The sequence below is a fragment of the Halorubrum ezzemoulense genome, from assembly GCF_004126515.1.
Classification (GTDB): Archaea; Halobacteriota; Halobacteria; order Halobacteriales; family Haloferacaceae; genus Halorubrum; species Halorubrum ezzemoulense.
The window spans coordinates 519,045-576,715 of record NZ_CP034941.1; the positions used below are offsets into that span (position 1 = coordinate 519,045).

General features: G+C 57.1%; 42 protein-coding genes and 9 pseudogenes (2 of these 51 cut by a window edge). 26 read left to right on the forward strand and 25 right to left on the reverse strand.

Going from position 1 to position 57,671, the window contains the following annotated elements:
• The 5 genes from EO776_RS18060 to tnpC form a co-directional block, all read right to left on the reverse strand.
• On the reverse strand, positions 1-2,846 hold the 5' portion of the coding sequence (locus EO776_RS18060; protein WP_129452645.1) for a hypothetical protein. 838 nt of this gene lie to the left of the window's left edge; the window shows 2,846 of its 3,684 coding nt (coding positions 1-2,846); the start codon lies at positions 2,844-2,846; its stop codon lies beyond the left edge, outside the window.
• On the reverse strand, positions 2,843-3,685 hold the full coding sequence (locus EO776_RS18065; protein WP_129452646.1) for a BrxA family protein: 843 nt from the start codon (positions 3,683-3,685) through the stop codon (positions 2,843-2,845). The genes EO776_RS18060 and EO776_RS18065 overlap by 4 nt, the downstream gene beginning before the upstream one ends.
• Positions 3,686-4,110: 425 nt before the next feature.
• Entirely contained in the window at positions 4,111-4,746 is a 636-nt protein-coding gene (locus EO776_RS19865) for a rhomboid family intramembrane serine protease (protein ID WP_129452647.1), read from the reverse strand.
• A complete protein-coding gene (locus tag EO776_RS18075; protein ID WP_129452649.1) occupies positions 4,743-5,768 on the reverse strand; it encodes a Cdc6/Cdc18 family protein in 1,026 nt (341 codons plus the stop codon). The genes EO776_RS19865 and EO776_RS18075 overlap by 4 nt, the downstream gene beginning before the upstream one ends.
• A 91-nt stretch (positions 5,769-5,859) precedes the next feature.
• Positions 5,860-7,296: an IS66 family transposase gene (gene tnpC / locus EO776_RS18080; RefSeq protein WP_186279061.1), complete on the reverse strand. Its 1,437-nt coding sequence runs from the start codon at positions 7,294-7,296 to the stop codon at positions 5,860-5,862.
• Between the two features lie 264 nt (positions 7,297-7,560).
• Here tnpC and EO776_RS18085 point away from each other — a divergent pair, with 264 nt between their 5' ends.
• Entirely contained in the window at positions 7,561-8,079 is a 519-nt protein-coding gene (locus EO776_RS18085) for an AAA family ATPase (protein ID WP_129452652.1), read from the forward strand.
• Positions 8,080-8,280: 201 nt separating this feature from the next.
• On the opposite strand, the gene EO776_RS18090 is transcribed toward EO776_RS18085, so the two are convergent.
• Complete coding sequence (locus EO776_RS18090; RefSeq protein WP_129452653.1) at positions 8,281-9,096, reverse strand: IS5 family transposase; 816 nt, start codon at positions 9,094-9,096, stop codon at positions 8,281-8,283.
• 96 nt (positions 9,097-9,192) lie between these two features.
• Between EO776_RS18090 and EO776_RS18095 the strand changes: the two genes are divergently transcribed.
• The 4 genes from EO776_RS18095 (at position 9,193) to EO776_RS18110 (ending at position 12,603) form a co-directional block, all read left to right on the forward strand.
• Positions 9,193-10,455, forward strand: a complete 1,263-nt coding sequence (locus EO776_RS18095; protein ID WP_129452654.1) for an ATP-dependent nuclease — start codon at positions 9,193-9,195, stop codon at positions 10,453-10,455.
• A 311-nt stretch (positions 10,456-10,766) separates the two neighbouring features.
• On the forward strand, positions 10,767-11,021 hold the full coding sequence (locus EO776_RS18100) for a hypothetical protein (protein ID WP_129452655.1): 255 nt from the start codon (positions 10,767-10,769) through the stop codon (positions 11,019-11,021).
• Between the two features lie 171 nt (positions 11,022-11,192).
• On the forward strand, positions 11,193-11,453 hold the full coding sequence (locus tag EO776_RS18105) for a hypothetical protein (RefSeq protein ID WP_129452656.1): 261 nt from the start codon (positions 11,193-11,195) through the stop codon (positions 11,451-11,453).
• A 121-nt stretch (positions 11,454-11,574) separates the two neighbouring features.
• Positions 11,575-12,603: a restriction endonuclease gene (locus tag EO776_RS18110; RefSeq protein ID WP_129452657.1), complete on the forward strand. Its 1,029-nt coding sequence runs from the start codon at positions 11,575-11,577 to the stop codon at positions 12,601-12,603.
• A gap of 65 nt (positions 12,604-12,668) precedes the next feature.
• On the opposite strand, the pseudogene EO776_RS18115 reads toward EO776_RS18110, so the two are convergent.
• The 3 genes and pseudogenes from EO776_RS18115 to EO776_RS18125 all read right to left on the reverse strand — a co-directional run.
• Positions 12,669-13,298 (reverse strand): annotated as a pseudogene (locus tag EO776_RS18115) (IS66 family transposase); the annotation flags it as partial.
• A gap of 102 nt (positions 13,299-13,400) precedes the next feature.
• Positions 13,401-14,552, reverse strand: a complete 1,152-nt coding sequence (locus EO776_RS18120; protein ID WP_394346133.1) for an ABC transporter permease — start codon at positions 14,550-14,552, stop codon at positions 13,401-13,403.
• Entirely contained in the window at positions 14,552-15,214 is a 663-nt protein-coding gene (locus EO776_RS18125) for an ABC transporter ATP-binding protein (RefSeq protein WP_129452659.1), read from the reverse strand. Before EO776_RS18125 ends, EO776_RS18120 begins: the two co-directional genes overlap by 1 nt.
• A gap of 234 nt (positions 15,215-15,448) precedes the next feature.
• Between EO776_RS18125 and EO776_RS18130 the strand changes: the two genes are divergently transcribed.
• The gene (locus tag EO776_RS18130; RefSeq protein WP_129452341.1) at positions 15,449-16,264 is read left to right on the forward strand and encodes an IS5 family transposase; all 816 of its coding nucleotides are present in this window, start codon (positions 15,449-15,451) and stop codon (positions 16,262-16,264) included.
• A 60-nt stretch (positions 16,265-16,324) separates the two neighbouring features.
• Here the strand turns inward: EO776_RS18130 and EO776_RS18135 are convergent, their stop codons facing one another.
• A complete protein-coding gene (locus EO776_RS18135) occupies positions 16,325-17,443 on the reverse strand; it encodes a CARDB domain-containing protein (RefSeq protein WP_186279063.1) in 1,119 nt (372 codons plus the stop codon).
• A 1,163-nt stretch (positions 17,444-18,606) separates the two neighbouring features.
• On the opposite strand from EO776_RS18135, the gene EO776_RS18145 reads away from it, so the two are divergent.
• The 4 genes from EO776_RS18145 to EO776_RS18165 all read left to right on the forward strand — a co-directional run bounded on the left by EO776_RS18145 (position 18,607) and on the right by EO776_RS18165 (position 25,520).
• Positions 18,607-19,755 (forward strand): FIST signal transduction protein, encoded by a 1,149-nt coding sequence (locus EO776_RS18145; RefSeq protein WP_129452662.1) that lies wholly within the window; start codon positions 18,607-18,609, stop codon positions 19,753-19,755.
• Positions 19,752-22,235 (forward strand): GAF domain-containing protein, encoded by a 2,484-nt coding sequence (locus EO776_RS18150; RefSeq protein WP_129452664.1) that lies wholly within the window; start codon positions 19,752-19,754, stop codon positions 22,233-22,235. Before EO776_RS18145 ends, EO776_RS18150 begins: the two co-directional genes overlap by 4 nt.
• A 744-nt stretch (positions 22,236-22,979) precedes the next feature.
• Positions 22,980-24,149 (forward strand): AI-2E family transporter, encoded by a 1,170-nt coding sequence (locus EO776_RS18155; RefSeq protein ID WP_094519314.1) that lies wholly within the window; start codon positions 22,980-22,982, stop codon positions 24,147-24,149.
• Positions 24,150-24,521: 372 nt separating this feature from the next.
• Entirely contained in the window at positions 24,522-25,520 is a 999-nt protein-coding gene (locus EO776_RS18165) for a transposase (protein WP_129452666.1), read from the forward strand.
• Between the two features lie 190 nt (positions 25,521-25,710).
• On the opposite strand, the pseudogene EO776_RS19520 reads toward EO776_RS18165, so the two are convergent.
• Positions 25,711-25,851, reverse strand: a pseudogene (locus EO776_RS19520) (IS5/IS1182 family transposase); the annotation flags it as partial.
• Between the two features lie 53 nt (positions 25,852-25,904).
• Positions 25,905-26,012 (reverse strand): annotated as a pseudogene (locus EO776_RS19870) (RNA-guided endonuclease InsQ/TnpB family protein); the annotation flags it as partial.
• A gap of 329 nt (positions 26,013-26,341) precedes the next feature.
• On the opposite strand from EO776_RS19870, the gene EO776_RS18185 reads away from it, so the two are divergent.
• Positions 26,342-28,033, forward strand: a complete 1,692-nt coding sequence (locus EO776_RS18185) for a Na+/H+ antiporter NhaC family protein (RefSeq protein ID WP_049933572.1) — start codon at positions 26,342-26,344, stop codon at positions 28,031-28,033.
• A gap of 483 nt (positions 28,034-28,516) precedes the next feature.
• On the opposite strand, the gene EO776_RS18190 is transcribed toward EO776_RS18185, so the two are convergent.
• Positions 28,517-31,714 carry a PAS domain S-box protein gene (locus EO776_RS18190; protein WP_129452667.1) on the reverse strand — a complete coding sequence of 1,066 codons (3,198 nt, stop codon included), beginning with the start codon at positions 31,712-31,714 and terminating at the stop codon, positions 28,517-28,519.
• Between the two features lie 355 nt (positions 31,715-32,069).
• On the opposite strand from EO776_RS18190, the pseudogene EO776_RS19875 reads away from it, so the two are divergent.
• A pseudogene (locus EO776_RS19875) lies at positions 32,070-32,212 on the forward strand (helix-turn-helix domain-containing protein); the annotation flags it as partial.
• Between the two features lie 244 nt (positions 32,213-32,456).
• Here the strand turns inward: EO776_RS19875 and EO776_RS18195 are convergent.
• Complete coding sequence (locus EO776_RS18195; RefSeq protein WP_129452668.1) at positions 32,457-34,982, reverse strand: PAS domain-containing protein; 2,526 nt, start codon at positions 34,980-34,982, stop codon at positions 32,457-32,459.
• A gap of 194 nt (positions 34,983-35,176) precedes the next feature.
• Here EO776_RS18195 and EO776_RS18200 point away from each other — a divergent pair, with 194 nt between their 5' ends.
• A complete protein-coding gene (locus EO776_RS18200) occupies positions 35,177-39,343 on the forward strand; it encodes a PAS domain S-box protein (protein WP_186279064.1) in 4,167 nt (1,388 codons plus the stop codon).
• A gap of 95 nt (positions 39,344-39,438) precedes the next feature.
• Here the strand turns inward: EO776_RS18200 and EO776_RS18205 are convergent, their stop codons facing one another.
• Positions 39,439-39,621, reverse strand: a complete 183-nt coding sequence (locus EO776_RS18205; protein ID WP_049933276.1) for a hypothetical protein — start codon at positions 39,619-39,621, stop codon at positions 39,439-39,441.
• A 1,558-nt stretch (positions 39,622-41,179) separates the two neighbouring features.
• On the opposite strand from EO776_RS18205, the pseudogene EO776_RS18215 reads away from it, so the two are divergent.
• The 4 genes and pseudogenes from EO776_RS18215 to EO776_RS18225 all read left to right on the forward strand — a co-directional run.
• Positions 41,180-41,395 (forward strand): annotated as a pseudogene (locus EO776_RS18215) (hypothetical protein); the annotation flags it as partial.
• Positions 41,396-41,419: 24 nt separating this feature from the next.
• The gene (locus EO776_RS18220; protein ID WP_094494864.1) at positions 41,420-41,971 is read left to right on the forward strand and encodes a type II toxin-antitoxin system death-on-curing family toxin; all 552 of its coding nucleotides are present in this window, start codon (positions 41,420-41,422) and stop codon (positions 41,969-41,971) included.
• Positions 41,972-41,973: 2 nt separating this feature from the next.
• Positions 41,974-42,111, forward strand: coding sequence for a hypothetical protein (locus EO776_RS19150; protein WP_004043292.1), 138 nt, complete (start codon positions 41,974-41,976; stop codon positions 42,109-42,111).
• A 135-nt stretch (positions 42,112-42,246) separates the two neighbouring features.
• Positions 42,247-43,068, forward strand: coding sequence for an SWIM zinc finger family protein (locus tag EO776_RS18225; RefSeq protein WP_094494865.1), 822 nt, complete (start codon positions 42,247-42,249; stop codon positions 43,066-43,068).
• A 45-nt stretch (positions 43,069-43,113) separates the two neighbouring features.
• On the opposite strand, the gene EO776_RS18230 is transcribed toward EO776_RS18225, so the two are convergent.
• Genes EO776_RS18230 through EO776_RS19155 form a run of 3 tightly spaced genes read right to left on the reverse strand, consistent with a single transcriptional unit; the run spans position 43,114 to position 44,492 of the window.
• A complete protein-coding gene (locus EO776_RS18230; protein ID WP_049933183.1) occupies positions 43,114-43,665 on the reverse strand; it encodes a DUF7342 family protein in 552 nt (183 codons plus the stop codon).
• Positions 43,666-43,676: 11 nt separating this feature from the next.
• Entirely contained in the window at positions 43,677-44,174 is a 498-nt protein-coding gene (locus tag EO776_RS18235; protein ID WP_241898005.1) for a type II toxin-antitoxin system VapC family toxin, read from the reverse strand.
• 6 nt (positions 44,175-44,180) lie between these two features.
• On the reverse strand, positions 44,181-44,492 hold the full coding sequence (locus EO776_RS19155) for a hypothetical protein (RefSeq protein ID WP_049933181.1): 312 nt from the start codon (positions 44,490-44,492) through the stop codon (positions 44,181-44,183).
• Positions 44,493-44,639: 147 nt separating this feature from the next.
• Between EO776_RS19155 and EO776_RS19525 the strand changes: the two are divergent.
• Positions 44,640-44,990, forward strand: a pseudogene (locus tag EO776_RS19525) (hypothetical protein); the annotation flags it as partial.
• A 76-nt stretch (positions 44,991-45,066) separates the two neighbouring features.
• Here the strand turns inward: EO776_RS19525 and EO776_RS18250 are convergent.
• Positions 45,067-45,351, reverse strand: coding sequence for a FeoC-like transcriptional regulator (locus tag EO776_RS18250; protein WP_129452670.1), 285 nt, complete (start codon positions 45,349-45,351; stop codon positions 45,067-45,069).
• A 407-nt stretch (positions 45,352-45,758) separates the two neighbouring features.
• Here EO776_RS18250 and EO776_RS18255 point away from each other — a divergent pair, with 407 nt between their 5' ends.
• From EO776_RS18255 to EO776_RS18270, 4 genes and pseudogenes are all read left to right on the forward strand, one after another.
• A complete protein-coding gene (locus EO776_RS18255) occupies positions 45,759-46,463 on the forward strand; it encodes a rhodanese-like domain-containing protein (protein ID WP_186279065.1) in 705 nt (234 codons plus the stop codon).
• Between the two features lie 67 nt (positions 46,464-46,530).
• Positions 46,531-47,457 (forward strand): hypothetical protein, encoded by a 927-nt coding sequence (locus tag EO776_RS18260; RefSeq protein WP_094520235.1) that lies wholly within the window; start codon positions 46,531-46,533, stop codon positions 47,455-47,457.
• On the forward strand, positions 47,454-48,290 hold the full coding sequence (locus EO776_RS18265; RefSeq protein WP_129452671.1) for a nucleotidyltransferase: 837 nt from the start codon (positions 47,454-47,456) through the stop codon (positions 48,288-48,290). Before EO776_RS18260 ends, EO776_RS18265 begins: the two co-directional genes overlap by 4 nt.
• Before the next feature lie 1,312 nt (positions 48,291-49,602).
• A pseudogene (locus EO776_RS18270) lies at positions 49,603-50,580 on the forward strand (IS1595 family transposase).
• A gap of 220 nt (positions 50,581-50,800) precedes the next feature.
• Here the strand turns inward: EO776_RS18270 and EO776_RS18275 are convergent.
• The 3 genes from EO776_RS18275 to EO776_RS18285 form a co-directional block, all read right to left on the reverse strand.
• On the reverse strand, positions 50,801-51,001 hold the full coding sequence (locus tag EO776_RS18275; protein WP_129452672.1) for a hypothetical protein: 201 nt from the start codon (positions 50,999-51,001) through the stop codon (positions 50,801-50,803).
• Between the two features lie 410 nt (positions 51,002-51,411).
• On the reverse strand, positions 51,412-52,074 hold the full coding sequence (locus EO776_RS18280; protein WP_246041529.1) for a CPBP family intramembrane glutamic endopeptidase: 663 nt from the start codon (positions 52,072-52,074) through the stop codon (positions 51,412-51,414).
• A gap of 424 nt (positions 52,075-52,498) precedes the next feature.
• Positions 52,499-53,632: a serine hydrolase domain-containing protein gene (locus tag EO776_RS18285; RefSeq protein ID WP_129452673.1), complete on the reverse strand. Its 1,134-nt coding sequence runs from the start codon at positions 53,630-53,632 to the stop codon at positions 52,499-52,501.
• Positions 53,633-53,719: 87 nt separating this feature from the next.
• Here EO776_RS18285 and EO776_RS18290 point away from each other — a divergent pair, with 87 nt between their 5' ends.
• On the forward strand, positions 53,720-54,112 hold the full coding sequence (locus EO776_RS18290; RefSeq protein ID WP_129452674.1) for a 5'-nucleotidase C-terminal domain-containing protein: 393 nt from the start codon (positions 53,720-53,722) through the stop codon (positions 54,110-54,112).
• Positions 54,113-54,274: 162 nt separating this feature from the next.
• Here the strand turns inward: EO776_RS18290 and EO776_RS18295 are convergent, their stop codons facing one another.
• Entirely contained in the window at positions 54,275-54,961 is a 687-nt protein-coding gene (locus EO776_RS18295) for a ribonuclease H-like domain-containing protein (protein ID WP_179235173.1), read from the reverse strand.
• A 297-nt stretch (positions 54,962-55,258) separates the two neighbouring features.
• On the opposite strand from EO776_RS18295, the gene EO776_RS18300 reads away from it, so the two are divergent.
• Positions 55,259-55,543: a type II toxin-antitoxin system HicB family antitoxin gene (locus EO776_RS18300; RefSeq protein WP_094553194.1), complete on the forward strand. Its 285-nt coding sequence runs from the start codon at positions 55,259-55,261 to the stop codon at positions 55,541-55,543.
• Between the two features lie 4 nt (positions 55,544-55,547).
• Complete coding sequence (locus tag EO776_RS18305; protein ID WP_094582410.1) at positions 55,548-55,802, forward strand: type II toxin-antitoxin system HicA family toxin; 255 nt, start codon at positions 55,548-55,550, stop codon at positions 55,800-55,802.
• Positions 55,803-55,969: 167 nt separating this feature from the next.
• Here EO776_RS18305 and EO776_RS18310 read toward each other — a convergent pair.
• Positions 55,970-56,272, reverse strand: a pseudogene (locus tag EO776_RS18310) (hypothetical protein); the annotation flags it as partial.
• Between the two features lie 567 nt (positions 56,273-56,839).
• Here EO776_RS18310 and EO776_RS19880 point away from each other — a divergent pair.
• A pseudogene (locus tag EO776_RS19880) lies at positions 56,840-57,016 on the forward strand (ATP-binding protein); the annotation flags it as partial.
• A gap of 64 nt (positions 57,017-57,080) precedes the next feature.
• On the opposite strand, the gene EO776_RS18320 reads toward EO776_RS19880, so the two are convergent.
• Positions 57,081-57,671 carry the final stretch of an RNA-guided endonuclease InsQ/TnpB family protein gene (locus EO776_RS18320; RefSeq protein ID WP_129452675.1) on the reverse strand. Its footprint extends 648 nt past the window's final position, so the window shows 591 of its 1,239 coding nt (coding positions 649-1,239); the start codon falls outside the window, past its right edge; it ends in the stop codon at positions 57,081-57,083.

Below are 57,671 nucleotides of genomic sequence, written 5' to 3' on the forward strand. Positions count from 1 at the left end.
TTCCGAACAGCCCGCGTTTGGATGTCACTCTCGGCGACCAGCCTAACGTCTTCTATGAGACTACCGAGTCGACCCGCAAGCATGTCGTTCGCGGACTGGAGCCGGACGATTCCGTCCGGGATGGTCTCTGTCGAATCGATGAATCCTCCCTCGCGAAGGATACCTCGGACACCGCCACTCCCCGCAATCTTGAGACGTGTCGTCGTCAGTTTGTTCAGATCGATGACAGCGTCGAGTTCTAGGGAATCGCCCGTTTCGTCGACGGGCAGGAAGTCCCCTTTCCGGCAGAGGCCCCAGATAATCGCACACAGCGCAGGGCGAGCGTCCTCGTAGATCGGCTTTTTCTTCACGATACCGTCAAGGATCGTCGCCATCGCGAGGTTCCCGCCGCGTTGCTTCAACTGTCGGCCGGTGAAGGCGCGCACGTTGTTCTGAATCGAGCCGCCGTGTGTTTCCGGGTCTTCTGTTGCGACATCGATCTGCTGGGCCCACGTGGGTAGCGGATCTTGTGCGGAGAGCCCCCGGAGTTCCTGTAAGTGCTCGTCGCCAACTTGCAGCATTATGGGGTGGAAGTCGTCGGGGTAGTTGACGTCGAGATACTCCTCGACTCCCGAAACTATGCCCCCGATCTGGTCGCCACGATCCTTAACGTCGAAGGTCCCGCTCTTGAGCGCCTCGACGAGTTTGCTCTGGACGCGAGCTGCGCGGTCGGAGAGATCACGCTCGACTGACTGTGGGAGCGTGTGGTCTCCGACGGCATCTCTGAGCGACCACCACTCGATGAGGCTATCACGGAGATCGTCGAGTCCGTCCTGTCCGATCGTCCATTCGAGCGGGTCGCCGACGTAGCTGATGTCTGCTGCAGCGGGAGAAATCCCTTCGACGGCGACCTCGACATCGAGGGCGTCCTCAGCGTCGACGGTCGTGTCGAGTTCGATCCCGTCGATACTGAATTCGTAGCGAACGGGATATTGCTCGTCGGTATCCGGGTACTCAGCCGATGTCGGGAGAGAGAGGTCGCGCACGATGTCCTCCCAGAGATACCCGTCCACGGCTTCGATGATGGACTGCCAGTCCGGGTTGTCGAGGTTCTGCTCGGAGGCTTCGATGATCTCCCGCTCTTCCGGATGAGTGAACGCATACTTCGGCCCCGTTTCGTCATGCGTCGGCCGGATGAACTTTCGAAGCCGTTGGAGCGAGTCCTCAACACGGTTCTCCATCTGGAACTGAGTCGGGCCGTCGAGGTCGCTCAACACGGCCACTGCAAGATTCCGCTCGGCCATCGGAATCGTGTCCGGGATGTGCTGGAGGAGCAGCACGGCCTTCGCGACATCCACGTCGATCGCTTCCAGTTCGCCTGCCTCGTATTGTTCCTCGATCTCCTCGATGACACCCACGTCCTGTGGCGTGATGTCATCGAGTTCCGGTTCGATGAGGTCGTAGAAGTCGACCAGCGAAATGACGTTGGTCTCCTCGCCGGCCTCTATCCACTCTTGGAGGAGTCCATGAACGAGGGCCAAAATCGCCCGCGCAGTCCCCGAGAAGATCGACTTCGCCGGGTCGTGTGCTTCCTGCCGGAGATTCGAGAGGATCTCGAGGAACAGTGGTGGCTGATATGGGAGGAACGGATAGAACTCGACGAGGCGATTGCGGTCGATGTCGTCGAGCGGCGGTTCGGTGTTCTGTTCGATACCCGAGTACACGAGTAACGTCTCGGGCTCGTTGCTGGTTCGGTCGAGGACGCGTTCTGTGTCCTCTTTACCGGCTTCTGACTTTTTGAGCAACCGCTGGGTCGATATTTCGCCGACGTGCCGACTCGGAAGTCCAAACCGGTGAGGGAACCGATCCTTGACGATACTGAAGTCGGCCCCGCGAGCCGCGAACTGCGGTTGGACGTCTTCGATTTTGGCCTGTGCCGTCGCCACCAGTTGGATGTCGCCGTCACCGGTCTCGTCGACGCTCTCCGCGAGGGTCTGCAGCTCGGTAAGGCGGTCGAAGTCCGTCCCGATGAAGAGACTAACCTCGTCAAGCAGTAGTACGAGTTTGACTGGGTGGCCGAGTTCCTCTTCACGGTCGCTCCGCAACTGTTCGAGGCGCTCAACCATCGCTTGCGGGTCGAGATCGGACGGCATCAGGTCATCTAGACCATCCACCGTGCCGGTCTCTTGCTCAAAGAGCGTGGGAAGAACGGCGTCGGATAGAGCGTTGTACTGCTGAACATCCTCCCAGTCGTACTTCTCGGGACTATCAACCGTACTCCGGAGTGCTGTTTGGGTGTTGGCAGTCCGGTCGTCCCACGCATCGGTCGTCCGGTACCAGTCCTCAAAGAAGGCGACGTCGAGTTGCGACGAGAGCCCTCCATCGGCACCGGTGAGTCGTTCTGACGTATGAGCACTGCGGAGGACAATCTCGCTGAAGCTCAGTTTCTTCTGGCCCTGATGCTTCAGGAGGTTTACCGAGATCGGGATGACCTCGTATTCGTCATGAATCGATGACCACGTGGACTCGAGCGTGTCTAGCTCACGTCCGTCGGTTAGTTGTTCCCAGACATCCTCGCGCTCTCGAAGCCACTCGCTATCCAGCAGCCCGCGAAGCACGCTGAGGAGGTGGCTCTTCCCGCTCCCGTAGTATCCGTAGAGCCAGTAGTTCGCGCCCGACCGCATATCCTCGGAACGGCCGAGTAGGCGCGAGAAGAAGTCGGACATGAAGTCCTCGGACTCCTCCGTCACATGGTAGGTATCGATTGAGTCCAGCCGGTGATCGCGACCGTCATCCTCGCGGTCGATACGAACGGACTCCTCGAAATCGCTTCCGACATCGGCAGCGAACCAGCTCTCGTCAGTCACACTTCGCCCTCCCATGGTTCGACCCAGTCGTATGTATCGCCCACCGGCTGGAGTCTCAGCTCACCGTGAATTCCGCTCGCTTCCCAGTTCGGATCGTCGCTCACTCGTTCGGCCAACGAGTCCCAGTACTGTTCCGATTGGAAGAGGTAGTGCCAGCCAGTCGGCTGGGAGAGCCAGTCATCCCCGTGAATCTCCCACGAGTAACCTGACGCAACGAGCAGTGGCGTCGTTCCGAGATTGGGAATCTGTCCTTGAAGCGCCTGCTGTGTATCGAGAACACCGATCTCCCGCATTATCGACCGAAGTCCTTCCCCCCATCGACGCGTCGTCGACTCCGCATAGTCGAACTCACTTCCGTCGTCGTAGTGAAACTCGTTCAGGAGGCGCTCGATCATCTCCTGCTCGAAATCCAACCCATCGACACCGGACTCCTGAAGCCGGTCGACGTACCGGTGAACAGTGTACTTCACGAGAGGATCGTCCTCCAGCAAATAGAAGTACAGTACTTGCGCTTTGTCGCGTGTCGTCTCGCAGCGATCAAATATAGTGGGTAGTTTGACGATAGGGGGGAGCTCGCCCCCAGCAGTCTTGAACCGCGAGCTAAGGGTTCGATAGATGCCCTTCGAGCTGCCACGTGTACTACGCTCGTCGAACCGTTCTTCAAGCCACCTCTCTTCAACAACCGTCCAGTCTCGGTGTATCGCATACAGCTGAGCGAGCTTCTCAGCCCGATCCACGAGAAGCCCGCATCCAGTAAGCGCCATCGACACCTCTTCGTGAGAGAATGTCGAGTCGAGCGACGGGGGGGAAGTTCCCTTCCCGTCGGTGCGGAGAGTCATAGTTCAATGCGAACCATCCATACCACTTAGTTGATAGGGAAAAACAGATCAAGGATGACGCCGTACAGGATTCAGCCCACAACCAATTTCTGGTCGTGATTATTGCGCTAATTCCTCCCACTCGGTAGCACGACAAACCCGTAACGGGCGTTTTTCGGTTTCGTTCACACGATGTTCGATATCAATTTCTTATGTAACATATAGACAACACCGGGAAGCAAGAGTTACATAAGGAATTACGACGGTGTTGAGCAGCTACTATAACCACCCGATCTCGGCGGGTGATCAGCTGTCTTGCTCTTTACCAATGCCTCTAGAATTCTCGTTACAGTCAACATCAACCGTGCGGCTCTGTTGAAATTCTCTGTATCTCACACGCTAATCCTATCCGTTCATGATGATTTCGACAGGACCACACTACTACATCAATCTATCAAAAAACCTATACCGATAATCAAACCAAATAACATGCCTGAAACGTGCGCCACAATACTGGTACGGTTTTGTGACAAAACATCAGTGGCCGGGACCAAGATTATCAGCAATATCCCTAACACAATCATCAGCAACTCAATACTATGGCGAGGTTCAAACGACCTGTTCAACTGAAGTACATCGCGAGCCTCCAGAATCAGGTTAGAACGGTAAACCGACGCAAATACCCATAGGCCGTACGCTCCCCCGCTTGCTCCAGCAACGAGCCAAGGTGGGTCTACGAATATAATAGCACCAACGGCGGGTACTATAGTACTGACCACAGGGAGTGTAAAGAAAACAGAAAGATAATTCCGAGGTGATAGATGGGGCTCGATTACAGAACCTCCGATGAATAATACAACAGCGTTTCCAAGTAGGTGTATAGGGTCGTTCATATTGTGTGATATGGGAGAAAACAACCAACCGGTACCCGGCTTAGAAGTGAAATAAAACCATTTTACAGCGCTCTCGACGCCTACCTGACTCGCAACTAGTAACTGGACACCGTACCACAGAACGAGCATCACGACTAACCCAATAGTGTAGAGCCGTCGTTCGACCCATTCGGTCAAATAAGACATCATCTCGATACTACTTGCTCTCTTTTTTGCGCAAGACTGTAGAGCTTCTTCCCGGATTTTCTTCTGGTACTAATGAGACCGTATTGTTCCAGATTCGTCAGATGTGCGTCACGGAAGTACCGCAGACTAACCGGGTCGTCGTGGCGCTCGGAGTATCTCTCGTGGGGTTCACGCTGGATCAGCGGTCCATCCTGTTGAAGCACGCCGACGACAACCCACTGGTGATCGTTGAGCTTCGAGTACGTCTTCCTGGCAATTTCGCGTTCCGCCTCGGAGATCGAGTCGTCGACGAGTCGCCGCGGGATGTTCGACAGCCCCTCGCTGCTCGCCTTCCGCGCCGCCACCCGGAGCGTCGTGATCCCCATACGCGCGTCGCCGTCGGAGAGCCACGCGATCGTCTCGAACACCTCGTCGCTCTCGCCGTTCGGCCCGAGGCCTTCACGAGCCCGTCGCTCCAGCATCTCCGCGATCGTGTCCCCGCCGTACCGGTCGAACCGGACCCGGTAACCGACAGAGATGCGAGAGCGAACGCGCTCGTCGAGGTCGGTGACTAGGTCGATCTCGTCGTTCGCGATGCCGATCCACGAGAGCCCGCGAAACTCGTGGAGGTCGTAGAGCAGCTCGGTCTCGCGTAGCTGGTCGACCTCGTCGAGGATGACGACGCCTGGGCCGTTGAAGTCGCGGTGGACGCGGTCAAGCAGCGTCGACGTCGACGCGAAGCGTGGGACTGCGGCGCCGACGAGGTCGCGAGAGAGTCGTTCGAGGACCGCGTTGCGCGTGTAGTCCCGCCAGCAGTTCACGTAGGCGTACGGGACGTCGAGGACCTCGCGCCGGAGTTCGCGAACGGCGGCCCTCGCGACGGTCGTCTTCCCGGCGCCGGAGGGACCGAAGAGGAAGCAGTTCTCGGCGCGCTGGCCGTCTTCGATCGGTGCGAGGGCGTCGGCAACCTCGTTCATGTGGCTGTTCCGGCCGACAATCGGATCGAGGAGGTGATCGTCTTCGAAGACGGATCCGTTGCTTATCACATCACCGTACTCGGCGAGGTATATAAAGTGAACTCGAGGTGTTCCGGATGGTTCCGGATGGTGTGCTATCGCGTGAAAAATACGTACGTGTTTACCCCGGAGTCTCGACAGCCGGCACAGCGTGAGCCCGTGAGATCAGTTCATTGTTACTGACGGCTCGACGAAGCTCTTCGTATGGATTGCGTCCCTGCTGGCGCCACGTCGCCAGCAGGGACAAGACCGTCTCGTGAACGAACATTCCTCGGTCATTACGCAGCGTTCCGATGATTTTCCGCAGAACTACTGGTTCCCGAAGCGCGTTCTCTGCGGCATTGTTTGTCGGAGAGACCGCTGGCTCACCGACGAAGGTGAGCCAGTGGTCGAGACCTCCTTCGATCTTCCCCAGCAGTGTTGCCACTGGTCCGTCGGGTACTGACCGGTCAATCAGCGATTCAAGCTCTCTTCGCGCCACACGCTGGAGGTCTGCTCTCTCACGAGGACTTGGGTCGCTCTCCAGCCGAGCCTGGAGAGCGACGAATAGCTGTCTGAGAGCCTGGTAGATCGGTTCACCTTCTGGCTGCTTTTCGGCGACGTCCTCAGCCTCTCGGAGAATGTGCGCCCAGCACCGCTGGAGGTTGCTGCTGAAAGCTGGGTACGCCGTCCACCCGTCACAGACGACCGTTCCCGCGAAGTCCTCGCCGAGGACTTCCGCGGGAACATCACTTCCGCGACTCTCCCTGACCGCGTACAACGTATGTTGAATGGTCTGAAACGTCCAAATCCACGCTTGTTCACCGTCGCGCTTGATGCCTGTCTCGTCGATGTGAACCACGTCAGCATCCTGAATCTCTTGACGGATCTGCTCGTACTCACAGCGACCGGCGCGCGCAGCGCGCTCGGTCGCGTGCCACGCGGATGCACCCGAGAGTTCGAGTCCGTGTAGTTGCTCGAAGCGATCAGCGATCTTCCGGTAAGGAAGGCGGTGATCGTACCGTGACAGAGCTGATTGAGCGATGACGTTCACCCCGAACTGCCCCTCATCGGGGCAGTCGGGGTGAGCCGCAACTGTCTCTGTTCCACAGGAATCGCACTGGTAGTAGTGGCGGTTGTACCGGGTGATTTCTGGGGGCTGGGGATCAGGGATCTCCTCGACGAGTCGGGGGCTGACGCCCACCGACTCGTCGAAGCGGTCGCCACACTCAGGACAACAGTCACAGGTGACTTCGATTTTTTCGTCAGGATCGGCCGTAGAACGCCACTCCGGATCGTGACCATCCTTCCGACCGGGAGTGCCACCGTCAGTTCGGACATCGTCGTCTTCGTCATCTTGCGAGGTCGGGGACCGACGGGTCCCCGACCGTCGCTTGCTGGGTGGAGTATGCGGATTCTCGTATTTGCGAAGACGTGTTTCGAGTTCTTCGATCCGCTCGTCTTTCTCTTGTAACTTCTCTCGGAGCTGTGCGTTGTCTTGTTCAAGCTCTTCGACTCGTTGTTCAAGTTGTAAAAACCCGGAGAGCAACTCCTCTTTGGTGAGATCATCTCCGTTCACAGATCCCACCTTCCAGTACAGACAGCAGAGGTAACGGGATGGGCTCCGTCGTGGAGCCCATCCCTGAGAATCATCGCGAACCTCTGCTGCCAGTTCATACAGGCTACGTTGTGCGCCTTCTATGAGATAGCAGCGAAATCAGTTCGGGCTAAACACGTACAAAAATACGAATAACTGAACGGAACTGTATCAGAGATTCGTAGTTACTGATGCTATCCTGATCCCTCGATAAATGTTTATGTTCTACTGTCATGATCCAGTTTAATGAGACTCGCGAAATGGTCAGTGAAAAACTACCGAAGCATTTCTCAGCTGGAGTTTGATCTTGATGAATTCACGGCTCTAATTGGGAGGAATAATTCTGGAAAGTCTAACATTACAGAGTCACTCAGAGTGTACAGTAAGGCTGTTAGTAAGCCGAATAGGCACGGCGATGTCTGGCAGGAGTCAATTGTACGAGATCAGAATGAGGCCAATAATTTGGAATTTGACGCCGTCTTCTCGCTATCACTACAAGAACAGGAAGAACTAGCTGCGAATCTAGGAAATGATCTCAAAAGCCAGAATAAAGACAGCCTACTCAGTTCGGGCAGTCTATCTTTGGTCAGGCATCGGGTAGTGTACTCTTCTGAGCAGATCGAGCGTGAAGAGCTCTGGTTACGAATCAACGGAGAATGGTCTCCTTATCGATATCGGAATCCGGACGACACTAGGCGCATAGAACAAATAAATAATCCGAGTGAGTATGAACTCTCGAATGTTGAAGCGTTGTTGCCCTGTTGAACGCAAGACTGCGTCGGGGTAGGGTCAATAACTCACGGTTTCACAGCGTCAAAGAGCGGTTCTTGCGCTCAGAAGATGCAGTAACTGCCGCTGGCGGTGGTCGTCAAAGGGTCAAAACTATGGTACCTTGCTCCCTTGATCAGGTGACGACGGCGATGCCTCTCCCGGATACGTCCGGAGAAAGGGAGCAGGCGGCGAGCCTTAACTCGCCGCCTGCGTCAGGTTATGGATGATACACTTCCGCGTGAGCTCCCGGAACTGGCCGTGCCAGCTCCGGGAGCGAAGCTTCTCGCCGTCGTCTTCCTTCAACTGCGAGAAGCCGGTTTCACTCATCCACCGCTGGTTGTAATCCTCGTTCATCCGGGCGTTGTGAGCTTTCTGTAACGGTGTCTGTTCCCTGTGCTTGATCAGTGGGCGCGTTGACTTAGAGCGACACTCCTCACGAAGCTCTCCCCACGAGTAGTTCGCGTCGGCAGACAGCACCCGCAGGTCTTCCGCGTTCCGGCGGAAGACCTGCATCCCGATGTGGCCGTCCCACGCCTTCTGCGTCGTAAAATGAACGTCTTTGATCGCTAGGGTGTTCACGTCGATCAAGATCGTCGTCTTCATCGACTGGAACGAGTAGTTCGCGCGGTCGCGGTAGTGGTAGCTGGTTTGATCACGTTGAAAGCCGCTTGCGTCAATTACAGCTTCACCACTCCAGCCCGCCTGCTCCGCCGAAGTGCGGAGCAGGCGGCGGAGTTCACGCATCCGGTACTCGTTTTCCCACCGACAAAACGAACTGTAGTGCGGTGCCTCGTCGAGATCAAACACGGCGAGGACGCCAGGCATCTCGTTGAGATAATCTTCGGTCTCACGGAGACTCTTTTCTAATTCGACGCGGAACAGAATCAATGCGATCTGCGTCCACTCGGCGTACCCGTCCGCGCCGTCTGGCGCGGCGGGTACGTCCGGCTCATCAACGTGCTGTTTGGCAAGGTTTCGACACATCCAGGCAAGCCGTCTGAGCGATGCCATATCGCCAGACGGCGTCCAATTCCCGGTTAGCTTGACGGAATCCTTCCGTGAGAGCGTCTGAGATAGCCGTCACTCGGCGGCAAAACAAGGCAAGCGTTGTACTATCATACAGACAGACAATCGAAGACAGTTGAACAGAGTGACTATACCGGGTATGTCCTGACCGAAGGTTTGCGAAGATCAATAAGGGAGTATACAGGTCACGTTGATGAGATTGGAGCAATTAGGCGTGCTGAAGATGATACAGAAATAAAAGTTCGGTCAAGCCTAGCTAGAGACGCCGCAAATCTTTCTAACGTACTTCATACATTATCTCAAAACCAGAAAGAGAAATACCAGAGAATTGCTTCAGAATATATTGAGATTATGGAAGGGGTTACGGATCTAACAACTCCAATTCAACAGTCGGGTTCTATAACAAGTACTACCATAGAAGTGATAGAAAATAAAAATTCATACCAATTAGATGAAATATCATCTGGATCGATGGAGATTCTAGCTCTTCTAACCAAATTAGTGCTGGCAGAGAAGGAGACATCCCTGTTAATTATTGAAGAGCCAGAACTCCATTTACACCTGGAGGCAGAAAGAGAAGTTTTGCGTTTAATAACTGAAATATCAGAAGAAACAACACAAATACTCGTTACAACACATTCAGATGTATTTGTGAACTCAACGAGGGCAGGACAAATAGTTCGCGTAGTTCGAGACGGTTCTACCACCTGTAGAGCGGTTGACTCTGTTGGACAAGAGCTGGAGGACCTGGGCTATGATAAAAGTGGATTCCTTCAGGCTAGTGCGGTTGTATTTGTAGAGGGTAAATCGGACGAACGTGTGATCAAGCAACTATCCAAAGTAATGGGATATGATTCAAATAAACATGGTATCGAATTTGTAGAATTAGATGGTGAAGGGAATATCAAATCGGATGGTAGATCGCTTGTAAAACTATTATATTCGTTCGACATACCGTATCTATTTGTTTCCGATTCACACGAGAGTGACCCAGATGACGTCAGAGATGAACTAGTGTCTCATATCAATATTAGGGAAGGAGACTGGCATACTACGCCAGAACATTTCTACATACTATCTGGATATGGAATAGAAGACTATCTGATTCAAATGCCGCAGGCTATTGGATCCGTTGTTGAGGCTCGCCCAGAAAATGTCTTAGATATGATAAACAAGGTAGACGATGCTCAAGCCGTTCTTAACCAGATATTCAATAAATATCTCAATGCCGAGTACAATAAATCGGAGCATGGTATGCTGATTGCGAAGCACGCTAACGAGTCAAATATCCCAGAAGAACTACGTGACCTAATCTTACACATACAGAGTTTACCTCAAGAGTAATTTAGTGGCTGATCCCCTACCAAATCCGATGACTACACAGAGATCACGATCTCTGAAGATGTGATTATTATCTTTCGTCGTTGAGAGATTGGATTGATTTATCCACTAATCTCGATCCTCTCTCTGTCAGAATTTCAACTTCGAATTCTCTCGGAGGCGGTCCTGAAACAAGCACATAGGAATCCGATACCGAGGTGTACGGCTTCTGAGGGTAACTCCGACGAGCTCATGATGTTGACAGTCGAGACCATATCAAGAGCCCGTGCGTACAAGTTAGACGAGCGTATTGAATCAGGTGAGTGAGGTGACCTATGAGCGATAACCTACAGACAACCGACTTCGAGAACTGGGAGGAGATCGCCGACGCGATGCGTGATGTCCAAGAAGCACACAGTGAGCTGTTATCAGCGATGGCCCATCGCGGCGATGTTCCAAAGTCAGTGTACGGCGACCTGTATCATGACCTCTCGGATACACAGTCGCAGTTGAAATCTGATCTTGAGGACAGGATGTTCAAAGAACACCCCGACAAGGCTGATACCGCGGTATTCTACGGGAAGGACTGAGAGGCGGGCGAGAAGCACATCCTTCTCGCCCGACTGGCGAGTAGTCCCTCAATTTAAATGAAAGACTGTGTCGGTCAAACTCCCCAAGCCAGACAGAAAGAGGGTGCTGAATACAGAGCGCAAGTGTGGCAGCATCAAATAAAATAAGAAAGGACTGTCAGAGAATAATATATGACTGATATAGGTTACAGGCTATCGGAACCAGTCACGGAATATTCCCTTGACAAAATTACCAAAGAAGAATTCAAGAAACGGGTTAAATCGATTGAGACATCGACTGAGGGCGCAAACTGGTGGACGGTTTGTACTGCTATTTTAGACGAGACACACAAGTCGAACTACGCAGACATCGCAGAACCACTCTTGGAATTGTATAATAGGGAGGATTTGAAGAGGATATTTGGGGAGGAAACAATTGAGGAAGTTGTGTGAATCTATGCCAACTCCCCTCTCTGTATCTCGCACGCCAATCCTATCAGCTCCTTATGATTTCAACAGAGTCAATGAAATTGTAGCCAATTATTTGCTTCCCACTAGTGATTTCCACTCAAGCATGACCGGAATCGTGATCCTCCCCGCTGGTCGCGACGACGCGTTCGAGGACTACAAGCAGTTCATCCGAGATGGGCATCCAATTGAGGATATTGAGTCCTACCTCAATGACGACGACCTCGAACTGTTTCGGACGACATCTGACAACGATCTCGTCCACGTCTGGGGTACTTCAGTAGACGGGACGTGGCGGAACGTCGAGCGAAACGACATCGCGCTCGTCTACCACGATGGCGCGTTCGCCGCGAGGGGACAAGTCCTCCAACTCCGACATGACCCCGACCTTGCGGAGTATCTCTGGAGAGAGAACGTTGAACACGGTCGCTGGAACGACGAAAGCCCCTGGGAGTACATGACCTTCCTCACCGATGTTGAGGAAGTCGACGTCGACATTGAGGAATTCAACGAGCTCGTTGGCTATGACGAGACCTACCGCCCGCAGGGATTTACACGAGTCGCAGACAAGCGCCTCAACCAACTCTCTGGCGAGGAATCAGTCGAGACCGCCATTGCCGACCTAACCGATGCCGGCGAGCGTGTTCACCCGGTCGACGACGAAGACGACGGACCCACTCCCGACCTAGCTGACCAACTCCGGGCGGCCAGCACAGATAGGAACGCTCATGAGGAGTTCGAGAAACTCGTTGCGAAGGCCTTCTCTCAGCTGGGCTGTGCCGCCGACTGGATCGAAGGAGGGGGTGACACCGACGTGGAGATCCGATCCCCCGAACACGTCGTTGTCGAAGTGAAGGCCCGAGGGAACGGCCGAGTCAACTCGCTAGAGGTCACAAACGTGGACAAGCATCGACGCCAGCGTGGAGCCGATCACGCCATCGTAGTCGCCCCAGGCTTCGCTCCAAAGGTGATCGATAATGCCGAGACGACCGATCTGACAACAATCGCCGTCGACGACCTCATCGAGCTTCTCGATCGCCGGGAGGAATATGCCGTCCCACCCGAGGAGATATTGGCCCTCTTGACACGCTCAGGAGCCTTCCAAGATGCTGTGTTGAATAGCGGTGTTGGTTGAGGTGGTTAGAATATGAATTGGCTCGTTACCGGCTGAAGATGGTGATTTCAAAATAGGGTACGTGTTTACCCCGAGGTCTCGAAAGCCGGTACAGCGTGAGCCCGTGAGATCATTTCATTGTTACTGACGGCTCGACGAAGCTCTTCGTATGGATTGCGTCCCTGCTGGCGCCACGTCGCCAGCAGGGACAAGACCGTCTTGTGAACGAACATTCCTCGGTCATTGCGCAGCGTTCCGATGATTTTCCGCAGAACTACTGGCTTCCGAAGCGCGTTCTCTGCGGCATTGTTTGTCGGAGAGACCGCTGGCTCACCGACGAAGGTGAGCCAGTGGTCGAGACCTCTTTCGATCTTCCCCAGCAGTGTTGCCACTGGTCTGTCGGGTACTGACCGGTCAATCAGCGATTCAAGCTCTCTTCGCGCCACACGCTGGAGATCTGCTCTCTCACAAGGACTTGGGTCGCTCTCCAGCCGAGCCTGGAGAGCGACGTATACCTCTCTGAGATCCTGGTGGATCGGTTCGCCTTCTGGCTGCTTTTCCGCGGCGTCTTCAGCCTCTCGAAGAATATGCGCCCAGCACCGCTGGAGGTTGCTGCTGAAAGCTGGGTACGCCGTCCACCCGTCACACACGACCGTTCCCGCGAAGTCCTCGCCGAGGACTTCTAGGATGAGTTGTTGGCCCCGATTTGTTCGGAGCTCGCTGTCGACAGACGCTCTCGCTGATGAAAAAAAACCCGCCTTGCTGCCGGGAATTTGTTGCTACAGATGAGCGTTCCAGCGTTTGGACCCGTCTACACCTCACGAACCACGAAGCGCATCCACTGGTGATTCATTAGCAGCCTTCCATGCGGGATAAATCCCGCTCAGAATACTTGCGACGAGCGCGAAGATGAATCCATACAGGAGGTATCTCGAACTTGACCAAGCTAATGCGAGGGCTGGGTCACCGGCTAACACGTTGAATATCACCACACCGACGACGAGAGATCCAGCAGCGCCGACAAGCCCACCGACCACACCTAAGAATGCGGCCTCGGCCAGTATCATACGGAGTATTTCGCCGCGGCGGACACCCACGGCACGTAACACTCCAATTTCTCCCCGACGTTCTATTGTGCTCATTAACATGACATTCAAAATGGCAACACTCGCTACGAACAGTGAAATAGAGCCAATACCGAGGAGTGCGAGCTCTAGCGTGTCGGTAAATGAGCTGATGTTCTCTTGGACACTTGCGTAGGTGGTCACACTGAGAACTTCGTCATCGTCCTCGTTGAAGTGCTCCTCTATCGTGGTTGCCGCTTCGGTTGCGGCATCTCCGTCCTCAGCGATGATGGTGACAGAATTATAGTCGTCCTGTTGGTTGAGCGCTGAGAGCGGAAGCACAAGTTCTCCCCCGCCATCAGAACCAAAGCCACTTTGTGAGGCGATGAATCCCCGAATACGGAACAGTTGTCCTTCGTATTCGATTGGATCACCGATCTCCAGCCCGAGTGTCTGTGCAGTACTCTCGGAAATGAGAGCCCCTGTTTCAAGCCGTGTGGGCTCAGTTCCAACAGAGAGATCATACAACGGTGCTGGGTTTGTCAGACCCGTTACCTGAACGTTCGCTTCTTCGCCATTCCGTGCTGAAAGCTCTGTAAAATTCGTTTTTTGCGGAATGACGGTTACCCCTGGCAAGAGATCCCGAATCGTCTCAGCTTGCGCATCGGTGATGCCGTCAGTATCGATATCTTCTCCGGGCGAGATGGTTGCTTGATCGGTGAGACCACCGAGGCTTGAGGTGGCCTGCTGTTCGAGCGCCACCCCAGCCATACCGAGTGACGCGATCGCAATCACGCCGACCACGATACCCAGCACCGCGAGAGCGGTCCGGGTCCGGTTGCGACCGAGGTTTCGCCACGCCATCAGCACGCTTGGGAAGCGACGAAGAACGCTTGTACGCCCCACTACTGGACCACCCCATCAACAATACGGACAACTCGATCCGCATACTCCACTAGCTGCTCGTCGTGAGTGATCGAGACGACCGCGATGTTCTCTTCTTGTTTCAGTCGGGTTATCTCATCGAGAACCGTCTTCCCAGTGTCTTGATCGAGGTTTCCAGTTGGCTCGTCGGCGAGCAGGATATCGGGTTCATTGATCAGCGAACGGGCGATGGCGACGCGCTGTTGTTGTCCGCCAGAGAGTTCGTCAGGCGTGTGCGTGAGTCGGTCACCGAGACTAACCCGCTCTAGCAGATCGGAAGCACGCTCTCGACGATCAACATCGGTGTCCCACATTGACGGCAACTCAACGTTCTCCTCGGCTGTGAGCATCGGAAGCAAGTGGAAGTCTTGGAAGACGAATCCAAGCTGTGACCGACGTTCCTCCGTCCGCTCATCCTCATCGAAATCGGTGATGTTGCGCCCGTCAAGGAAAATCTCGCCCGTAGTCGGAGTATCTAACAAACCAATCATGTTGAGCATCGTGCTTTTCCCGCTTCCTGACGGCCCGGTCACGACGACCATCTCACCGCGGTTAGCGTGGAAGTCGACATTTTTCAGCGCCTCGATCGTCTCAGCCTCGGTGTTGTATCGTTTGACTACGTCTCTGAGTTGGATTACACTCATTCACGATTCCACAGATATCGGCCGAGGCCTCCTAGTGTAAGAACGAGCACTACTCCGAAGATTATCGGTAGGAGTGGCAGTCCGGACTGGTTCTGTTCGCCCCCCGAGGTGGCTTCTGGTTGGGTCTGCCCCGCTGCTCCAGTAGTCGTATTGAGTGACGATGCTCCGTTGAACGCCGACGCCGTCTGCGGATCGTATCGCTGATTTCACGGGATTTGGACGCCGTCTGGCGATATGGGACGTCTCAAGACCCTCGCACAGACGTTTCACGAATTCGCCACGAACCATGTTGAACAACCAGACGTACCCGCTGTCGCCGACGGCGACAACGGGTACGCCAAGTCCACCAAAATCGCGCTCCTTCTGCTCAAAGAGGAGATCAACAAGCCGCTTCGGAGGCTCGAAGACTATCTCAACGAGATGCCGGGAATTCTCGGTGTGTTTGATCTTGACTCATCGCCGGATTACACATCTTTCAGCGTCTGGGACGATGAATTCCCGATGAAAGAACTGCGCCGCCTGCTCCGCGCCTCCGCGGAGCAGGCGGGGCTCTCAGGCACCGCGTCGATCGACGCCAGCGGCTTTCAGCGTGATCAAGCCAGCTCACACTACCGGAATCGGGTCGGTTACTCGTTCAACGCGATGAAAACCACGCTGCTTGTTGACACGGATTCTCTTGCTATCATGGACGCTCATTTCACGACGAAGAAAGCCTATGACGGCCATATCGGGCTACAGGTCTTTCGGCGGAACGCCGAAGACCTGCAAGCGTTGCTGGCCGACAAGATGTACTCGTGGAGTAATCTCCGTGAAGCTTGCCGTGACAGGTCTACACGGCCAGTGATCAAACACTGCGAGCAAAACGCACTCAAGAAAGCCCACAACGCCAGAATTGACGATGATGTCTACAACCAGCGGTCAATGAGTGAGACCGTGTTTGCGATGCTAAAAGACGACGGCGACGAGATCCGCTCCCGGAGCTGGCACGGCCAGTTCCGGGAACTCACACGGAAGTGTATCGTCCATAACCTCGAGCAGGCGGCGAGTTAGAGCTCGCCGCCTGCTCCCCTTCTCCGAATGTATCCGAGAGAGGCATCGCCATCGTCCACCTCATGGTTTATCTGGTATCTTGTGAAACTGATGCTTTGGTCGCCGCACAATTCTGCTCGAATCGAATCGCCCGATCTGAGAATCTACAGCTAAAGCGCCGCTACCGGTAGAAGATCGAATATCAAAAATCCGATGTTGCCGCCGTCTTGCGTTCAACACGGCAAGTGACGATACATCGACTGTCTGTGTCTTCGTCACGCGGTCATTGTCAGCGATATACGCGACCCTAATCGGGACTGTATCTCGCTCAACGCTCGCTGTCAGTTCGAACGTCGAAAATTCGCTGGCGTCAACAGACCCAACGAAGTACTCTCCAGACCCACCGGCGGGAGTGATGCCGTCTGTCGTCGGGATGCTGATGAGAACCGACTCAACATCGGTGCCACCAATATTCGCTGCCTCACCATCGATCGAGACCGTTGAGCCGCTTGCTGCCACGTCGATACTCGTGAGGCGAATCTCTCCCGTGACCTGCTGATCGCGTGTTGCTGTCCGCGTTGTTTCGTACTGCTCACCGCGTACAGTATATGTCGCGGAGAAGTTGATGATGTCAGTGTCGTACTCTCCGGTGTCGAATGTTACCGAGGTCTCCTCGTCGGGATCGACATCGAACACATCTCTGTTGTCACGCACGCTGTCGTCCGCTGTCGCCGTTATCTCGATGTTAGACAGTTCGACATTTCCGTAGTTCGTGAAGGTTACCGTGGTCTCATCAGACCCGTTTGAGGCCGTCGACAGCCCACCGTTGATATCGAGTTCTTGTACATCTACTGTCACAGGACTGTAGATGGCACGGAGATTTCCGCCAGATGCGCGTTTAGCAGAAACGTGCGCTTTGAGGTTTTTTTGCCCTGCTTGCTCAAAGGTTGTCGTCATTTTGACGGTGAGGCTTCCACCGGGAGCAAGTGACCCGACATCTTCAACGCGTTCATAGTGCTCTTGATTCGTTCGAAGCATGATACTAGAGACATCAGCGATGCTGTTGCTGCCTTCTTGATTTGTCACTGTGACATTGAATGTCGTCGTTTCACCAACAACCGGATCTTCTGGTGAAGCATCTACAGACACGCTGACTGCCGATTGTTGCGCAGAAGCGACAGTTGCGCCCCCGAATGTCACACATACAATTGTGAGAAGTGTAAGAAAAACTGGCAGCAGCTGTTGCCGTCTCACGAGGATATCACCCGCTTTGGGGCAGCCAGAGCAAGTTGTGTCGGCATGTACCAGCGAATCTCGCACCGAACTGTGTGTTGGAGGGAATGTACCTGCACATCTCATTTAGATCAGTCTGTGGATAAAAAAGCCAAGTCTCAGTACCTCACAAAGCATTCTCGTCTAGCTGCTTCTGCGGCTTCAGTTCTGTGTCGAAGCGGTTGTACTGACGGTTTCGTAGAGAAAATCAGCCCGGATCGGCGGCGACCAGTCCCCGACGCGAAAGCGTTGTCACTTATTCCGCTGCCTTGCCCAGTCGGTGGTTAGCGGTAGAATTGGTTTCTTGATGATCGGTTCGCGGGGACGGCCCGACACACTGTGAGGGCTGTCCACGCAGCACGTTGAACCATATTGACGAACTTCTGGTACGGTCACTACCAGAGGCGATGCCCGCCTCGGTGGAGCGTCGCCAGTTGTATACACACCTTCAGCAAGCAGACGTTCCAACTAAGCAGCTTTGTGAATGACTAAAATTGGGAGTCCGCGGTAGAAGTGCTTAGAAAGTCGATTCGTGTTCCTGTTCAGCTACCGACGACTGTATCGACAGTCTCCTACAGAAGAGCGAACCTGTTATTTCAACTGGTGACCCCGACCGCGTCATCGGGTTCAACAGCGTAGAGGCTTCTCAAAAGCGATAACTTGCCGAGGGGGATTAAGTAGAAGGCCGCGCAGTGGCGATGTATGGGTCTGACAGACACAGGATCGCCACTTCAGCATTATATAGAGAACACGCCGAATGGCATGGAATTCCTGATGAGACCTATCGGCGTCGCCACACAGCGGGCGACCGACCAAGTCACGATCACGAACTGTCAGAGGACGTTGGAAATGAGCACGTTGACACAAATTCGCTCGCACCACGATAAGATGTCGCTCGCTCGGTTCCTTCACGAGCCCATCGGACAGTGGCGTAACCGAGGCGTCGGCGGTCTCGTCCACGTGCCGCCCGTGAGTTCGAACGACGAGGACCGTTGCCTCGCTTCGGCACACTTCGACTACGTCGTTGAGTTCGCGAGTAAACGCCAGACGGTTGTTGCCCAGATTCTGGGGAAGTGTAACGTGAAACCGACATGGCGCCCCCTCAGTGCGTCCACGGCTGTGGGGGAAATAGGGGTATGAATTACAAGTACGCTGATACGCCCGAATCGATACGTATGGCGGTGCGTGAGGTGGCGTCACGAGACGCTGTCGAGGGGATTTTGCTGTGTGCCGCTCCAGACGACGGGCTCGACGAGTGGCTCGACCCGTTCCTTCGGGAACTCGACGTGAGCGTCTTCGGTGGCGTCTTTCCGGAAGTAATTCACGACGGTGAAAACAAGGGGAGTGGAGCGGTCATCTGCGGGCTCTCATCGGAACCACACGTGACGACGATCCGCGGGCTGAGCGGCGCGGACCCGGACTATACGTCAACCTTGGACGCCGACCTTCCGCTCGACGGGTACGAGACAGCGTTCGTCTTCGTGGACGCGTACGCGACGAACATCCAGGAGTTCATCGAATCGCTGTTCAGAACGTACAGCGTTGAGCTCAACTTTATTGGCGGTGGGGCCGGTACGCTCGAAGCGGAACAGCACCCCTGTCTGTTCACTAACGAGGGGATCATCGAGGATAGCGCCGTGATGGCCGCGGTGGAGTCACCGGTAACCCTCGGCGTCGAGCACGGGTGGCGCGAAATCGCTGGTCCGTTCCGGGTGACCGACGCGGACGGGAGCACGCTACGCCGTCTAGACGGCCAGCCGGCGTTTTCGGCGTATAAATCCGCCGTGGACGAACACGCTGAGAGCGAACTCGCGGCCGATGACTTCTTTGAGACAGCGAAGGCGTACCCCTTCGGAATCGCTCGGATGGACGGAGAGCAAATCGTTCGCGACCCCTTCGAGGTGACCGAAGAGGGCGGTCTCGACTGCTTCGGGGCGATACCCGAAGGCGAGTTCGTTCACGTCCTCAAGGGGGAACCGGAGTCACTGATCGACGCTGCACGTCGCGCAAAGACGGAGGCGCGGGACTCAGATACGCCCGTGGAAGGGCTGTTTTTCTTTGATTGTATTTCACGGGTGCTGTACCTCGAAGACAAGTTCGAGCGCGAACTCTCCGCCGTCAAGACGGACGACACGCCGATGATCGGCGCCCTCACAATCGGTGAAATCGCAAATGACGGCTACGGACACCTCGACTACTACAACAAGACCGCGGTCGTCGGCGCGGCAGAGGAGGTATGACTTCGCGACAGCGACGCGTCCAGACCCTCTACGAGATTTCGCTCGCCATCGAGACCCGTGGGAGCATCGAAGAGACAGCCGACCAAGCGCTCGCCGCGTATCTTCAGAAACTGAACTGTTCCGTCGGCGGTGTATTCGAAATCTCCGCGTCGTCAGACGGGGCGGAACCGACGCTCGTGACGTCTATCCCCGCGAACCCGGTTCGGAACAAGCTGTTCCGCAGCGCCCGAGAACACCTCGTAGAGATCGCTGCCGGCGCTCGGAGCGGCGTCTCGGGGCGAAGCGACCGGACGGCCGAGTCTGCCGCCGTGGCGTCGGCGTCGACGACGGTTCGGCGGTTCGCCGACTCCCTGCCCGCTACCGGCACGGTCGACGGCTCAGGGACGTACTATCTCTTCGACCTCCCAGGGTTTGGCGTCATGGTCCTCGGCAAACAAGGGGGGTCGCTCGACGTTGAAACCGTCTCAGCGTTGGACCCGTTGAACAGTCGGTTGGCACAGGCATGTCGGTCGAACCGAAGGGAGCGAGCGCTACGCAGGCAACGCGACCGCTTCGAGGCCATCTTCGCCGCGACCGCTGAACCGACCGTCGAGGTTGTCGTCACAGAAGACGGAACAGAGCGGATTCATCGCGCAAACGACGCATTCAGATCGACGTTCGGATATCCCAACGACTCACTCCGCGGGCAAAGTCTCAACGAACTGATTACGCCCGAGGATCAGCCCGTAGAGACCGACTCGCTCGTCAAGACGCTCGAGACGGGAGAACCGTTTCGGCAGGAGGTGCAGCGAGAGACAGCCGATGGGGTCGGGTACTTCCTCTTTACGGCCGTTCCGGTGACTGCGACCGAGCGGACCGAGTACTTCGGTGTGTTCGTCGATATTACCGACCAACGCGAGCGCGAACTGACGCTACAGGAGCTCTACGTCGCCGCACAGGATATCCTCACGGAGGGCTCTCGTCATCGGATCTGCCAGACGGTCGTTCAGACCGTAGAATCTGTTCTCGGATACTCGAGCGTCGGCGTTCACTTGTACGACCGGGACTCGGGGGCACTCGAACCGGTAGTCACGAGCGCGGCGGTCCGAGAGCGGCTGAGCGAGGAGTCGATAACTTATACTGACAGGGACTCCGTAATCTGGGAGGCGTACGAGCGAGAAGAGCTGATCCGGATCGATGACATCGCCGCATTCGACGGACGCTTTCCGAATAATAAAACCCCTGTCGGAAGCGCGCTCATCGTCCCCGTCGGTAGCCACGGCGTCGTCGTGACCTCGGCTCCCGAGCGGAACAGCTTCGACGACGAGGACGTGTACTTCCTACAGGTGCTGAGCCAGCTCACGGCAATCGGGCTCGACAGGCAGTTGAGCGAAGAGGGCCTCCGGACGACCCAAGAGACGGCCCGTCGCGCGCTTCGGGAACGCTCTCACGAGGAGATGGTCGAGTCCGTCCTCACAGACATCCCGGAGGCACTGAACATGCCGCTGATGGGTATCTGGAAGTATCGCCCCGCGCAGCAACGGCTTGACCCGGTTGCGGCGACCGATCACTCCGAGCGACTGCTCGGAGACTCGCCGTCATTCTTGAACGGAGACAGCCTCGCGTGGCAGTCGTTCGAAAACGACACTACGCTCGTCGCCGCCGATGTCGCCACGGACCCGGACGCCTACAATTCGAAGACGTCGATTGAGGAGGAAGTGATCGTTCCGATTGGTGACTTCGGGGTGCTGATCGCCGGGTCGGAATACGCCGAGAGCTTCAGCGACCTCGACGCCGAAATACTCGATTCTCTCGGGACAAATCTCGAAGCGATCACCGAGGTGATCGACAGTCGCCGGGATATCGACCTCCTCAATCAGGTGATCGCAAGGATCCTCAGACATAACGTCCGGAACAAGCTCACCGCGATAATGGGGTACACGTCTCAGATAGAGGCGAAGGCTGAGGGGCCGATACGCGGGTACGCGAAGCGAGTCTTGGAGAATTGCCGCGATCTAAAGAAGACCTCGAAGCACGCCAAGGAGATGCGTAAGATCGTAAACAGTCGGGACGAGATCACTACCGTCGCGCTTGAGCAGGAGGTCCGATCCGCCGCGTCGACCGTCGACGGAGAGTTCCCGAACGGCGAACTCGAAGTCGATGTCCGCGACGCGGCGACGGTGACGGCTCACCCAGAGCTGGAAACCGCGCTCGCTCACCTCATTCGGAACGGGTTCGAACACAACGACAGCGACGCCCCCGCGGTTGAGGTCGCCGTCCGCCGGGGTGACGAGGATGTGCGGATCGAGATTCGTGATAACGGTCCCGGAATCGATCCGTATGAGCTCGACGTGATCGAACAGCACGGTGAGTCCGCGCTGGAACACGGGAGCGGAGCGGGGCTGTGGATTGTGGATCGCGTGGTCCGATACTCGGAGGCTGCGCTCGAGATCGACACTGAGGACGGGACGACAGCGACGATCGCCTTTCCCGATCACTGACAACCGACCGCACCCCGCACTGAGCGCTCGTTTCGGCGCGCTTGCCAAGGACAGCGCCTACGGCGCCGCACCGTATACTATGTCGTCGCACTCGTCTCGAACGGCCACAGTCCGTTTGACGACCAGACGAACGCACCAGTTACGGTCGCGACGGACCAGTTCGTTGGCCCGAATGTCGCCCCCACGGATGATGTCCTCGTAGTTGGCTCTACTAACAAATCTAAGAACTGACGGAGTCGATGCGCAAGAGACAGAGACGAAGTCCAACAGTGGTGGTCATCCCGGCAACCAACCATACACATGAACTTATACTCAGCTTTGAACGTTGAGTATTTAACACTTAATCGACCGAAAATGGCGGCTGAGACGGTGTGAGCACGGAAAAGAGAGTTCAGCCGTAGACGCTCCGCTCCCTACTGGAGGTTCAAACGCCGTGAACGCTGCCTTCATTATCTTCTGTGAATCACTCTCCTGTTCGACCGATACCCTAAACTCTTCGTAGAACGTTTTTTTTCCTCCGATTCCGGGCTCAATAGTGTTAACACGACAACGTTCAAAGCTGAGTCAGCTACTCACCACTGCCGCTGCTCGACCGACTGATCGAAGACGCTCAAAAGATCCGCAAGCGACAACCAATCTTACAAGAGACACTCGCTACCGCTACACAACCGAGGTGTGAGGCTTAACTAAAGACAGGTGGCCACACCAACATACCTTTCTTGTAATGTGGCAATTAGTAAGTAAATGGAATATAGCTCAGGACTACGACGGCGGATCATCTTCGGAACTGGAGGGTTAGGATTAGTAGCTGCTGTCATTTTTGTTTTAATCCAGTTTCAGGCAACGCTCATATTTACAATCTTCCTCTACTACGCAAGCCGCCCAATTTATCGTAAACTCGAGAACCTCTCGCTTCCATCGCGACTCCAAGGCCATCGCGTTCCCTATCGATGTCAAGTTCTTGCTATGGTTACAATTGCTATTTTCCTACTGCCGTTTCTCTTATTGCTCACCTACACCCTTATACTGGTAGTACCCGAAATCCAACGGCTCGCTGGAGGGGATGGTCCCGGTGCAGCATACATCTCTGCACTACAGTCGGCACAAGGAAGTGGACTCCCGGGTCCACTCGTAGGACTAGAAATCGGTGATATACTGGGACTGAGTCCTGAGGAAGTCGTAGCAATCCTCAACGACCCTGCAGTTCAGACATGGATCGAACAAACAGTTGCTACACTAACCGGTTCAGTCGGGTTTATCGCAAACGCAGCACTCCATGGATTCATTCTTCTGGCCGGGACATACTATATGCTTACCGACGGCTCACGGCTTGGAGACTGGTTTCTCAACAATTTTGATGAATCAGGTGTTGTCGGGTCATACGCAGTAGCTGTTGATGATGAACTGTCTTCCATCCTCTTCGGTAATATCTTAAACGCATTTGTGACGGGTATCATCGGGATTCTTGTCTTTTCTGGATACAATCTCGTTGCACCAGGAGCAGTAAACGTTCCATTTGCGCCCCTAGTCGGGGCACTCACAGGAGCAGGAAGTTTAATTCCAGTTGTGGGAATGAAAATTGTGTACCTCCCTGTCGGAGCAATTCTCGCGATAGCTGCTGTCACCAGTGGTCAGGCAAGCGCGTTCGGCTTCGTGATCCTGTTTCTCGTTTTGGCGTTCGTAGTCGTTGATACGATTCCTGACTTTCTAATCCGCCCGTATGTGAGCGGCAACCGGACACATGTGGGCCTACTGATGTTTGCCTATATTCTCGGACCGATCGCGTTCGGCTTCTACGGGATTTTTCTTGGCCCAATACTGCTTGTCCTCTTCGCAGAGTTCTTTAGAACTATTGCATCGTACGTGCTCACCGGCAGACAGCCACATGAACAATCAAGTCTCTCGGACTACTGATTGATATCCCCTCGCTTTCAGGGGAAGACGTCTGGTGATCGTCGTAGGCGTAGAGGATTCAAACGATATTCCAACTACCGAGAGGGTTCGCTCCGACCCCCAACTTCTTCCGCATTCCAGCGTAGGTGCTGCCGAGCAGGACGAAGAAGGTAAGCGATGACTGGCTACGAGAACGGGATCCAATTGGTCCGATCCCTCGGAGATATTGTTCAACCACCGGGAGAAGAGGAGTAGATCGAGGGAACCTCGCCCCGTCCTGATTTCGTCATGCTCGTGGCTGCTGGCCGCACCCCTTGTTGAATTTCTTGACCATTACAGCGACAGAGCCTGTCATAGAAAGCGTCACGTGCGAAGCAGCAGGGTTTGGAGACAGTGTCTACAAGCTCCAAAGCCCTACAAAGCGAAGCTTCGGTCGACGAGTTCTTGAATGTAGCGGCTACCGAGACGGTTCCGCTGTTTGAGCATCTCAACTTCGAGTTTCTACTGGAGTACGAAGTGTTCGCCCCCGCTCGCCGGGGGCGAACACGAGTTCACAAACCACCAGACCTCTTTTGCGGCTTTCTACACTGCTACTACGAGGATGTCTACGGCACTCGTCCGATCACACGAGAACTCCAGCATAGCCTTGTCTGGTACTACTGCGGACTCGACAAACCGCCGTCCAGAGACACTATTGATCGGTTTCTCACTGATCTCGAACACGTCGTGGACGATGTATTCGACAGACTCGTCGAGCAGGCCGCCGCTCGCGGCCTGCTCGACTCCACGTACTCCATCGATTCAACTCACATCGAAGCGATCCAGCACAACGACGCCGCCTCATGGAACTACGACCCAACAGCCGAGGAGTACTACTACGGCTTCGGCTGTACACTCGTCTCAACCGGCGCAAAGATCCCAATAGCAGCGGAGTTCACACAAGCTAAACAAGCGGATCAGGAGACGGCGATGCGCGTCACGCGTGACGCGCTCGCCGTCGATACACCGATCTGGATGCTCGGAGACAGTGCCTACGATATCCTCGACTGGCACGACCACCTGCTGGCCGCAGGGGTCGTGCCAGTCGCCCCGTACAATCCACGAAACACTAACGACCCGAAAGACATCGAGTACAGAGTCGAAGACCGTATCGAAGAACACAGTGAGGAGGTTCAGCTCAAGCAATCCATCTTAGACGAGACGTACAATCACCGGACAGGGGTCGAACGAACCAACGATGCGGTCAAGGACTGCGGCCTCGGGCACGTCCGCGCCCGAGGCCGCGTCCACGCACGAACACAAGTGTTCCTTGCGCTGTGTCTCCGTCTCGTCGTTGTAATCACCAACTTCGAGCGGGGAGACGACCCTGGCCGCGAGAAGTTCAAGCTATGAGATGGTTTCTATGACAGGCTCGCGACAATTAAATTCCAGAAGTGAAGCAGCTACAGAGCACGCCCTTGGGTGGGGAGGACCGTGTTACATTGCTGTAAGGCAGAAGGATGTACTGTGTGAAGAGGTGTCTTATTATATATAACACAATCAGCGCGATTTCGCGAAACACGCGGAACCACAAGCGCGCTCACACAGGGAAGCTGAACAAGCGCTTCACAGCTGAGTTCACGGTTTCGGTCATTGAGTGCTGGTTGTAGCGATCATCGTCGATTCTGGCGTTGAATGGGTACAACACAAAGAGCCGATGCTTGATCAGCCGTCTGTTCCCAAGCACATACACCGTTTGCGGAGATCGCCCGCGTTCCGACGTGAAGTACCTCGGGATCAAGCCCCGAGGCTTCCCGTTTCCACGACGTGCTTTACAGATTCCGCGAGGGAATCCACAGGGAGCGCAGTCTCCACGGGCGTGGATTCGGAGTTCCCCACTCCTACTTGATGGTCACGGCAGAGCGTCTGACCCGGCTTATTTTCGCCGACTAAGCCAGACGCGAAGTGTGCCGTCACACCACTCTATTTGAGATGTTTCGAGTTAATGGCTTGGTTCACGAGTTGTCGGCTTCATCCACGGGGTCAAGCCTCGTGGCATTCGCCTCGACAGCCTGTAAAATCTGCTTAGTGAGGTCTGTGTCACTTTCTTCCCAGTTCGTTGAGAGAACGGGTATCAAAGATTTAATTTAAGTCGATATCGAGTTCTGCTCGTGGCTACCACAAGTTACGGCTTGTTGGCGTTGGCACCGCCGCTTCTGGCAATCGTGTTGGCGATGACGACACGGCAGGTGCTTGTGTCCCTATTCGCCGGCGTCTGGATCGGCGCGATGATCGTGGCGAACTGGAATCCAATCGCGGCGACAGGACTCACGATGGACTGGCTCGTCGAAGTATTTCGGTCGCCATTCAATACGAAATTCATTATTCTCATAATGTTCATGGGCGCGGGTGCGGCGTTCATTCACCGCTCCGGTGGCATCCTGGCACTGGAGCGGTGGATCGGCGATCGTGTTGACAGCGCCCGCGAGTCTCAGATCCTCACGTGGCTCATCGGAGTCTTCATTTTCTTCAGTTCTTATACCAGCACCATCGTCACAGGCAACGCGACACGGGATCTCGCGCAGGAAAACCACTCCTCCCGGGAAATGCACGCCTACACGCTTGATTCAACGACATCGCCCGTGGCGACCTTCGGGCCTGTGTCATCTTGGATCGGCTACCAAGTCTCAATGATTATCGTCGGGTTCGAGGCGGCTACGGTTACCGCCGCGGAACTCGGGATGACCCCCTTCGGATTGTTCCTCCAGAGTATTCCTTGGAACATTTACTGTTTCATGGCGTTCTTCATGGTCGGGTTCATCGCGATTACTCAGCGATTCTTTGGTCCGATGCTTGACGCCGAGTGGCGGGCGCGTTCCACCGGTCGGACTATTCGGGAAGACGCGACGCCATTGTCCGACGTCTCCCAGGACGTCGGCGAGCCGAGCGACAGGAACCCGACCCTCGTGAATTTCTTCGGCCCCATTTTTGTGTTGCTCGTCGTGAGTTTGGTCTCGATGTGGTGGCTGGGTGGTGGACAAAATCCCGGCGTTAGTATCTCGAAGGCATTCCAAGAGACTGACGTGGCGCTCGGTCTTCTGTATGGGTCTTTCGCGTTCATGCTGTCCGGGTTTGTCGGATCACTCGGCTACCGGACAATGGACCTCGAAACGGCCAGCGATACCATCATCCAGGGATTCAAAACGATGAACATCGCCATCGCGATCATCGTGTTAGCGTGGTCGATCGGTTTAGCTGCCGAGAAGGTCGGCACCGCCCAAGCGATTGTGGATATAATGGTCGGCAGCGGTGTTCCTGGGAGCTTCCTCCCCGTCATAATCTTCCTCGCAGCAATGTTTGTCGCGTTCACGACCGGTACCTCTTGGGGCACCATGGCTATTCTCACCCCACTCGCAATCCCGCTTGGGTATGAACTGGTCGGTCCTTCTATCCTCCCCGTGCTTATCGGGGTGCTGTTCGGCGGCGCTATCTATGGCGACCACAGTTCACCAATCAGCGACACGACAGTTATGTCGTCTATCTTCTCAGGCTCCGATCATATTGATCACGTTAACACCCAAGTCCCATTCGCAGGAACTGCGGCGGGGGTCACGGTGCTCGTCCTCGTGTTGTACGGGCTGGGTCTTCAGACGGCATACTTCGCACTGCCACTGGCGCTCGTTCTGACGGCAATCGCAGTGCTCGTTCTCAACAAGTTCGACGCTAGACGTAAGGGGCTCCCCGAGGTGATGCCTTCCGCTGACGCAATCGAATCCGGCGATGTTGATGTTGACGCCGTTGAACGCGGTGAGGTTGATGGCAACAACGGGAGTCACGACCATCTCACGCTGATCCCGGTACTGGCGGTCATCATCGTCGCTGCGTACCTCGCGCTCGTGGTCGCATTCGCGGCGGTAGGTACCTAAATCGACATGGTTTCGCCATCTCTGTATAGGCCCATTATTAAGGCTAGAATTAGTTCTAATGTAGGTGTTCAGATAACCCCCGTTTCCTGTACGCCTGCCTACTCAGATATAATAGAAGGCTCTGCTGGAACTCTTTACAACTGACACAAAGTCCGTGCTGAATAGAAGGCGCGAATGTGGCGCGCCGGGGTAGCAGCATCAGGGACAATTTGATCCGCTCAGTACAGGGTACACGTATACCGCGACGAGTAATGGTCTATTTTATACACAGTTAGGATACGATGAAATATATGGGAATCACAGTCAACACAGACAACTGAACATCGGCAGCGTGCCGATAAAATATCCCTTCCGCCGTTTTACTCTCAACCGTGTTCTCGCGTGAACCAACATTCATTCAATTTGACGCAGATTGTCTCTGACGACAACCACGCCGACACAGAGATCTCTTCACTGCGTACGCTGTTGGCTCACAGCAACAATTTATGAACGTCTCATAGCCGGCACCCGCAAGTTAACCTCCGTCCCGTCGGTTGTCGCTACGGACACATCACCGCCGGCTTGCGTGACGATTATTCGAACCATCCACAGACCGAGCCCTCCGCCGTGATTGAGTGGCGTCTCTTCTCCCGTTTCAAGGATATCCGCCTCCATCTCCGGCATACCGGGGCCGTCATCTCGCACACGGACCTCAATCCACTCGTTTTCCAACTCGACGAGCTCGATCTCGACTGTAGTGTTATCGTTCAGCTCCACGGCATTTTCTATCAACTCATGGATAGCCTCTCCGAGCGTCGTCTGTAACTGCACCGACCCGTTGTTAGATGTCTCAGTCAAGATCGTTGCGTCCTCGTGTTCCTCTCGGATTTCACTAACGACCTCTCCGATCAGTGGGCCAGCCTCTGTCGTGGCTGCCCCACCGCCTTCGGGATTGAGAACTCGTTTTATTTGTTTCATCTTCTCTATCATCTCTCCCCACTTGTCAAGAATCGGTTTGATGGTCTCGAACTGTTCCGCCCGTTTTTTTGCGTCCGTCTCTCTGCTCATCAGCTTTGTCCAGCCTCGGACTTTTGTCAAATCGTTCCGCATGTTGTGTCGCATCACGCGCTGCATGACGTTCAAGTGGCGACTATACCGCTGCTGGGCAGTGATATCGCGTCCCTCAGCAACGAGTAGGGTAATGTCGTCGTCCTCATCTGTCACGGGTTTTATCGAGAAGTCGATTGTTGCGAGGCCGTCAGCGCCACGCACATCCGTTTCGTAGCGCACGAAATCTCCGCTTGTGGCCCGCTCAATCGCGTCCTGAACCCCATCGTAGACTGTGTCGGAGTGTGTCCACCACTGGGCTTCATAAAAGGGGTTCCCGACGACGTCGCTGCGCTCGAACCCGCCGAACTCGAGGGCGGCGTCGTTGACCTCGATGACCGTCCCCTCGGTGTCCAACAAGGCCGTGAACTGGAACGTCTGGTTGAAAATGCTCTCGAACCGCCGAGCACGGTCTTTGGCTTCGGTCACATCCCTGAGGTAGACGATCACTCCGTCGATGGCGTCGTCGTCAAGCATGTTCCGGTATCGACTTTCGATGTTGAACCACCCGCCATCCGGAGATTTGAATCGACACTCTGCGGTGACGCTTTCGGTTTCCTCAACGGAACTAAAGAACGCCTCCATCGCGTGCTCGCGTCCGTCTGGATGAACGTAATCGAAGAGGTTCTCGCCAACGAGGGCGTCGGGGTCGTAGCCGAACACCTGCGTCACCGACCCGCTGGTGTAGGTGATTGTCCCGTCGGGATCGAGGATTGTGACGACGTCCTCGGACTCTTCGACGAATCGCTCGGTTCGACGCCGTTGGCGACGGCGTTCGGTCATGTCGCGGACAATTACCGCATACCCGCGAAACACCCCATCGTCGGATTCGAGCGGTGCGTACCGAACGTCAGCGTAGAACTCCGACCCGTCGGCGCGAACTTGCCAGCCCTCGTGTGCGCTCTCGCCGGCGAGACGCGCCTGTTGTATCAACCGCTCCGGGAGGCCGGACTCGCGGTCGGACTCAGGATGGAGTTCAGCCATCGACATTCCGACCGCCGCGTCACCGTCGTACCCAAAGAGGTCCTCGGCACCAGTATTCCACGTTTGAACGGTTCCGTCCTCGTCGACGATGAGAAAGGCGTACTCGTTGACGCTCTCGGTTAGCAGGCGGAACTGTTCGCGTTCCTCATACAACCGCTGCTTGCGGCGCACTTCATCGGTTACGTCCTGCTGGACACCGATGTGGTTGACCAATTCGCCGTCATCGTACACCGGCGTCACCGACAATCGATTCCAGAACTGCTCGCCGTTTTTGCGGTAGTTCCGCAGGTCGACAGTCACCGGTTCCTCGGCGGCAATCGCCTCACGGAGTTCGTCAAGCGCCTCCTGATCTCTATCGTCTTCTTGGAGAAATCGACAGTTCCGTCCGAGCGTTTCCTCTCTGGTGTAGCCGGTCTGTTCGACAAACCCGTCGTTAGCGTATATCAGCGGATTGTCCTCGCGGTCGGGATCGCTGATCGTGATCCCGACGATAGCCTCGTCCATCGCTCGCTCTTTCAGTTCGAGCTCTCTCTTCCGCTCCTCCAGTTCGCGCTTTCGCGCTCGCCGCTCGGTAATGTCCTGAACGGTTGCGACCGTCCCGACAAGTTCAGCTCCGGTGGCCATTCGGTTCGTTATTACCTCGAAGTATCGGGTGGAGCCACCAACTTCCACAGAGACAGGATTCGTATCCTCGAGCTCGTCAATCGGACTGAATGCCCGCTCGAACGCCTCGATAGTCGTAAGGTCAGTATCGGTCGCTGATTGTAATTCCTCTCCCTGCGTGTTCGTTTCGACGAGTTCACCGTCAGTATCGTACACGAACGTCGCGTCGTCGGCTTCCTCGAAGAATCGTGAGCGGGCAGACTGCTCGATCTGTCGGAAGGGTTTCCCAACGAACACTAACACTCCTGCGAGAAACGCGGTCACACCGACCGGTTCGAAGCTCAATCCCAGCATAATAGGCGGTAGTATCTCGGTCGGCAGCGTGCTGACAGCCAACCGCGGGATGATCGGTGACAACGCGAGAACTCCGAGCGCCCCGAGACTTCCACTTGGAAACGCCGACTCACGCAGCGTCGTGAGTAGCCAATAGAAACTCAGTGCCACGAGTGCGTACGTGAGCGAGAACGAGACCCAGTAGAACAACTGCGGTTCAACCACAAGGTGTAGATACGGGCTTTGCTGTAGTTCCGTCGAGACGTACAGTCCGTACAGTGGGTTCGTGAGCTTAACGATGAGGAGCCCGAGATAGGTGCCAACAGCGAGTCCGCGGTAACGTCGGTCGCGATGGTATGACCGACCGGTGTACGCGGAAATAAAATACATCCATGCACCCACGCCCGTGAGCCCCCAGATGAGTCCCCCAATGTAGAGCGCGTTGCTAAGCGACTCGCTGGTGGTAACCAGCCCAAGCGCTTGGAACCCTAGCCACAATCCGTTGGTAAAGAGGACCGCTCTGAGCCCGAGCTGCGTATCTCGTCGCCGCAGCCGTGAGCCGTACGCAGCACCCACGAAGCAACTGACCGCAATCCCGGTGAAAATGAGAAAAAGCCCCCAGCGAACCGTACTTGGGTCCCCTGAGATGGTTAAGGGTGTGTGAAAAATTGACATACTATTTAAAATAGATGAGTTGTCTTATCAATTGCGGAATGCGAGACCCTGAGCGCAAGATTCGCAGGCGAATTCTACCGGCTAATTCAGGATATTGACGGAGAAAATAACATCGTTCAGCGGCTGACTACAGCCTCTGTATCGGTCACGCCCTTGTTGACAGGCGGCAGAGAATTCGAAACAGCGCTGCTGAATACAGGGCGCGAGTGTCTCAAATGAAGGGCCAAATGTCACCAAGTCGCGCGACATCTGGGTGATCCTGAATTACTCCAACTGGTCCAGCAGCCGATCGGCTCCAACGCCACATAATCCATCCGAAAGCATTCATCGATCTAACTGAGAAGTTGTATATGAAGCGACGACAGGCGAGTTGATCGACCGCCTCGACCGCGATCGCAGCAACGTGAACCGGTCGCTGAACCGGCTCCGCGAAACCGGGTTCGTGACGGGGGGCGCCGAATCATCGACGAGGGAGGGCACGTACACCAGTACTACGCCCTCGTCGAGGCGTCCGAGACCGTCGTGGCTCGGGCGATGGACCGCTAGCGATCGGCCGCGCTCAACGCTGTCGGGTCGGAGTAGCTGGGCCCTCCAACGAAGCGCCATCGCCGCGCCGTCCCTATCCGACGGCAGGTGCGAGCGGCGGCCACCCACCTGGAGCGAGAGCGGATAGCACAGTCGCGTTCCTCGGTGTCGGCGGGCGTCGGATGCGGCGCGTCGCCGCGAACGGGACCGGTTCGTTTCACTCCGCGTCTACACGCGGCAGTTCGACGACGAACCGAGCCCCTCCGCTCTCGCTGTCTTCGACCCACACCGCGCCGCCGTAGCGGTCGACGAGCGTCTTGACGAGGTACAATCCGAGGCCCGTCCCCTCGCTGTCGATCCCCTGCGTGCCCTCGTCGAAGACCGTCCGCTTCAGGTCGTCCGGCACCCCTGGACCGTCGTCGGCGACGGCGACGCGGACCCGGCCCGGAAGCGCGTCCGTCGAGACGCGGATCGACGGGCTGTCGCCGTCGTTGTGAACCACGGCGTTATGTAACAGGTTTCTGAACACGGATTTCAGCATCTCGTCGGCGAGCACGGGCTTCTCGTCGGATTTCCCGACTCTCGTTACGCTAACCGACCGATCGCTCGAGCGGACAGCGTCGATCTGTCGGGTCAGCACGGGGGTCAACGCCACCGGTTCGGGGTCGCTGTCGAACTCCATCAGGAGCTCCGTGACCTCCCTGGCCGAGACGGTGATGTCGACCGCTTCGGCGGCGGCCGTCCGGATGGCCTTGAGAAGCCGGTGGTTCTCGGTATCGAGACGGTGCTCAAGGAGTTCTGCGCTTCCGCTGACGACTTGGAGCGCGTTGCGGATATCGTGGCGAACGATCTTGTTGAGGACGGAGAGATTGTCCCGCTGCCGTTCGAGACGGTGCTCGTATCGACGGAGCGGCGTGATGTCCCGAGCGTATCCCAACATGGCGTCGTCGTCCGTGCCCGCGACCCGGTATGGAATCTTCGTCGTCTGGAACAGCCGCGTCTCGCCGTCGGCCGTCGTCAGCTCCTCCTCGGGGATCTCGAGCTGTTCGTCCGACTCGATCACCCGCTGGTCGTCGGCCCGGAAGTGAGTGGACTGGGCGCTGTCCGGGAGGATTTCAGCGTCCGTACACCCCTCCGTCTCGGCGACCGTCAGTCCGTACGCCTCCGCGGTCGCTTCGTTGGCGAGGAGGTACGTTCCGTCGTCACGTTTCGCGAAGATCAGGTCGGGGACGAGGTCGATGATCTGCCGGAGCTCGTTCCGGGCGCGTTCGATCGCCGCCTCCTGTTCCTTCTGTGCGGAGATATCGAGATGGATCCCGACGGCCCGCGTCGGGCGGCCGTCGGCGTCACGGTCCACGATCTTCCCGGCGTCCCGAATCCACAGCCAGTCGCCCTCGGCCGTACGCATCCGGTGATCGCAGTCGTACATCTCGGTCTCGCCGTCGATGTGAGCGTTGAGAGCCGCCTTCACACGCGAGATGTCATCGGGATTAACGCGTTCTTCCCACGTGTCGAGACTGGGTTCGATATCGTCCGGCGAGAGGCCCAGCATCGTCGCCCACCGGTCGTTGAACACGACCTCGTCGGTCGTCATGTCCCAGTCCCAGACGCCGAGATTAGCGCCCTCGACCGCCAAGTCGAGCCGCTCGCGGAGTTGGGCGAGCTGTTCGTCGCGCCGCTTTCGATCGGTGATTTCCTGAAACACGCCGACCGCCGCGACCACGTCCCCGTTCGCGTCGGTCCGGGGTTCGCCGACCGTCCGGATCCAACGCGTCCGGTCCTCCGCGGTAACGATCCGGAGTTCGAGGTCGTACGACTCCCCCTCGTCGACGAGGCGGTCGAACGCGTCGGTGACGACCCCCCTGTCCTCGGGGTGGTAGAAGTCGAACCCGTCTTGTAGACTGATGCGCGCGTCGAGCGGCAGCTCGTGGATCCGATACACCTCGTCGGTCCAGTGTAACGACTCGGTCGTGAGATCGACCTCCCAGCCGCCGACGGCGGCGCTCGCCTGCGCGCGCTCGAGGAACTCGCGGGTCTGTTCGAGCTCCCGCTCGCGGGCCTTCCGCTCGGTGATGTCCTTGTTCACGCAGACGAGGGTGCCGTCGTCCAGAAGCGAGAGCGAGACGTCTTGGGGGACGCCGCTCCCATCGCGGCGCCGCCCCTCGGTTTCACCGCGCCACTCCCCCTCTCGTTCGAGCTGCGGAAACACGTCTCGTTCGATCCGCTCCTGCTCCGCGTCGCCGTACAGCCGCCGCCAGCTCTCTCCGAGCAGCTCGTCGGGCTCGAAATCGAAGATCGCGGCGTGAGCCCGATTCATGTACACGTACTCCTCGTCGTCGAGGATCGCGATACCGTCTATCGCCGCGTCCGCGGCCTCCGACAGCCGCGTCCGGTCGCCGTCCGGCGCCGGCGAGACGGTCACGGTCATCCCGGTCGCCGACGGATGAGTCCCGATGCGAACCCACTGCCGGTCGCTGCCGTCGTACGCGGTCACAGACAGCGTTTCACGCGTCTCGAACGCGTGTTGAAGACGGGCCGCTGTTTCTGCGCCGAATCCGTCCCGTAACTGCTCCCAGACGGTCTCATCCAGCGGGACGCCGTCCGCGCTTCCGAACAGGTCCGAGGCGGGCTCGTTGACGAACGAAAGCGCGCCGCGTTCGTCCAGCGCGAACAGCGGGTCCGTCACTCGTTCGAGGACCTCCGACGGCGACGTGCCCGGTGCGAATTTCCCCGCGCCGTTCATCTCCCGTCACTCTACATGGCCGACCTACGCGGAGTGCCTACTTGAGTGCGTTGCGCTGATTCCCAGAGATAATATCTGAATTCCTCGGAGGCGGATTGCGGCCGTTCGGTCTCGACACCGATCGGTCGCACCGATACGATAATAATCATGCGCGTTGATACGATCGCATGTGCTATCCCGCTGGTCCGTCTAGCGTGGATGACGAGCTACTGGCATTCGCCGAGGCGCTCGGCGGCGCCGAGTCGGTCGACGCCGTCCTCACTCGCTCGCTCTCCGTCATCCGGTCGCTTCTCTCCGACGCCACCGTCGCGTACCACGGGCTCGACGCGGGGTCCGACGCCGTGACGACGTTCGAATTGACTGGCACCACCGAGGCCGTTCACAGATCGGGAGACGAGGCGGTGCCAGTCTCGGTCGTGCGTTCCGTGATCGAAGCCGAGTCGGTCACGAGGGGCGACGCGTTTGTGGCGGAGGCCGACGCCGAGGGGTGGGACACGGCTACAACGGGGGACACGGCTACAACGGATCTCTTTGCGCCCGTCGCCGATCACGGCGTCCTCCGCGTGACGCTCCCGTCGGCGGACGGAGCCGCCGATCGAACGACCGCCCTGATCGAGCGGGTCGCATCGGCGGCTGCAGCGGCGCTGAACCGAGTCGGGGGGAGCCGCGAACCGGACCGCGAGCGGCGACAGGACGCGGCCGCGCTCGACGCGGCGGCGCTCCACCAGTTCCACGAGACGACGATGGCGGGGGCCGAGTTCGACGCGGCGGTCGCGGAGCTGCTCTCGCTCGCCCGCGACTACGTCGAACTCGACGTGGGGATCTTCTCTCGCGTCGAGGACGAGACGTACACGGTCGAGAGCGTCGCCGACCGGACCGGAACGTACGAGACCGGGGCGACGTTCGACGCCGCGGAGGCGGTCTGCGCGGCCACGCTCAGCGGGAACCCGACCGAACCGGTGGCGTTCGCCGACGTGACCGAGACCGAGTACGCGGCGTCCTCGGCCGCAGAGGGCGTGGACGCGTACATCGGCGTGCCGGTGTTCGTCGACGGCGCGAGTTACGGCACAGTCGCCTTCTTCAGCGAGGAGCCGCGGTCGGCGCCGTTCCGAGCGGGCGAGCGCGAGTTCGTCAAGCTCCTCGCGCAGTGGGTCGGAACCGAGATCGAACGGCGGCACCGGTTCGAGGAACTCGAGCGGTACGAGACGATCCTCCAAGCGGTCGACGACCCGGTGTACGCGCTGGACGCCGCCGGCGAGTTCACCTTCGTCAATGAGGCGGCGAAGCGGGAGTTCGGCTACGGCGACGAGGTGATCGGCGCCGATCCGTCGATCGGGATGGATGAGGCGGACATCGCTCGCGTCCGGGAACAGATCGTCGACCTGATAGCGGAGGACGAGCGGTCGAAACGGGCCGAGTTTGACCTCCACACCGCCGATGGGAGCCGCAAAATCGTCGAGAACCGCATCGCGCTGATCGGCGACGACGAGTTCCGGGGCTCGGCAGGCGTTCTCCGCGACATCACGTCCCGGAAACGACGGGAGCGACAGCTGACGTCGATCAAGCGGGCGATCGAGCAGAGCGCCGATGGGTTCGCCATCCTCGACAACGGGGAGTACACGTATGTCGACGAAACGCACGTCGAGATGTACGGCTTCGAGAGCAAAGCGCAGCTTCTCGGGGACAGCTGGCGGCGGCTGTACGACGACGACGAGATCGACCGGCTGGAGGCCGAGGCCTTCCCGGCGCTCGAGGCAGAGGGGAGATGGCGCGGGACGGTCACCGGCCGGCGCCCCGACGGGACGACGTTCCCGACGGAGATCTCGCTCACCGCCGTCGACGACGGCCGGATCGTCTGTACCGCTCGCGACGAGAGCGAGCGGCAGCGTCAGCGGGAGGAGCTCGAGCTGTTCCAGCGGGCGATCGAACAGGCGGCCGACGGCGTGGCCGTTCTCGACGGCGACGAGTACACGTACATCGATGAGACGCACGTCGAGATGTACGGCTTCGAGAGCAAGGCGCAGCTTCTCGGGGACAGCTGGCGGCGGCTGTACGACGACGACGAGATCGACCGGCTGGAGGCCGAGGCCTTCCCGGCGCTCGAGGCCGAGGGGAGATGGCGCGGGGCGGTCACCGGTCGGCGCCCCGACGGGACGACGTTCCCGGCGGAGCTCTCGCTGACGATCATCGAGGACGGCCGTCTCGTCTGCACCGTGCGCGACGAGACGGACCGGAAGGAGCGCGAGCGCGAGCTGGAACTGAAAGAACGGGCGATGGACGAGGCCACCGTCGCGATCCAGATCGCCGACGCGACGCGAGACGACAACCCGCTGGTGTACGTCAACGACGGGTTCGAGCAGGTGACGGGGTACGCGTCCGAGGAGACGCTCGGCCGGAACCCGCGGTTCCTGCAGGGCGACGACACCGACCCCGAGCAGAGGGCGCGGCTGCGCAAGGCGATTGAACGGGACGCACCGGTGTCGCTCGACATCCAGAACTACCGGAAGGACGGCACGCAGTACTGGAGTCACCTCTCGATCACACCGGTCACCGACGACCAGGGGACCGTCCGGAACTATATCGGTATCCAACAGGACGTCACCGACCGCAGGGAGCGCGAGCAGAAGCTGTTCGCGGAGCGCGAGCGGTTCCGCCTGTTGCTCGAGAGCGTCGACGAGTACGCCTTCCTCGCCGTCGACGAGGAGGGGCGGATCCAGACGTGGAACGAGAACGCAGAGAGCCTGTTCGGCTACGACGAGGAGGCGGCGGTCGGCATGTCGACCGCCGAGCTTCACCGGACCGACGACCGGGAGGTCGGGGTGTCCGATCGCCTGCTGGACCAGGCCCGGATCGCCGGCCAGAGCGCCCACGAGGGGTGGTACGTTCGAGCCGACGAAAACCGGTTCTACGCGGACGTCCGGTACGCCCGGCTCGAACACGACGACGGGACGTTCCGCGGGTACGCGATGATCGTCCGCGACATGACCGAGCGACGCCGCCAGCAGCGTCGGACCGAGCGGTTCGTCGAGGAGTCCGACGACGTGATCACGGTCGTCGACACGGCCGGGACGATCACGTACGCCAGCGGGTCGAGCCGGAACGTGTTCGCGCACGAACCGGACGACCTCGTCGGCGGGAACCTCTTCGATCACGCGCACCCGACCGACCGGAAAGAGACGATGGAGGCGTTCTTCGAGGCCGTCGAACGGTCGGACTCGAACCGAGAGCTGGAGTTTCGGCTCGAGTCGGGCGACGGCGAGTGGCTCAACGTCGAGGGGCAGTGCCGGAACATGCTGGACGACGGCGCCGTCGACGGGATGCTGCTGTACCTCCGCGACGTCACCGACAGGCGCGAGCGCGCCCGGCGGTTCGAGAGCGTGTTCAACCAGACGTTCCAGTTCGCGGGGCTGTTGAACCCGGACGGCACGGTCGTGGAAGTGAACGACACGGAGTTCGCGTTCGGCGAGGAGACGCGGGAAACGCTCGTCGGAGAGCGGTTCTGCGACACGGCGCTGTGGGAGCACTCGGACGCGGCGAGGACCGACCTCCGCACCGCGGTCGAGCGGGCCGCGGAGGGCGAGGGCACCCGGTACGAGACGACGATGTACGGCGCGAACGGGCTGGTGACGGTCGACCTGTCGGTGAAACCCGTGACGCGCGAGGACGGCGACACCTCGCTAATCGTGGTCGCTGGCCGGGACGTCTCCGCCGAGCAACGCCAGCGGCAGCACCTCGACGTCGTCCATCGGGTGTTGCGACACAACATGCGGAACGACCTCGGGAAGGTCCGGGGCTGGGCGGAGTTGATGTGCGAGGAATCGGACCGGGACGCGCGCTCGGAGCATCTGGCGACTCTCAACCGCATCCTCGACAAGTGGGAGTCGATGACCGAGCGGGTGAAGCAGATTCGCCGGGCCTCTCAGCGGATCGACCAGTCGACGGGAGCGGACCCCGATTCGCTGGTCGCAGACGCCACGGCTCCGGTTCGTGACGAGTACCCGGACGCGACGATTTCGACCGAGGTGTCGGCCGACGCGCTGACGCGCGTTCCGGCGACGCTGCTCGACGCAATCCGCGAGCTCGCGGAGAACGCGGCGAACACGGGCCCCGACGCCGACGTCGAGGTCGAACTCAGCAGTCCGGAGGACGGCTGGATCGAAGTCAGCGTGCGCGACGACGGACCGGGGCTCCCGCAGATGGAAGCCAACGCGCTCGAAACCGGCGAGGAAACGCCTCTCAACCACGGCAACGGGCTCGGGCTGTGGATGGTTCGGATGATCACCACGCAGGCCGGCGGCGACATCTCGGTTCGTACGGCGGAGGCCGGAACCGACGTGCGGCTCCGCGTTCCGACGGAGTGATCACGGACAGGTGCGGCGGAAGAGCGCGAAATCGGCCGCGAGTCGCCCCCGCCCGCTGAAACCGTTCCCCTGAGGGGTTTGGCCACGCCGGTCGGTCAGTCGCCCCGCCCGTCGGGGGCCAGTCCGAACGCCTCGTCGCGGACGTGGGTCTCGACGAGCAGCAGGTACGTCGCGTGGCTCCACTGGAGGTTCGAGTTCCACCGGATGTCGCCGCTCCCGTCGACGCGCTCGGGAAGGAGGCCGGCAGTCGTCGTCCACTCGTGAGCGTCATCGAACACGTGATCCGCGACCGCGTCCGGGTCGCTCCCGCCGAGCTAGTGGGCGACGTGAGTAATTCTTCCTCGAGTACGCGAGTCACCGAGAGAGACTACGTTGGCGGGCTCATCGGCGACAACGACACCCCAAGAGGCGGTACGTGAAAGTACGGCGAGTGCACAAATCAATGCCGAGGATTACGTCGGTGGGCTCGTTGGCCGCAACGACGGGACGGTGTGCGACTCCCAGGCGGATGGCAAGGTGTCGGGCAGCGGTTCTAACGTGGGCGATCTCATCGGTGGAGGAAACGTGAAAAAAGAGTGCCAAGCGTAGGGGCACCGACCGGTGTTCGGGCCCGCGAGCGGTCGCGGCCCCTCGGAGCGAGAGTTGAGGTGGTAGCCTGACCAATGGAGCACGCTCGGTGCCACCACTCGTGTGTGCGGACGTCCGTGCGACGTGCTGGACTCAACTTCTGTGTCTCGTACTAGGGTGTCATAGAAGAGTTAGCACGACATTTATTTCGCGAAATCACAGCTGAATCAGGCGATAGAATGCGTTTGCTTGTCGACCGAACTGGGGATCGGTTGGCACGGGTGACTCGCGTTCCGCATTTGGGTCGTAATGCGAACGGTTATTCCTGGCCAGACCGAAGGAGGGGAAATGGCGTCCTCCACTTCCGCTACGAAGCAACTGCCCTCCGACAGGTCAATGCTCTATTGCCCTCAGTGCGGCTACGAAAGCCGCATTAACGACGATTGGCTCATCCACGTTCTTGCCGATTCTCTCAGCTACAGCTGTCCGAATTGTAAGGCGGAGATCCCCGCTCGAATCAAAAATCTGATCCAAAAGAGTGGTGAATAGTTCGACAGGGCCGTTCGTTTCTAAATAGTCACTCTGTACTGAGCGATTCCTGTGTGGGTGTGAGAAGACTTCTATGACACCCTCTCTCGTACGCCTATCGGAACACTCTCCTGAGCTGGTAGAATTCTCGGCGGTCAATACGCAGGATCTTTCCAACTGCTAATTCAGATCTATTTCAACTGTAAACAGCAGCTGTGAATCGTTCTATAGCACCCTTGACTACGGTAAAGTTCATTTTGGTTGTGGGTTGAGGCGGACCTCGAACACAAACGGATGGGTACACAGATACGGACCCCTTCTTTGGCTCCGAGGGAACCGGCCGGTAACCGGTCGGTACATCTCCGGTTCCACACGTTCGGATAACACGTATGGTCCCGAATAGTGATCCCAATACGTCCGCGCCGGCGGAGACCGACACCGACGCAGTCTTGCGTGTTTGATTCAATACGTAACTGTAGAGAAACGTGTCTGACACGACCGTTGAGCAGAATATATTAGATAACCAAAAGGTCCCTATCAGTAGAATAGCTCAGGTCAAAGGAGTACCACGCCTCCGGTCGAAAGTTGACCGCTCCGACCCTGACGATGCCCCCGATTTCAAATGGGACCGACAAGATCGACCACATAATGTATGAGTCAGAGCTTCAGGACGGGGTATCGAGCAGCATTATTGACGGCGATGTATCGTCGTTGAACCTCAGCATCACCGACAACGAGTTCCATCCGGCCGGATTCGCCGCGGCCTGCCTCTACACGGCCGGTCGCGAAGAGGGGCGCTGGCTGACGCAGTCCGGGGTTGTTGAAGCCGCTAACATCTCAACGACAACGATTCGGACCCATCGAGACACACTCCAACAGCTGGATGCTGAGCAGAGAATGGATACCAAGGGTGATACAGTAAATCGAAGGGCACCGGCGAAAGCAGAGGTTAGATAAGCGTCCTCACAGAGGGTATCGATAATGGGCGAAGAATCGGAGTCGATCAGCTATTTGTCGGCTGCTGATATCCGTGACATTCACGAGTTGATCGTGGAGTCAAATGCGGACACGACAGCGGGTATCTCTTCACCAGGTGATATCGAATACACCGTCGAACATATCCAGGAAGGCCATTTCGGCCAGGTTCCCGAATCGCCCCACGAGAAGGCATTCCAGCTGCTGCGACTCATCGCGGCGAATCATCCGTTCGTCGATGGCAATAAGCGAACGGCGCTTATGTCGGCCCGGATTTTCTACGCGCTGAATGGCCACCGCTTCGATTACGATCGAGAGATCAAAGAGATCCTGAAGGCGCTCGCGACCGATGAGGGCGCTGTCGATGGGGATGACGTGATCGAGTATCTCAGAGCACACACAGAGCCGCTCGCTCCGGAGTACGAGGCAACCATCAACCTGTGGCTGTCACGCATCGAAGGCACAGATCAGCTATCCAGAGATCCCAAGCTCGATACAGGCGACAATGAACAACACGAACCGAACGATTATGACGATGACCGCCATAGTGATGAATAAGGATGGCCGCTGAAAGTGAGCAGCCCGAGATTCCCGATGAGCTGTCCCCCGAAGAGGCACGGCAGTATCTCATTCGGTTCCTCGGACGCCAAGACCTCGACGAGCACGAGGAGATCTACGACGAACTCGCGACCGAGTAGGACTCTCTCCAGGCTGTTCTCCGTAGTACTGCAACAGTACCGTGGTTTCTCGCAGAGCGAGACCGTTCCAATCCGAAGCGAAAGCGAGATTGACGCACCGGTTTTCCCGTTCGCACTGGAACATCGGCCACGCATATGGATGTAACCGAGGACACGGTTCGAGACATCTGTACCGACGCAGTCTTCGAACGCGGCGAACGATATCTTGCTGAGGGCCGTATCCACGAAATACACCGCGTCGACAGCACCGTTACCGCCGTCGTGAGCGGCAGCCGTCAGTACGATGTCCGTGTTGACCTCGCCGCAGACGGGTTTGCCCCGTGGTGCGACTGTCCGTACGACAGGCCGGGAGCGTGCAAGCACGTCGTCGCCGTGTTGCTCCGGTGTGTCGACGACCCACCGGCAGACGACGGCGATCGACTCGATGCCGCACTCGACAGTGCCGACGACGATGAACTCCGCGCGTTCCTGCGTGACGAACTTGCGACCAATACGGATCTCCGCGAACGGTTTCTCGCCGGCGTTGGCGAGCCGACGAGCCAGTCGGTCGGTGAGCTTCGTGCCTCGATCGATCGGCGGTTCCACGAGACGAACCCTGAGTACCACGTCGTCTTCGAGCCGATCGACTTCACGCAGTGGTTCGAGCTCGCGAACGAGTACCGCGAGCAGGAGCGGCACGCGTCAGCGGCGACCGTCTACCGGGCACTCGTCGAGTCCCTCGACGACAACATGGAGCGCGTCGACGGCGCGTACGACCACTTCTCGCGTGCGTTCAGTCAGGCACTCGACGGGTATGTTGACTGTGTCGCGACCGCGAACCGCGACGCTGATGCGGTCACTGACGCCGTTGCGTTCCTTGAGGAGCGGGTGACGGCGGGAACGCCGGTCCCCGCGGACCACTTTGAGAAGGCAGCAGTCGAGCTTCGAGCGAAGCTGGGCGAGCAGGCCGAGGAATAGCTGGGTCGCCCTCGATGACGCCCACACGTTCGACGACCGCGAAAATTAGTTTGTGTCGCGGTCAGTCGCGTCGATCATCTGTTCGCGAGCGGCTTCGACATCCGAGTAGAGCGCCAACGCATGCTTGATGAGTCGGCGGTCTTCCAGATTCTCCTCCCAGCGCGTAATCACGTCACGGCGTTCCTGAAGCTCGGCACTTGCGAGATCGCCATCAGCAAGCGACTGTTCGAGCTCCTCCCAGGTCTCAACTTCGTAAGTCGCCTGCCACTGCTCGATTTCCTCGGTGATCGCGGCCAATTCGTTGCGTAGCTCCTCGCGGGTGTTTTCCTCGATGAGCGTGTGGATCTCCTCGAAGAGCAGGCGCGTGTAGTCCGGCTGGTAGCGCGTCGTCTCACCGGCCTCGACGCGGCGCAGCTGGCCCTCGTCGACGAGATCCTGGAGTTCCTCGTTGGTCGTGCTCCAGGCGGCGTCGGCCTGCTCGCTGATCCAGTTAACTGAGCGGGGTTCGCGAAGCGACTCAGCGACCGCTCGAATGCGGTCGCGGGCGCTCATCGACTCAGTCCACGATTGGACCCCATCTCGCGGGGATTCGGTCATGGTTGGCACCTCTAGTCCTGATTACGATACGGAAGCGTTGTCACGTCGAACGCATCGTAGTGTCGGTCGTACGTAAGGATATGGTCGACCTCTAAGGCCTCCATATGGGCTGCAACAGTGAAATCGGTGAGTGACGCATCCAGATCCGTCCACTCGACGAACGTTGTTTTAGCATCATCGAAAACGTCCTCGGAAACGGATTCGAACTGATACAGCGTGCTCTCATCCAGTGTCGTCAGGAACGACGCGGCGTTCCGCATCGACGCTTGCTTTTTCAACCGGGTTGCGGCCTCGTCGACGATGTGATCGTTGACGATGAGACGACGATAGGGGAGATCACCGTCGCGGACGAACGCCATGAACGCTCGCGAGACGGCGTGCATCTGGTCCTGAGGGTTGAACAATGCGTACAGGAATTTCGGCCCGACGACAACCTCGTGGCGGACATGTCCTGGACGAAAATGTTCGGTTGTGACCGTGCCGATCGGGGTGTCGACTGGTTCAGCCATTTACGGTCAGGATTGCGCGGACGGGTCGTCGGCGAGCGTGAACGATTCGTCGCTGCCGTGCCACTCGTCGACGAGATCGTCTTCCTCGCGAGCGTCAGTCGCTGACGACGCTGGAAGGGACCCGTCATCAAGGTCGTCGAGAACGGTGAACGCCGGGTCGTTGGGATCGGCTTGCTGCTGGCGTTCGATCCACTCGAGAAGCGCCTCGTGACCGGCTTCTTTCAGCGAGAGGTCGTGTTCGCTTGCGAACTCCCGGAAGCGTTCGTATTCGTCCTCGTTCAGTTCAGTTTGAACGTGCTTGGTGTCGTTGCTGCTCATAGGATCCCAATTGCTACTCCCATCTGCGTTCTCATGAAGTATAAGATGTTCGCATATCTTAGATCATGAACCATGCTCAAGTAGCTGACGGAGCGGACTACTGGTCCTGGCGTTGAAATACGAACCCGGGACAAACCTCAACAATCGATGCGTGATCGCTATCTAGATTTCGAGGAACTACGGCCCACCGGCGAGGCATCCCACATCCCGGACACGATGCTGGACGACAGGTGTGAGGGTGCCCCCCGGCGGCAACGCGTCGCGACGACTACAGGTAGCTACCCTGATGTGCCGACGATAACCGACGGCGAGTGCCGGTCCTGTGGGGCGTCAGTCCCAGCCGGCCAGCTGAAATGCCGGTTCTGTCTCTCTAACCATCTCGGAAGTGGCGCCACTAACACGAACGAGGCAGCGTCGACGACGTGCCTCGGCATTATCTATCTGGTTGTCGAGTCGGCCACGTTCTACGGTGCCGTCGCGAAGGGCGGCGCCGCAGCGTTCGTTACCACCCTTGATCTGTGCGTTACCCGCTTTTGCGGTGGCGTACACTCGTATGGCGCGACAAGTCGACCAGTTAGGACTTGACAGCGACGCAGTCGTGCTCCGCAAGCAGTTCCCGACCACGCTGGGTCAGCAGATAGCTCATTGGATTCCCGTCGGCACCCATTCCACAGGCATCGGACATCGGACAGCCGCTACAGGCCGCCGACTCACAGTCGATCGCGCGGAGGTACCCCTCACGGACCATCGAGTCAAGTATCCCACGGATGGCATCTTCCCGCGTGTCCAACTGGGTGGCGATCGTCGAGACGGGTACGTTTCGTGCGACCATCGCGAGGACACGACGGTAGGTACTCACGACGCAACCACCTCACGAAGTCGGTCGATAACAGCGATTCCGTCAACGTGACGGATAGCGGGGAGCGTGAGCAGAACGGCGATGAGTGCTGGCGCGTACGGTGGCGCTAATGCGCCGAAAATTGCCCCTGGTGGAGCAATCCACGTCTCAGCGCCGCCCGGGATCGCTTCCAGTACCGCAGTCAAAAGCTGAGTTCCGGCCGTGATCCAGAGCATACCACTGGCGAGAACAACGGTCGCCCGCTCGCGTACACTGGGGACGTCGCCGCTCCGTCGGCCGCTCGGACCGACGGGAACGCGTGGGTACCGCTTGGTGGGCCGGCCAACCGGATGGGTCGGGTCGCCGCGAACGACATCGCCGGACGTGACGACCGCCTCGATCCGGTCTTGGACACCTCGATCGCGAAGGTGTTCGATCTCGACGTCGGTACCGTCGGTGACACGGCAGCGGCGCTCGACGAGGCGGGACAGGCGTACGAAGCAGTCTACACGAGTCAGCCAAACCACGCGGAGTACTACCCTAGGGCGTCGGAGATTGACTTCAAACTCCTGTTCGATCCCGACGACGGAACGCTCTTCGGTGCCCAAGCCATCGGCGAGAGCGGCGTCGATAAGCAAATCGACGTCCTCGCGACGGCCATCGCACACCGGGACACCGTGTTCGATATCCGCGATTACGATCTCGCGTACGCGCCGCCATACTCGGCCGCGAAAGACCCGGTTAACATGTTAGGAATGATCGGTGCGAACGTCGTCGAAGACATCGCCGACATCGTCCATCTCGATGAGTTTCTCGAACGGAAAGACGAGGCAACGGTCGTCGACACCCGCCCTCCGGAGATGCGGGAGGCCCAAGGACGGATCGACGGCGACGAGAACGTCCCGCTCGGCGAGCTCCGAGAGTGGGCCGCCGACGCCAATCCGGACGGGGAGGTGCTCACGTACTGTAAGATCGGGAAGAGCTCCTACATGGCAACCCGGGTACTGGCAGAGTACGGGATAACGGCTCGCAGCCTGACCGGCGGCTACTACCGCTACGAGTACGCGGCAACGGACGACAGCGAACGAGTCGAGTATGTTAGGCCAACACATATTTTTGACACTCAAAAGTAGGATATATTTTATTTTGTCTCAAAATAGCCCAGGTGCTTAAGTAGGTCATGGGCAAATATGAGACAACATGATATCTGAAATAGAATTGCGGATTCTCTCTACGCTCGACTCACCAAAGACCAGACAAGATCTAGGTGATGAATTGGATTACCTCGAATCAACGGTGTCGCGGGCACTCGGGAGCTTGGAACAGGTCGATCTTGTTTATAAGGAGAAAGCCGGGAATCAGATGATCGCCAAACCAGTAGATGCTCGATGCGTCGAGGTGTTTCAGTCACTTACAAAATCGAACCCACATGTTGATTTCCCTGACCTGCTGACTTCATCGATGTTGAACGTGGTGTACTATCTCAGTAGTGAGGAGCAGTGGACAGCCACCGAGCTCACTGAACACACCGGGCATGCGCGAGCCACGATTTATCGAAACCTTCGGACGCTAACCAACCGAGCAATGGCGACCAAAGAACACAGTGAATATAGACTCCGAGAGGAATTCGATGAGCTCCATCTGTTCGCGACCGAACTCCGCCACCACATCCATCGCGTCCGGATCAAACGTGACGTAGGCGCTGGAACAATCCTTTGGGAATCTCACAAGGAGTTTCTCATGCGGACAGACACTGATGTCGAAGACGAGAATTATCACCGAACCGGTCTCGATGCGTTTGCCGAGTACAGACTTCAGTTCTTTACAACATCCGAGCAGTACTATTTCTACTCAGAAGGTCGAGACTCGCTCGATCCCACAGACCTCATCTGCCATCTCCTTCTCATCGAAAACGATTCACGACACAGAAAGTACGTGCTCTTACTCATCGCCGAAACAGAGCTATCCGAGGAGTCTCTCAAAGAGGCAGCGACCTACTACGGAGTTGAAGACATCGTACTCCCGCTCGTAGAGTTCCTCCGCACAGAAGGGAGCGTTACGTCAGAGAGCACACCAGTGTGGGAAGAGTTTGAATCCCTTGCGTCCGAGTATGGGGTCGAAGTATGAGCCGTGAGCCGACGTTCGAGTCCTCCGCAATTCGACGGCAGTTCAGCGAACTTGCCAATCTCATTGACGACGATCTCACCGTGTATCTGATCGGCGGGGGAGCACTGACCTTAGAGGGGCTCAAGAACGCGACGAAGGACATCGATCTCATCGTTCGCGAAGAGTCGGAGCTGCGGCAACTGTGGAACGTACTCACCTCTGCGGGGTACAAACCGAAAGAAGACCTCGGCGAAGAGTACGACGAACTTGGGGCGGCATTCATTCTCGAAAAGGACCACCGTCGATTCGACGTCTTTCACGAGCAGGTGGCGGGTGTGATCTCACTGAGTGACTCGATGGTCTCACGCAGCCGGCACCTGTTCGAAGAAGACGGACTTTCCGTTCGGATGGTATCGCTGAACGACATCTTCCTGTTCAAAGCTGTCGCAAATCGCGAGGATGACGTCGAAGATATGGTACGTATCGCTCAGGCAGGGATTGAGGATGACGTGGTCGTCGAGGAGATCATGTCGCAGCTAGATCTGCTTGGGAGTGACGACTTCATCGGAGCAATGAAACAGAAACTGGAACGACTGGAAGACCGCGGACTCGTCTTCGATATTCACGTTGAAGTAAACGAACTCTACGATCGAAGCCAAGATGGATCAAAAGTCAGGAACGCCATTGTTTCGCTTCGTGAGCACGAGTACGATGACGATCTCTACACAGGTGTTCCGGAGTCCGCTCTTGAGCGACAACTTGGGGAGAAAACCACCACCTCAGGGGTCGAGTGGCTGCTGCGGATTAGCGATTTACATCGTGAATCGGATGGCTCGCTAGTGCTTGTGACGTAGTGTTAATCCTTGAGCCAGATGGGACGACTCACTCCATATCGACGTGGTCGGACATCAATTGTATCAGATATTATTGATTTCGGTGGGCTAGAATACAATAGCCTCTTGAGGGAACCGCTGAGAATCCAATATCCAAGTAGCGATGACTGGGTTGGACGAAAAGTTACAGCCCCCACGGAACCGGAGCCACTACGTGGATGTAGTGGTCATACTCGGCGTCGCTGGTGCGCTTATCGGCGTTCACGTATGGCTTCCAAACAGGCTACTATCGGAGTTCGTATTCACATACGGGGAGCCCAGTCTGGTGACCGCTTGGACGGCGGCTACGATTCACGATAGTACTGTACATCTTACCTCAAATTTTGTTTGGTACGGCGTCGTGATTGGGCCGGCCTACGCACTGTATACCAGTTGGGGTCGACGTCGACTGTTCTGGCTGCTGTACACGAGTCTCTTTGTCGCCACTCCGCTCAGTACGATCACTGTCGACTACTGGTTGCTGTATCAGCGATGGGGGCTTGTCGGTCCCGATTCGATTGCGTTCGGATTTTCCGGCGTTGTGAGCGCCTTCGGTGGCCTGCTGGTTGTCGGTCTCATTGGGGTCATCGCTGCGTGGTACTCGTGGTCAATCTCAATCGCCACAACGGTCGGATTCGTAGCGAGCGGCTTGTGTATCGCACTTGCTCAGTCACCACTGGTTGCGGTTCCGACCAGTGAAATCCTAACCGTCGGTATTGTGCTCGTGGTGGGACTCGGTTCGTTTTGGTGTGGTCGAGAGAGCGTTCTCTCCGTCGATGGCTGTCGGCTCATCAGGATGCGATTCTACTCTTTGGTGCGTGCGGGATCGTCATCACCGCGCTTGTGGCAGGGATATTCTCTGTTGAGACTGTTTCGAACGGTCGGTTTCCGAATGTAGTCGCACATGGTACTGGTTCTTGACTGGCGTCACTCTAGCAGCGACTGGGCAGATTCTTGCGTGAAGGGTATTCGCTCAACGTCGTGGTGCGATTCGTATCGTGGTGACGTTCGGCAGTGAGCTGTCGGTTCGATATCTCGCTCTTATGTAGAAACGCGGAAAGAGGTCGTTTGGTTGTGCCAGCTCCGAATTGAGTACGCTATCTCGGGTTCAAATCGCCGGACTACGGTGGGTGTTCAACATGTTAAATCGTCTTTCCGCAGCTCTACACAAGAGCGCGATGTCTTAACCAACATTGGGCGGACTACCGCTGCTGTGTTGGTTAATATTACTCGCTCTTATGTAGAAACGCGGAAAGCCCGTATAATTACACTCAGACAGTTCTAATCTGGCAATATGCCTTCTGCTCAACCAGCGTTTGGTGGGATGTTTCGGCAGTTGATCGAGCTCGGAGTTATCGAGATCAACACCGAGCCGCTCGATGCCCGCATCGAGCGGCGGCTCAAGCAGTTCTGGGAGAATACATCCTGTCCTCGCTGCGGTCACCAGAGCATTATGACGTGGGAGAAACACGACCGAGTTCGGTGTCGTAATTGCGAATTTAAGCCAGTATACACCCATGGAACGCCATTTCACGAGAAGCACCTCACCGCAGGAGAGGTGCTTCTCGCTTTCACCCTCTACGCAGATACGCTGCTGAGTATCAACCAAATTGCGCCGCTGCTCGGTCGCGCTTACAAAACCGTTCACACGGCGATTCGGGAGGCGGAAGCCGCGGTTCAGCGCGGCTTCCCCCTCACCTGGGAACTGTTTAACCAGACCATCGATGGACCGACACAGGTCGACGAATCTGGCAAAGTCTGTTCTGGCTACAAAGGTCAAGAGCCGCCGCGAAACAGCCGTTCTCGCGGCGGCTCGTCGCGCACTGGCCGATCACGCTGGCGAGGGCGTTACGGTGACCAACTGACGCTCGTCGCGGCGTGCCGCGACTCGCTTCGTGTGATTCGCGGACAGCGTGGGATCGACTACGAAGGCGATCTTGAGCCAGTGATTCAGGAAGCTGAAGACCTCTCCCAGCGGCTGGGAGAGGTCTGGACAGATGGACTCCAAGCGTACCGCGAGATGGATCGGGATCACCGAACGGTCGTCCATAAAGAGAGGTACGTATCGCCTGACGGAGTCCACATCAATCAGGCAGAATGCCTGTTTTCGCTTGTTCAACCGTGGCTGCGGAAGTTCCGCGGCCTGTCCAAGCAAGGCTTGTAACAGGCCGCTCATACATTCGGGATCATTAGATCGCTGAATCTCACAGGCGCATCCGTCGAAATCACCATCGACTGCCTCGTTATGGGGGCTTTCCGTAGTTCTACATAAGAGCGATATTACTCTTACGCTACCGCTGGGGAAACCGTATAGAGAACACCGAACATCATAAATGAGCTAGATATACAGAAGGTAGGAATGTCAACCCATCGAACTATTTGTGGGCCGTTCAATCGGAATAGGACGGAGAGGCTCTGTTGAAATCCTATTCTTTAGACACATTATCGACTGAAACAGCTGGTCGATGAAGGGTGCGTATTGATGGAATGTATCAGAACCAGTCGTCCTTTCTGAGATAGAACATCGTAATTCCAACAACGAGACCGTATAGCCCTCCCTGTATGACTGCACTGGTCAACTCGCCATTGAACAGTATAACTTGGGTAGCACTCACGACTACTATCCCGACAACAACGTTCGTGAAAACGAACAGCCACGGATTCTCCAAGTCGAAACGACGGACCTCATTCATACTTCAATTACTGACCTCAATAGTAAATGCGTTCCCTGTACTGAGCGATTCGTGAATCCCCTGTACTGACCGCGACTGGGTCAAAATATATCACTCGCTGAGGATTTCAACAGAGCCGACGGAGACTTTTCGCCACGGCAGTTCTGTGGAACTCCTCGGGCCGTGACAGGAAGTCTATGCGAGATACAGAGGATGTAGTCAGCACGGAAACTATGTTATTTTCTCTCTGAACCCTGAACTAGCCGATAGAACGTACCTGCGTGTCGAACACCGACGGCTCTGCCATTTCAGAGAAATGTCTCGTCAGCCGTGCGAGATACAAAGCGCATACGCAGCACGTCGCACACTAAGAATTGAGGCTCTCCCATTCGGTCAGCACCGGCCAGGCGTGTACTCACAGCAAAAACACTCTAAAAGGAAGTGAATATGAGCCAGTAGCCTGCGTGCGCCATAATCGGCACGACCAAGTTATTCGTCCGTTCGTAGCCAGCGGCCAGAAGGACACCGAAGATGCTCGTGAGCAGTAGTGACCCGAGCCCACCCGAGAGGAACAGATGCATCCCGCCGAACAGGAACCCGCCGACCAGCACCCGACCAAGCGACCCGAGCGCCGGTTCAAGTACATCGTGGACCACCCCTCGGTAGAGGGCTTCTTCCATGGGTGCCATGATGACAAACATGACCACTAGCCCTGGAACGATAATCTCTGGATGGTCGAAGAATACACGCCACTTCGCCGTCGTGTCACCGTGTGCGCTATGACTCAGGCCGATCAGGGGGAGTATCGGCGTCACCGCTCGTACCGCCAGCTCGTACCCGATTACTCCGAGGCCAATCCACGCGACTCCCTCGAATGAGGGCACCTGGATCCGCTCCAGCGGGTTGTAGTCGTCACGCCACCAGATATAACAGGCAGCGACGAGTCCGAACCCCGGTTGGACTATATAATTATTTAATAGCTCTCCAAGCAGTGTCCACTCAGCTTCGACGGTGCCGAACAGTGGATCGATAACGACGATTGACGCGAATGCGGCCATAACACCCAGTGCTGTAAGTGCCGCGGCACCGCCCACACTCCGAGACACCTCCCGCACTCCTATATCCGGCCTAGAGACATCGCTCTGAGTTTCCATGTGGGTTCTCAAAAGACGTTAGCTAATAGTACAGAAGGCCGTGTTTCCGGCTGTGAAAACCTCTCCTGCTCTGAATGCCGACTCATTCAGATCGGTGTGTAACCAACGGGTGGCCGACTGCTGACCTCGATCTCTGTATCTTACACGCCGCTACTGACATATTGTGGAAAGATCGGTGTCCGAGATCGGTACGTGAGCCCCCTGTATTGAGCGATCATCAATCTCTGTAGATCGGCCCACACGTCATGTAAGATTCGCGCCCTGTATTCAGCAAGACTGCCAAACCATATCACCACACTAGGAGATTCAACGAGCTCAGATCGCCTGGGATATCCTATCAAGGAAAGTCAAATCCTGCGAGACCTCACTCATAGAGCGCTAATCGGACAGCATCGGACATTCCACTGATGCGAGCGGCGTGCTCCCATGATTCCTCGCGGATGCCATTGGTGACGTATGCGAAGCCAACGTTGAGTTCCGGATCCCCCCAGCCGAAGATACTCCCGAGCCCGGCATGGCCGAACATCCGCTCGCGGCTGAAGGATCCGAACATGTCATTCGCCAGTCCGCCAGTCCAAAATCCGAGCCCATACCGGGCCGGTCGAGAGAGTGTACCGTCTGCGTCTGTTTCAGCGTAGGTTCGGGTCGCTTCGGCCACAGTCTCCGCATCGAGCAGGCGCGTCCCATCGAACTCGCCGCCATTGGCCATACACGCGTAAAATCGGGCCATCTCTCGGGCGGTGCTAATACCGTTTGCCGCTGGGATCACTGCCCGTCGAACGGCTTCATTGTTGAACGCGTCCGCCGATTCGGATGCTGGGATCCCTAACCCCTCACCGGGATCACGACAGCGGTCGTACATCTCGAATCCTGATAAGGTAGCGACGTCGTCGTCTTCGTCTGGACCAAGCCCGATCGACGAGTGGTCCATTCCGAGCGGATCGAATACGTGGTCAGCGACATACTCATCGACGTGCTGGCCGGAAATCCGGTGGATGAGTTCGCCGACAATCCAGCCGTAATTGAACGTGTGATATGCGGGTTGGTCGCCCGGTTCGAATACTGGTTCGATGTCTTCCATGGCTTGGACGACTGCGTCCCAGTCACCCCATTTCTCGGGCTGGTCGTCGAAGTCGCCGTATGGGATCCCGGCAGTGTGGCTAAGCACCTGTCGGATGGTGATCTCAGCTTTTTGTGTCCTGCTATCAGCAAACTCTGGCCAGTGTTCGATGACTTGGTCATCGTAGGCGGCTTCACCTTGCTCGATGAGTTGATGAAGGCCAACGCCCGCGTATGGTTTGGTACACGAGAAGATGAGATGCCGAGTGTCTGTAGTTGTTTCAGCGCCATCCGGGCCAGTGGTTCCGCCGGCAAAATCTACAACGAGGTCTCCATCAACGTATACGGCGAGTTGGGCACCGTGGTGAAGACCAACGTCGAGATGCCGGTCGAATTCAGCTCGGAGCTGCTCTCGATCCTTATTGGAGAGTGTTGTCATACTACACAATTCAAAAGTACGGTAAATAAAACCTAGTCAGAACCCGCCTGTTCGTCATACTCCTCTGATTCGGCTGCCACCAGTCATATCCTCCCGTTCGGGAACACGACGATTGAATTAGAGGTGAGTGGGCAGACGATTCATGATGCTCTCGGAAACGGTGTGAGCGAAGTTGAGAGCCTTGAAGGTCGGTTCCCGCAGGTCAGTGGGATGGAATTTGCGTGGGATCTTGCTGGTGACCCAGGTGACCGGATTGACTCGGCCGATGTTGCTGTCGGTGGTGACCCCCTAAACCTAGAGGCAACCTACACACTCGGCACGAACAATTTCATGGCTGATGGCGGTGACGGATACAGCATGTTGCCGGATGCGACGCGGACTGGCGCCGGTAATACGACGATCTCGCAGTTGGTGATCGACCGAATCCAAGCGCAGTCGCCGATCGCTCCGGAGACGGATGGCCGGATTACACGGCTGTAACTTGCCGTCTTATTTCTAAGATATTTCTCTAAGATGCTTATCTAAGATCCAGTAGTCAGCAAGCAGTCGATGCTATCACTTCCTGTATTGACCACATGGACCCTCTGATGTCTCAGAACAGCGGATCAATATATGGTGAAACGATCATCCTCTAAATGGCTCTCAGGACAGCTCCGTGGTGAATTCTCTCGGCACATCAAGTGTGACCGGGTCAAAGGAAACGCCCTGATCGGCGTAGTAGAGCGCAATGTTGGCCTCAAGATCGGTTTTCAGGTAGTGGTTGAGGACCTCACGATACTGCTTAATCGCTCGCTCGTCACCAGTTGCGACGATGTCGAGAAATGCTGGCCCAAACTCGTCGCCGAAGCGGGAATTATCGAGTGGGGCGCCGTTCCAGATCGTCTTCGGGATCGGATACCCGTAGCTGTTGAGACAGTCTTCAAGCGAGGGCCACTTTTCGCCTGCGTCACACGCTGCCTTTCGGTCAGTGAAGAGGTCGATATGCTGGCCCGATGTCTGGAGGGCTGGTGGTGACGGCGCCGAATCGAAGCGGGCGCATCGCTTAGCGAGAAAATCCATATCGAAATCGATCCCGTTGTAGCTCACGAGCACGTCCCCGTCGAGCTCGTCGATATAGCTGAATGCCGTCGTGACGAGGTCCTGCTCGTCCGATATCCCGTGATTGCTGCGGGCGAATGTCTCGTACTGAGCGGTACTTCCTGGAGTTCCAGACTCGTGCTGACCGACCCCGATTGCGACTGTTTCACCATTGTTTGGTTTCCAGTGTGTCGTTTCAATATCGAACGTAACGATGCGGTCGTAGTCGTTGAATTCCTTGTCAAGCTTCATGGCCTCTGACATCCCTCCGTTCTCATTTCAATCTTCGGTGAAAATCCGATTTTTATGATGGCCCTGTGTGATTCGAATCGCAGTACGTAGCGACTATACTGACATCGCACTGCTGGCCATATCAATTGTGTTGATGTGATACATAGATGGAATAACAACGGAGGTTCCGATTAGTGGATTTATTAAAATCCCAGCGGGCGAGATGTTCCCAAAGACGTGCTGAATCCAGAGCGCGAATACAGCACGGAGTCTACTATACACACCAGATTTATTCGACTCCCAAGCCTCCCCGGTGATATGAGCACAGACACCGACGACCCCGGTGACGAGGAGCCTACACTACCGGTCAATATTTCACTGTCGGTTGGCGAGAGCGGCGATATGTGGGTTGCTCGTGACGAAGACACCGGTATCACGTCACAAGGAAAGACCCGGGAGGCAGCGCTCGAAAACCTCGACGAGGCCGTCGCCGGCTATCACGGTGCTGGAGAGTCGCCGAGTGATGAGGAGCTCCGTGCGATGGGGATTGACCCGAAACAGAACACCTCTGGGTCGCTGGACGAGTCTGACGTGTTCCAGTGACTGTATGGCACACGGCACGTTTTCGGGCAAAGAGGTCGTGAAGGTGATGGTGAACAGCGGTATCTACGAGTGGGTCCGAACGAACGGTGACCACGCGATTCTCCGCTGGGAACCGCCCGCAGACCACGATTCGGACGCGCGTACTGTTCCGGTCCCGCTACACGACGAGGTCGATATGGGGACGTTGCGGGGCATCGCCGAGCAGGCCGGCGCAAAAGATTTCGACGAATTCTGTGCGTGGATCGAGCGTAACAGCTAGCTCATCCCGATTTTATGTGATGTAGTGATGACTGGTTGCTGAACAAACATTTGTATCTCGTCCACCGACCTTGTCACTTCTCAAGGACTACCACAGAGCCGGATTGGTGGTCGATGGTGGGCGACATCGCCGGTGGATCACCTGATATACTTTCTGACGGGGGGGTCTTACCGTCCGAGCAATCGGGTTAGGAACCCACTGGAGCCGTTTTCTTCTTTGGTGGTCTCCTCATTGGTGGATTCGGAATCACCACCTTCCATCTCGGCTGCTGTCTCGTCGCTCAGCAACTCTTCAACTGAGAATCCGACCCACTCCGCAAACTCCTCAGGAGCACCAATATACACGCTCGTCGCTGATTTCTCAGACATGAACCGCTTTGGAAGCCGTTTTTCGTAGTCGTACACCTCGTACCCCTCCCGATCGAAATTCGCCGTAATGGCTCCCGGTTCAGATTCGAAGGTGACGCGACCACATGTGAATAAAAACTGTGCTAAGGGCGGTGGAAGTAGTCTGGACCAAAGGGATCAACGCCTGTCCGGTGCCAGTGCGAGTGAACCGGCATAAGATCTGGCGCAGCATGTTGTGATTGGGCGGGTAATTCGGTTGAAACGGACTGTGGAGGCAGCCAGTAGCGGCCAACGCTAACCATGGCTCTGGCGAGGATCTGAGAGACCCCTTCGGGAGACAAGCCCTCTCATCAAAGCATTGTGGGAGACTCGCTCTTGTGTAGAGCTGCGGAAAGACGATTTAACATGTTGAACACCCACCGTAGTCCGGCGATTTGAACCCGAGATAGCGTACTCAATTCGGAGCTGGCACAACCAAACGACCTCTTTCCGCGTTTCTACATAAGAGCGGGGAGACTTAACCAACACAGCATCAATTAGTCGACGTTGTGTTGGTTAAGAGTGAATCGGTCGTCTCGAATTGGGTGCGTCTACCGTGCGAAAAAGTAGAAATCTAGATTTCCGAAATCGCGATTTCCAAAATTGTGGTTTCTATTTGGATAGAGCTGTATCGGGTGTATGGAATAATTCGTGGATCGGGATGTCGAACGTGATTAACTTACGGACTGCTACGAGTCCGAGACCGCAGACTTTGTCGTCATCTACGGCCGTCGGCTCTTCGGCAAAAGGGAACTCATCCGCCAGTACATCGCGGATCGGCAAAACGCTGTATATTACCAAGTTGAGTCCACGGCACAGATTGACCTCCTCCCGCGCCTGAAGACGCGGGAATCCCACCACGGGATTTCAGGCCGAGTGTAGCCCTCTGGTTTCAAGACGCATACGTCCCAAGCGTCTCTTGCTGGGTTTCAGCATCGGCTTGGGTGTCTTGTGGGGCGGTCAAACGCCCCCCATCCTCAGCCGAGTCATCGCCATCCGTGTCTTCTCTTGAATGGCTCTCTCCACTGAGGTAGCGGTCCGCGATGTTAATCGCGCCGTTCACGTCCGCTTGGTACTCGCCCATCCAGCAAGCGTCGTTCGTACACGTGAACGTCGCCTGCTTCGGACGATACCCCACCTCACCGCACGCGTGGCACTCCCGCGACGTGTTACGTGGATTCACAGTCTCGACAGGGATCCCCTTCTCGACGGCCTTGTACCGTATCTGCGCGTGGAGTTTGGCGAATCCCCATCCGTGGAGACGCCGGTTCATGTACTCGCCGTAGTCCATTGACTCCCGCATGTACGTCAGGTCTTCCAGGACAAGAACGGGATTCTCGACAGACTCGGCGTACTCCACGACTTCGCGGGTGACGCGGTGGAACAGGTCGTCTATCTGGTTCCACACGTCCTCCCCGAACGACTCGGGGATATGCTCGCTTCCGCGCGTCTGGAGTCGGCGCGTGGCGGTGAAATAGGTCTT

What these genes read in the sequence shown, in the direction of transcription:
- EO776_RS18065 (WP_129452646.1), bottom strand. Translation starts at nt 3,685, where the DNA reads ATGACTCTCCGCACCGACGGGAAGGGAACTTCCCCCCCGTCGCTCGAC.
- EO776_RS19865 (WP_129452647.1), bottom strand. Translation starts at nt 4,746, where the DNA reads ATGATGTCTTATTTGACCGAATGGGTCGAACGACGGCTCTACACTATT.
- EO776_RS18085 (WP_129452652.1), top strand. Translation starts at nt 7,561, where the DNA reads ATGAGACTCGCGAAATGGTCAGTGAAAAACTACCGAAGCATTTCTCAG.
- EO776_RS18090 (WP_129452653.1), bottom strand. Translation starts at nt 9,096, where the DNA reads ATGGCATCGCTCAGACGGCTTGCCTGGATGTGTCGAAACCTTGCCAAA.
- EO776_RS18100 (WP_129452655.1), top strand. Translation starts at nt 10,767, where the DNA reads ATGAGCGATAACCTACAGACAACCGACTTCGAGAACTGGGAGGAGATC.
- EO776_RS18105 (WP_129452656.1), top strand. Translation starts at nt 11,193, where the DNA reads ATGACTGATATAGGTTACAGGCTATCGGAACCAGTCACGGAATATTCC.
- EO776_RS18110 (WP_129452657.1), top strand. Translation starts at nt 11,575, where the DNA reads ATGACCGGAATCGTGATCCTCCCCGCTGGTCGCGACGACGCGTTCGAG.
- EO776_RS18125 (WP_129452659.1), bottom strand. Translation starts at nt 15,214, where the DNA reads ATGAGTGTAATCCAACTCAGAGACGTAGTCAAACGATACAACACCGAG.
- EO776_RS18130 (WP_129452341.1), top strand. Translation starts at nt 15,449, where the DNA reads ATGGGACGTCTCAAGACCCTCGCACAGACGTTTCACGAATTCGCCACG.
- EO776_RS18145 (WP_129452662.1), top strand. Translation starts at nt 18,607, where the DNA reads ATGGCGCCCCCTCAGTGCGTCCACGGCTGTGGGGGAAATAGGGGTATG.
- EO776_RS18150 (WP_129452664.1), top strand. Translation starts at nt 19,752, where the DNA reads ATGACTTCGCGACAGCGACGCGTCCAGACCCTCTACGAGATTTCGCTC.
- EO776_RS18155 (WP_094519314.1), top strand. Translation starts at nt 22,980, where the DNA reads ATGGAATATAGCTCAGGACTACGACGGCGGATCATCTTCGGAACTGGA.
- EO776_RS18185 (WP_049933572.1), top strand. Translation starts at nt 26,342, where the DNA reads ATGACGACACGGCAGGTGCTTGTGTCCCTATTCGCCGGCGTCTGGATC.
- EO776_RS18190 (WP_129452667.1), bottom strand. Translation starts at nt 31,714, where the DNA reads ATGTCAATTTTTCACACACCCTTAACCATCTCAGGGGACCCAAGTACG.
- EO776_RS18195 (WP_129452668.1), bottom strand. Translation starts at nt 34,982, where the DNA reads ATGAACGGCGCGGGGAAATTCGCACCGGGCACGTCGCCGTCGGAGGTC.
- EO776_RS18220 (WP_094494864.1), top strand. Translation starts at nt 41,420, where the DNA reads ATGGGCGAAGAATCGGAGTCGATCAGCTATTTGTCGGCTGCTGATATC.
- EO776_RS19150 (WP_004043292.1), top strand. Translation starts at nt 41,974, where the DNA reads ATGGCCGCTGAAAGTGAGCAGCCCGAGATTCCCGATGAGCTGTCCCCC.
- EO776_RS18225 (WP_094494865.1), top strand. Translation starts at nt 42,247, where the DNA reads ATGGATGTAACCGAGGACACGGTTCGAGACATCTGTACCGACGCAGTC.
- EO776_RS18230 (WP_049933183.1), bottom strand. Translation starts at nt 43,665, where the DNA reads ATGACCGAATCCCCGCGAGATGGGGTCCAATCGTGGACTGAGTCGATG.
- EO776_RS18235 (WP_241898005.1), bottom strand. Translation starts at nt 44,174, where the DNA reads ATGGCTGAACCAGTCGACACCCCGATCGGCACGGTCACAACCGAACAT.
- EO776_RS19155 (WP_049933181.1), bottom strand. Translation starts at nt 44,492, where the DNA reads ATGAGCAGCAACGACACCAAGCACGTTCAAACTGAACTGAACGAGGAC.
- EO776_RS18260 (WP_094520235.1), top strand. Translation starts at nt 46,531, where the DNA reads ATGATATCTGAAATAGAATTGCGGATTCTCTCTACGCTCGACTCACCA.
- EO776_RS18265 (WP_129452671.1), top strand. Translation starts at nt 47,454, where the DNA reads ATGAGCCGTGAGCCGACGTTCGAGTCCTCCGCAATTCGACGGCAGTTC.
- EO776_RS18275 (WP_129452672.1), bottom strand. Translation starts at nt 51,001, where the DNA reads ATGAATGAGGTCCGTCGTTTCGACTTGGAGAATCCGTGGCTGTTCGTT.
- EO776_RS18285 (WP_129452673.1), bottom strand. Translation starts at nt 53,632, where the DNA reads ATGACAACACTCTCCAATAAGGATCGAGAGCAGCTCCGAGCTGAATTC.
- EO776_RS18295 (WP_179235173.1), bottom strand. Translation starts at nt 54,961, where the DNA reads ATGAAGCTTGACAAGGAATTCAACGACTACGACCGCATCGTTACGTTC.
- EO776_RS18300 (WP_094553194.1), top strand. Translation starts at nt 55,259, where the DNA reads ATGAGCACAGACACCGACGACCCCGGTGACGAGGAGCCTACACTACCG.
- EO776_RS18305 (WP_094582410.1), top strand. Translation starts at nt 55,548, where the DNA reads ATGGCACACGGCACGTTTTCGGGCAAAGAGGTCGTGAAGGTGATGGTG.